At 40.9% G+C, this 57,671-nt stretch carries 48 protein-coding genes, 1 pseudogene and 1 riboswitch (2 of these 50 cut by a window edge); of the genes and pseudogenes, 6 read left to right on the forward strand and 43 right to left on the reverse strand.

Features of this window, described 5'->3' with window-relative positions:
• From ABRT01_RS01240 to ABRT01_RS01275, 8 genes and pseudogenes are all read right to left on the reverse strand, one after another.
• Positions 1 to 209, reverse strand: partial view of a carbohydrate ABC transporter permease gene (locus ABRT01_RS01240; protein ID WP_483101409.1) — the start only. It extends 1,117 nt beyond the left edge of the window; the window shows 209 of its 1,326 coding nt (coding positions 1-209); its start codon is at positions 207 to 209; the stop codon falls past the left edge of the window.
• Between the two features lie 73 nt (positions 210 to 282).
• A complete protein-coding gene (locus tag ABRT01_RS01245) occupies positions 283 to 1,569 on the reverse strand; it encodes an ABC transporter substrate-binding protein (protein WP_269411624.1) in 1,287 nt (428 codons plus the stop codon).
• A gap of 94 nt (positions 1,570 to 1,663) precedes the next feature.
• The gene (locus ABRT01_RS01250) at positions 1,664 to 2,647 is read right to left on the reverse strand and encodes a LacI family DNA-binding transcriptional regulator (protein ID WP_269411623.1); all 984 of its coding nucleotides are present in this window, start codon (positions 2,645 to 2,647) and stop codon (positions 1,664 to 1,666) included.
• Between the two features lie 196 nt (positions 2,648 to 2,843).
• Positions 2,844 to 3,967, reverse strand: a pseudogene (locus tag ABRT01_RS01255) (zinc-dependent alcohol dehydrogenase family protein).
• A gap of 42 nt (positions 3,968 to 4,009) precedes the next feature.
• The gene (locus ABRT01_RS01260; protein WP_269411622.1) at positions 4,010 to 5,347 is read right to left on the reverse strand and encodes a GntP family permease; all 1,338 of its coding nucleotides are present in this window, start codon (positions 5,345 to 5,347) and stop codon (positions 4,010 to 4,012) included.
• 26 nt (positions 5,348 to 5,373) lie between these two features.
• Positions 5,374 to 6,570, reverse strand: a complete 1,197-nt coding sequence (locus ABRT01_RS01265; protein WP_269411621.1) for an iron-containing alcohol dehydrogenase — start codon at positions 6,568 to 6,570, stop codon at positions 5,374 to 5,376.
• Between the two features lie 260 nt (positions 6,571 to 6,830).
• Positions 6,831 to 8,504: a dihydroxy-acid dehydratase gene (gene ilvD / locus ABRT01_RS01270; RefSeq protein ID WP_269411620.1), complete on the reverse strand. Its 1,674-nt coding sequence runs from the start codon at positions 8,502 to 8,504 to the stop codon at positions 6,831 to 6,833.
• A 131-nt stretch (positions 8,505 to 8,635) separates the two neighbouring features.
• On the reverse strand, positions 8,636 to 9,307 hold the full coding sequence (locus ABRT01_RS01275; RefSeq protein ID WP_269411619.1) for a FadR/GntR family transcriptional regulator: 672 nt from the start codon (positions 9,305 to 9,307) through the stop codon (positions 8,636 to 8,638).
• 329 nt (positions 9,308 to 9,636) lie between these two features.
• On the opposite strand from ABRT01_RS01275, the gene ABRT01_RS01280 reads away from it, so the two are divergent.
• The gene (locus ABRT01_RS01280) at positions 9,637 to 11,181 is read left to right on the forward strand and encodes a class I adenylate-forming enzyme family protein (protein WP_269411618.1); all 1,545 of its coding nucleotides are present in this window, start codon (positions 9,637 to 9,639) and stop codon (positions 11,179 to 11,181) included.
• A 44-nt stretch (positions 11,182 to 11,225) separates the two neighbouring features.
• A complete protein-coding gene (locus ABRT01_RS01285) occupies positions 11,226 to 11,663 on the forward strand; it encodes a MaoC/PaaZ C-terminal domain-containing protein (protein WP_269411617.1) in 438 nt (145 codons plus the stop codon).
• A 55-nt stretch (positions 11,664 to 11,718) separates the two neighbouring features.
• Here the strand turns inward: ABRT01_RS01285 and ABRT01_RS01290 are convergent, their stop codons facing one another.
• From ABRT01_RS01290 to ABRT01_RS01345, 12 genes are all read right to left on the reverse strand, one after another.
• Complete coding sequence (locus ABRT01_RS01290; protein ID WP_269411616.1) at positions 11,719 to 12,834, reverse strand: 5-methyltetrahydropteroyltriglutamate--homocysteine S-methyltransferase; 1,116 nt, start codon at positions 12,832 to 12,834, stop codon at positions 11,719 to 11,721.
• 93 nt (positions 12,835 to 12,927) lie between these two features.
• Positions 12,928 to 14,724, reverse strand: a complete 1,797-nt coding sequence (locus tag ABRT01_RS01295) for a cation:proton antiporter (RefSeq protein WP_269411615.1) — start codon at positions 14,722 to 14,724, stop codon at positions 12,928 to 12,930.
• Between the two features lie 459 nt (positions 14,725 to 15,183).
• Positions 15,184 to 16,035 carry an ROK family protein gene (locus ABRT01_RS01300; protein ID WP_269411614.1) on the reverse strand — a complete coding sequence of 284 codons (852 nt, stop codon included), beginning with the start codon at positions 16,033 to 16,035 and terminating at the stop codon, positions 15,184 to 15,186.
• A 16-nt stretch (positions 16,036 to 16,051) separates the two neighbouring features.
• Complete coding sequence (gene rbsK / locus ABRT01_RS01305; protein ID WP_269411613.1) at positions 16,052 to 16,975, reverse strand: ribokinase; 924 nt, start codon at positions 16,973 to 16,975, stop codon at positions 16,052 to 16,054.
• 210 nt (positions 16,976 to 17,185) lie between these two features.
• Positions 17,186 to 17,902, reverse strand: a complete 717-nt coding sequence (locus tag ABRT01_RS01310) for a ferredoxin--NADP reductase (RefSeq protein ID WP_269411612.1) — start codon at positions 17,900 to 17,902, stop codon at positions 17,186 to 17,188.
• Positions 17,903 to 18,180: 278 nt separating this feature from the next.
• Positions 18,181 to 19,299, reverse strand: a complete 1,119-nt coding sequence (locus ABRT01_RS01315) for a hypothetical protein (protein WP_269411611.1) — start codon at positions 19,297 to 19,299, stop codon at positions 18,181 to 18,183.
• Positions 19,300 to 19,573: 274 nt separating this feature from the next.
• The gene (locus ABRT01_RS01320; protein WP_269411610.1) at positions 19,574 to 20,257 is read right to left on the reverse strand and encodes a uracil-DNA glycosylase; all 684 of its coding nucleotides are present in this window, start codon (positions 20,255 to 20,257) and stop codon (positions 19,574 to 19,576) included.
• Between the two features lie 359 nt (positions 20,258 to 20,616).
• A complete protein-coding gene (locus ABRT01_RS01325; protein WP_367746130.1) occupies positions 20,617 to 21,957 on the reverse strand; it encodes a CitMHS family transporter in 1,341 nt (446 codons plus the stop codon).
• Positions 21,958 to 22,092: 135 nt separating this feature from the next.
• A complete protein-coding gene (locus ABRT01_RS01330; RefSeq protein ID WP_269411609.1) occupies positions 22,093 to 22,815 on the reverse strand; it encodes a response regulator in 723 nt (240 codons plus the stop codon).
• Complete coding sequence (locus ABRT01_RS01335; RefSeq protein ID WP_269411608.1) at positions 22,808 to 24,427, reverse strand: ATP-binding protein; 1,620 nt, start codon at positions 24,425 to 24,427, stop codon at positions 22,808 to 22,810. The genes ABRT01_RS01330 and ABRT01_RS01335 overlap by 8 nt, the downstream gene beginning before the upstream one ends.
• 51 nt (positions 24,428 to 24,478) lie before the next feature.
• Positions 24,479 to 27,571: an AAA family ATPase gene (locus tag ABRT01_RS01340; protein WP_269411607.1), complete on the reverse strand. Its 3,093-nt coding sequence runs from the start codon at positions 27,569 to 27,571 to the stop codon at positions 24,479 to 24,481.
• 15 nt (positions 27,572 to 27,586) lie between these two features.
• Positions 27,587 to 28,780 carry an exonuclease SbcCD subunit D gene (locus tag ABRT01_RS01345; protein ID WP_269411606.1) on the reverse strand — a complete coding sequence of 398 codons (1,194 nt, stop codon included), beginning with the start codon at positions 28,778 to 28,780 and terminating at the stop codon, positions 27,587 to 27,589.
• A 173-nt stretch (positions 28,781 to 28,953) separates the two neighbouring features.
• Here ABRT01_RS01345 and ABRT01_RS01350 point away from each other — a divergent pair, with 173 nt between their 5' ends.
• From ABRT01_RS01350 to ABRT01_RS01360, 3 genes are all read left to right on the forward strand, one after another.
• Positions 28,954 to 29,496, forward strand: a complete 543-nt coding sequence (locus ABRT01_RS01350; protein ID WP_269411605.1) for a hypothetical protein — start codon at positions 28,954 to 28,956, stop codon at positions 29,494 to 29,496.
• An 80-nt stretch (positions 29,497 to 29,576) separates the two neighbouring features.
• Positions 29,577 to 30,323, forward strand: a complete 747-nt coding sequence (locus tag ABRT01_RS01355; RefSeq protein WP_269411604.1) for a gluconate 2-dehydrogenase subunit 3 family protein — start codon at positions 29,577 to 29,579, stop codon at positions 30,321 to 30,323.
• A gap of 24 nt (positions 30,324 to 30,347) precedes the next feature.
• Entirely contained in the window at positions 30,348 to 32,060 is a 1,713-nt protein-coding gene (locus tag ABRT01_RS01360; RefSeq protein WP_269411603.1) for a GMC family oxidoreductase, read from the forward strand.
• An 80-nt stretch (positions 32,061 to 32,140) separates the two neighbouring features.
• Here the strand turns inward: ABRT01_RS01360 and ABRT01_RS01365 are convergent, their stop codons facing one another.
• The 20 genes from ABRT01_RS01365 to ABRT01_RS01460 all read right to left on the reverse strand — a co-directional run bounded on the left by ABRT01_RS01365 (position 32,141) and on the right by ABRT01_RS01460 (position 54,476).
• Positions 32,141 to 32,530: an acyl-CoA thioesterase gene (locus tag ABRT01_RS01365; protein WP_269411602.1), complete on the reverse strand. Its 390-nt coding sequence runs from the start codon at positions 32,528 to 32,530 to the stop codon at positions 32,141 to 32,143.
• A 138-nt stretch (positions 32,531 to 32,668) separates the two neighbouring features.
• Positions 32,669 to 33,268: an adenylyl-sulfate kinase gene (gene cysC / locus ABRT01_RS01370; protein WP_269412478.1), complete on the reverse strand. Its 600-nt coding sequence runs from the start codon at positions 33,266 to 33,268 to the stop codon at positions 32,669 to 32,671.
• 11 nt (positions 33,269 to 33,279) lie between these two features.
• Positions 33,280 to 35,058 carry an SLC13 family permease gene (locus ABRT01_RS01375; RefSeq protein ID WP_269411601.1) on the reverse strand — a complete coding sequence of 593 codons (1,779 nt, stop codon included), beginning with the start codon at positions 35,056 to 35,058 and terminating at the stop codon, positions 33,280 to 33,282.
• A gap of 17 nt (positions 35,059 to 35,075) precedes the next feature.
• The gene (gene sat, locus ABRT01_RS01380) at positions 35,076 to 36,254 is read right to left on the reverse strand and encodes a sulfate adenylyltransferase (RefSeq protein ID WP_269411600.1); all 1,179 of its coding nucleotides are present in this window, start codon (positions 36,252 to 36,254) and stop codon (positions 35,076 to 35,078) included.
• Positions 36,255 to 36,392: 138 nt separating this feature from the next.
• A complete protein-coding gene (locus ABRT01_RS01385; protein ID WP_269411599.1) occupies positions 36,393 to 37,037 on the reverse strand; it encodes an NAD(P)-binding protein in 645 nt (214 codons plus the stop codon).
• Positions 37,038 to 37,073: 36 nt separating this feature from the next.
• Complete coding sequence (locus ABRT01_RS01390; protein WP_269411598.1) at positions 37,074 to 37,811, reverse strand: sirohydrochlorin chelatase; 738 nt, start codon at positions 37,809 to 37,811, stop codon at positions 37,074 to 37,076.
• A gap of 14 nt (positions 37,812 to 37,825) precedes the next feature.
• Positions 37,826 to 38,602: a uroporphyrinogen-III C-methyltransferase gene (gene cobA, locus ABRT01_RS01395; RefSeq protein WP_269412477.1), complete on the reverse strand. Its 777-nt coding sequence runs from the start codon at positions 38,600 to 38,602 to the stop codon at positions 37,826 to 37,828.
• 43 nt (positions 38,603 to 38,645) lie between these two features.
• On the reverse strand, positions 38,646 to 40,379 hold the full coding sequence (gene cysI, locus ABRT01_RS01400) for an assimilatory sulfite reductase (NADPH) hemoprotein subunit (protein ID WP_269411597.1): 1,734 nt from the start codon (positions 40,377 to 40,379) through the stop codon (positions 38,646 to 38,648).
• Positions 40,380 to 40,419: 40 nt separating this feature from the next.
• On the reverse strand, positions 40,420 to 42,258 hold the full coding sequence (locus tag ABRT01_RS01405) for an assimilatory sulfite reductase (NADPH) flavoprotein subunit (protein WP_269411596.1): 1,839 nt from the start codon (positions 42,256 to 42,258) through the stop codon (positions 40,420 to 40,422).
• A gap of 99 nt (positions 42,259 to 42,357) precedes the next feature.
• Positions 42,358 to 43,092: a phosphoadenylyl-sulfate reductase gene (locus ABRT01_RS01410; protein ID WP_269411595.1), complete on the reverse strand. Its 735-nt coding sequence runs from the start codon at positions 43,090 to 43,092 to the stop codon at positions 42,358 to 42,360.
• A gap of 106 nt (positions 43,093 to 43,198) precedes the next feature.
• Positions 43,199 to 43,300: riboswitch (SAM riboswitch) on the reverse strand.
• A gap of 164 nt (positions 43,301 to 43,464) precedes the next feature.
• On the reverse strand, positions 43,465 to 44,226 hold the full coding sequence (locus ABRT01_RS01415) for an IclR family transcriptional regulator (protein ID WP_269411594.1): 762 nt from the start codon (positions 44,224 to 44,226) through the stop codon (positions 43,465 to 43,467).
• Positions 44,227 to 44,332: 106 nt separating this feature from the next.
• The gene (locus ABRT01_RS01420; RefSeq protein WP_367746167.1) at positions 44,333 to 45,553 is read right to left on the reverse strand and encodes a CaiB/BaiF CoA transferase family protein; all 1,221 of its coding nucleotides are present in this window, start codon (positions 45,551 to 45,553) and stop codon (positions 44,333 to 44,335) included.
• Between the two features lie 108 nt (positions 45,554 to 45,661).
• On the reverse strand, positions 45,662 to 46,864 hold the full coding sequence (locus tag ABRT01_RS01425) for an acyl-CoA dehydrogenase family protein (RefSeq protein WP_269411592.1): 1,203 nt from the start codon (positions 46,862 to 46,864) through the stop codon (positions 45,662 to 45,664).
• 32 nt (positions 46,865 to 46,896) lie between these two features.
• A complete protein-coding gene (locus tag ABRT01_RS01430; RefSeq protein ID WP_269411591.1) occupies positions 46,897 to 48,189 on the reverse strand; it encodes a TRAP transporter large permease in 1,293 nt (430 codons plus the stop codon).
• A complete protein-coding gene (locus ABRT01_RS01435) occupies positions 48,186 to 48,719 on the reverse strand; it encodes a TRAP transporter small permease (protein ID WP_269411590.1) in 534 nt (177 codons plus the stop codon). The genes ABRT01_RS01430 and ABRT01_RS01435 overlap by 4 nt, the downstream gene beginning before the upstream one ends.
• Before the next feature lie 35 nt (positions 48,720 to 48,754).
• On the reverse strand, positions 48,755 to 49,804 hold the full coding sequence (locus ABRT01_RS01440; RefSeq protein ID WP_269411589.1) for a TRAP transporter substrate-binding protein: 1,050 nt from the start codon (positions 49,802 to 49,804) through the stop codon (positions 48,755 to 48,757).
• Between the two features lie 465 nt (positions 49,805 to 50,269).
• Positions 50,270 to 50,941, reverse strand: coding sequence for a ribose-5-phosphate isomerase RpiA (gene rpiA / locus ABRT01_RS01445; RefSeq protein WP_269412476.1), 672 nt, complete (start codon positions 50,939 to 50,941; stop codon positions 50,270 to 50,272).
• A 16-nt stretch (positions 50,942 to 50,957) separates the two neighbouring features.
• Positions 50,958 to 51,866 carry a nucleoside hydrolase gene (locus tag ABRT01_RS01450; RefSeq protein WP_269411588.1) on the reverse strand — a complete coding sequence of 303 codons (909 nt, stop codon included), beginning with the start codon at positions 51,864 to 51,866 and terminating at the stop codon, positions 50,958 to 50,960.
• A 408-nt stretch (positions 51,867 to 52,274) separates the two neighbouring features.
• The gene (locus ABRT01_RS01455) at positions 52,275 to 53,933 is read right to left on the reverse strand and encodes a class I adenylate-forming enzyme family protein (protein ID WP_367746135.1); all 1,659 of its coding nucleotides are present in this window, start codon (positions 53,931 to 53,933) and stop codon (positions 52,275 to 52,277) included.
• A 102-nt stretch (positions 53,934 to 54,035) separates the two neighbouring features.
• A complete protein-coding gene (locus tag ABRT01_RS01460; RefSeq protein WP_269411586.1) occupies positions 54,036 to 54,476 on the reverse strand; it encodes an acyl-CoA thioesterase in 441 nt (146 codons plus the stop codon).
• Positions 54,477 to 55,197: 721 nt separating this feature from the next.
• Between ABRT01_RS01460 and ABRT01_RS01465 the strand changes: the two genes are divergently transcribed.
• A complete protein-coding gene (locus tag ABRT01_RS01465) occupies positions 55,198 to 56,181 on the forward strand; it encodes a bile acid:sodium symporter family protein (RefSeq protein ID WP_367746139.1) in 984 nt (327 codons plus the stop codon).
• Between the two features lie 264 nt (positions 56,182 to 56,445).
• Here ABRT01_RS01465 and ABRT01_RS01470 read toward each other — a convergent pair whose 3' ends face one another.
• The 3 genes from ABRT01_RS01470 to ABRT01_RS01480 all read right to left on the reverse strand — a co-directional run.
• Positions 56,446 to 56,817, reverse strand: a complete 372-nt coding sequence (locus ABRT01_RS01470) for a hypothetical protein (protein ID WP_269411585.1) — start codon at positions 56,815 to 56,817, stop codon at positions 56,446 to 56,448.
• Positions 56,818 to 56,830: 13 nt separating this feature from the next.
• Positions 56,831 to 57,346, reverse strand: coding sequence for an acyl-CoA thioesterase (locus tag ABRT01_RS01475; RefSeq protein ID WP_367746141.1), 516 nt, complete (start codon positions 57,344 to 57,346; stop codon positions 56,831 to 56,833).
• A gap of 222 nt (positions 57,347 to 57,568) precedes the next feature.
• Positions 57,569 to 57,671, reverse strand: the 3' portion of a protein-coding gene (locus ABRT01_RS01480; RefSeq protein ID WP_367746142.1) for a LysR family transcriptional regulator. It continues 785 nt past the right edge of the window; only the last 103 of its 888 coding nucleotides appear in the window; its start codon lies beyond the right edge, outside the window; its stop codon occupies positions 57,569 to 57,571.

Here is a 57,671-nt window from a genome sequence, read left to right on the forward strand (position 1 = left end):
TAATTGTCAACATATGTTTCCAAATCAATATTCGTACCCAACATTTTTTCAGATCGTGCAGGGTCATTTAACCTATAGTCAAACAAACTGTTCCAAAAGGACTGGGCAACCGGCCATAATATGACAACAAAGACCAACACAAGTGATGGTAGGACGAACGCATATCCAAGCTGTTTTTCATTTAGCTGAAATCGCTGCTTTTTCAACAATGAACCCTCCTTTTTCTAGCTGTTATTGCAAATGAATATATGGTAGTTTCCTAACCTGCCTCATTAGATCCAGCTAATCCTTTACCGCCGATTCCATTTTTAATTGCATGTTGCTTGCTGCTTTTTCAGGTGTAATATCACAGGTTAGCGCTTTCGATAATTCGATTTGCATAATATCCGAGAGTTTCGGATATATCGGTGAAACAGGTCTTGGTTCAGCGTTTTCCAATATTTTCACAAATTCAGGATCACCGAACAGCACACCAGCATTTTGCACCTCTTTATCATTATATAAATCTGCTAATGTTGGGGCATTTCCACCGTCAACAGCCGAGATCTTTTGGCCTTCGGGTCCGGTCATGAATTTCACAAATTCCCAAGCCTCTTCTGGATGCTCGGTATAACGATTGATCATCGTCATCCATCCACCAAGTGCTGAAACAGACCCCTTATCTCCTGCGGGCATAGTAGTAAAGTCGACGTCGCCAGTAATTTTTGACTTTTCCTCATCCTCTGTTGATGATTGTAAATAAACCCAATCTCTGGCAAAGACAGCATTTCCCTCGATAAAGGAAGACTCTGTTTCGATTTCGGTAAAATTAAAGATATTTCCGGGAACAATGTCTGAATTGACAACTTCCTTCATCTTCTTAATCGCTTTGACGGTTTCAGGGCTATCGATCACAACGTTTTGATTTTCATCCAGAATTGACCCACCATAGGCACCGATGAACTCAATTGCATTTGTGATTAGTCCTTCATATTGAGAAGCTTGCATTAAATAGCCATACTTTGTACCTTTTTCACCTTTATATTTGCTTGCCTGCTCAATGAACTCATCCCAAGTTTCCGGAGGGTCATCTACAATATCTTTCCGGTAAAACATGACACCAGCATCCGTGTATTTTGGCATTGCCCATTGTTTTCCCTTGAAGTAACCTGCCTTGACTGGTCCTGGAAAATAATCGTTCATATCAATTCCATCTCTCTCAATAAATCGGTCCAAATTCATAGCGTAGTTTGCCTGTGCAAATTCTGCCGGCCAAATGTTATCTGCATCGAACACATCGATTTCTGAGCTTTTCGCACTGAATGCAGTTACATATTGATCATGTTGTTCTCCTGATTCAGAAGGCATTTCTTGATACTTTATATGGATGTTCGGATGTTTTTTTTCAAATGCTTTAATTAATTTATCCGTTGCACCCCTGGTATCCACTCCACGTGCATATACGATTGTTACCTGTCCATCAGAGTTACTGGTATCACCACCTGTATTTGAATCCCCACTACAAGCTCCAAGTACTAAAATCAGTAAAAAAACCCCAAGACTACAAAACAATCTTTTTTTCGCCCTCACATGAACTCCTCCCAAATGTTTGTAAACGGTTACTGTAATCGATTACAAATCATTATAATATAATTTATCTTTCATTTCAATACCTTAAGTAAATTTAGGTAGATTCACGAATAACTAATTCATGATCCAGAATAATACTCTCCGTCTTCTTTCCTTTGATTTTATTAATGATCATATTTGCCGACATGCTTCCCATCTGGTACATTGGCTGAGCAACTGTTGTCAATGTAGGGTGAGTCATGTTGGAAAAATTAATTTTATCAAAGCCAACCACTGCTATGTCTTTCGGTACGCTCAGTTCACTGGCATGAATTTCTTTTAATGCACCAATCGCTAAAATATCAGATACTGCAAACACGGCTGTGGGCCGCTCATTTTGCCCGAGCAAATTCTTCATTGCTTGTCTGCCACTATCAAACTCCAAATTCTCGGTTGTAAAGATCCAATTGGGATGAGGATTTATCCCTGATTCCTTCATTGCCCGCAGATAACCCTGTTTTCGTTCACGGGCATATAGAAATTTTTCGTCGGAGTTAATCAAGGCAATGCGTTCGTGACCGATGTTTGTGAGATACTGTACGGCCTGGTAAGCAGCTAACTCATTATTAATCGTGACAAATGAAATAATCCCATTTTCATCATACTCACTGCACTGAACAAGCGGATACTCCTTAGAAATTTCAATCAGCTTATCCCGGTTTACGGTTGGATCCATGGAAATGATACCGTCAGCCAATCGGTTTCGGATTAAATTAAAATAAATGGCTTCCCGATTTGGATTGGAATCTGTTTGGCACAGCAGTATATTATAGCCCTTCTCAATAGCAGTGTCTTCAATGCCATTTATAATTTCTGTATAAAAGGGATTGGAAATACTAGGAATTAATACAATTAATAGCTTGCTCTCTGACTTGCGTAAATTTCTCCCTAATATGCTTGGTTCATAATTCAACGCCTTGATTGCTTCTTCAACTTTTTCTGCTGTTGTTTTTGCTACAACATCAGGATTATTTAAATATCGTGATACGGTTGCTACTGATACATTTGCTTTTGCTGCAACCTCTTGAATAGTTGCCAAACCTAGCATCTCCTTTGCCAAAGTTTTTGTAAACGATTACATAAAATATCATATAACGACTAATAGTAATTGTCAATAAAGTTTCAGTATGAATTAAACTTTTCCTGGCAAATTTACTTCATACGCCTACGAATTTAATAAAAAATACCCCGCAGAACAGCTACGAGGCAAATTTTATAATGCTTTTATCACTAACTCACATCTTAATAATAATTCTCGATGACTCTCCTCTAGCCAACTTATCAAACCCTTCATTAATTTCATCCAGGGTAATGGTATCCGAATGCAACTTGTCAACCGGTAAACGACCTTGTTTAAATAAATTGATAAACCGCGGAATATCCCGACTCGGAACGCAACTGCCGACATAGGAACCTTTCAATGTCTTCTCTTCCGCTGTTAAACTAACATATGGAAAGGAGAAATGGTGATCTGGATGTGGTAATCCGGTTGTGACGGTCGTGCCTCCGCGTTTTGTGATGTTGTAGGCAACTTCCATCGCAGGCACCGCACCAGCCGTTTCAAACACATAATCTAGTCCACCATCCGTTGCTTGACGAATCATTTCTATAACATCGGGATCCTTGGAATTAAACGTGTCCGTTGCCCCAAGTTCTTTCGCCTGGTTTAGTTTTGCCTCATTAATATCAACAGCGACAATTCTACTCGCACCAGCTGATACCCCCCAAGTAATGCACTCAGACCGACACCACCTAATCCTACAATAGCAACTGTATTTCCCAATTTAATGTTTGCTGTATTGACGACTGCACCTACTCCAGTAATAACCGCACAGCCAAACAATGCCAGGTGCTCGAATGAAATATCCTGATCCACTTTGATTAAGGAATTCCTGGAGACAACTGCATACTCGGAAAAAGCGGAAACACCAATGTGATGCTTTACTTCTTCTGCTTTATGATGCAACCGAACGCCGCCGTTCATTAATGTTCCTGCACCATTTGCTTCAGCTGCAGGCTCACATAAGGCTGGACGTCCCTCTTGACAGGGAACACAATGACCACAACTTGGTACAAATACACAAACAATATGATCACCTGACTGCAAATCAGTTACACCTTCCCCAACTTCCCTGACAATGCCGGATGCTTCATGACCCAGCGCCATTGGCAACGGACGTGGTCTGCTGCCATTAATAACAGATAAGTCGGAATGGCAAAGACTTGCTGCTTTGATTTCAATCAATACCTCATCCCGCTGTGGTTGATCCAGTTCCAATGTTTCGATATGAATGGGCTTGCTTTCCACATAGGGATGATCAATCCCCATTTCCCTTAGGACTGCTGATTTAATTTTCATGATTTCCTCTCCTGTATGATGTTTTGTTTACTAGATTAAGGATTAAAAAATAGAATATAGTACGACTGCTAACAACAGGACTAGCGTTGGTACAACAACACTTAAGTAAAGAATTGGCTTATAGGCTCGTTTATGTGTTTCCCCACAAATAACCCTTACTGTTGTTACCACATAACCATTATGGGGCAAGGAGTCAATTCCACCCGATGCCAATGCCGATACACGATGCATAGCACCCGGATCAAGACCCTGGCTTATATAAATCGGTGCTAGAATTGGCAATGCAATACCCAAACCACCGGACGCGGATCCGGTAATCCCGCAGACTAATGTGACACCAATAGCCAGACCTAATAATGGCGGTCCCGGCATATTGACAAGGCTGTTGACCAAATGATCAAAAGCAGATACCTGTGCGACAACGCTACCGAAACCAACAACTCCACACGTGTTTGCTAATGCAATCAGGGCATTTTGCGTTCCGGTTGCAAGCGATTCCCAAAACTCCTGCAAGAACCTTTTCATCGTTGTACACGCCAAAAAGATTCCAGCCACTAATGCCAAAAGTAGTGCAGCGGTAGGGTTCATGAATAACGACAAAATGTTCAGCAACCCAATCACGACCACTAAAGGAATAACCGCAATGATGATATGTGGTAAATCTTTTGGGGATGCCTCCTTGTCCTGTTCTTGCGCTTCCAGGGCTGCTGCTGATTCTTCTGCCGCTTGATATGGTAGCGAAAATTGTTCCCCGTTTTTTACTGCTTTTTTTACCATTTTACCTAGCCATATTGCGCCAACAACCAAAATGAGAAGTGCACAAAGAACACCAATAAACCCTCCGGCAGTTGGTCTTGTATCAAAAAAATCAGTTGGAATGATATTCTGAATCTCCGGAGAACCAGGCGATGTCATCGTAAATGAAATCGATCCAAATACCAAAGCGCCTGGAATAAACCGATGCGGCAAATTAGCTGCCCGAAATAATGATACCGCGATCGGATATACGGCAAAACCAACCACAAACAAGCTCACTCCTCCATATGTCATGATGGCTGCCGCAGCTACTACCGCAAATACAGCACGTTTTTCTCCCAATGTATGCTTGATCCATTGTGCAATACTTTCTGCAGATTTAGTTTCCTGCATGAACTTTCCAAAGATGGCTCCCAACAGGAATACCAAAAACCAGGAGGCAAAATAGCTGGAAAACCCATCCATGTAATTTTCCATCATGGCGGTTTGTAAATTCAATCCACCGGTAACCGCGACTAAAACAGAACATAAAATAGCAGCTATAATAATATTGATGCCTTTCATGGTGAGATAAATAAGTAAGACCAGTGATACGATCAAGCCAATCATACCTAATATTTCCATGAATGCTCCTCATTTCTCCTAATTTTTTAGTTTACTTTACTTTCCGATGAAAATTGATAATCATAACATCCTTTATAAAGATCTTCAATTTCTTGTTTGCTTGGAACCCTTGGATTATTTCCCGGACTGCCGCTATCAATGGCATCTTCAGCCATTTTACGGATTGCGTTCTCAAATTGTAGTTTCTTAATTCCCCATCCCTCCAAATTGGGAATATTTAATTGTTCACATAGCTCTTTCACTGAATCAATCGCAACATCGGCAGCTGCTTCGTTAGAAAGTTCTTTTTCCGATGATTTAAAAATTCTGCCCAAATCCGCCAGCCGATCTACCGCCTGATCTCTGCTAAACTCAAGTACAGCAGGCAATAGCATTGCATTGGAGAAACCATGTGGTACATGAAACAATGCACCAATGGGTCTGGACATACCATGAACCAGGCACACTGAAGCATTAGAAAACGCCAAACCGGCTTGTAGAGCTGCTAGAGACATATTTTCTTTGGCATCAATATTTTCCGAATCCTTGTAGGAAGGTACTAGATTATTAACAATGAGTTCCATTGCTGAAAGCGCCATCATATTCGTCATTGGGTGTGCTTTTTTGGAGAGATAGGCTTCAATTGCGTGACTTAAGGCATCAACCCCTGTTGCCGCAATGACATGCTTCGGGGCCGACATACTTAGCAATGGGTCAACAATTGCAATTTCCGGTCTTAATGAAGCCTGCTGGATCATCATTTTGACATCTGTTGCGGTATTATCAATAACCGTCACATCTGTTGCTTCTGATCCAGTTCCCGCTGTAGTTGGAATAGCAATATGTGGTACAGGGGCAACAGTTAATGGTTTCTTCCCTCCCATGTAATCGCCAATGTATCCACCGTTTGTAGCAAGAACAGCAACTGATTTAGCGGTATCCATACAGCTTCCTCCACCAAGAGAAATGACCAGGTCACATTTCTCTTCCCGAAATAATGCTAACGCCTCTTCAACATAAATATCCGTCGGTTCCGATTCAATCCCCGTATAAACCACACTGTCCACTGATTCTTTAGAAAGGAAATTCCGGCACTTGCTCACATAATCAAGACTTTCCATCACCTTGTCACTGATTATAATCGCTTTCTTTCCTTGTTTTACTGCCTCCCTTCCCACATTTTTAAATGAGTCCCGACCATAATGAATGGTTTTTGGAGATCCGAAAACATCATGTACATTCATAAAATACCCTCCTTTACTTTTTCAATATAATATTTATTTCACATTATTATGATAACATAATTAACAGAAGTTTGGTTATTATTTAAATTTTTCTCCATTTGCGTACATAAAATCGACGCAGACCATCGAAGTAATGAAAACAAACCAAAAAAATAAACGTTTGGATTTAAAATCCAAACGTTTATATCTAGTTAAAAGGTTCCGACGAATTTGTGCGGAATGACATTATTCTATTAATCTCATCCATGAAACTATAACAATTATATGCTCATTACGCCGCCGTTTGATGCATTTGTTACAAGTTTTGAATATCTACTTAACCAGCCGCGTTTAATTTTAGGCTCAAATGGTTTTAAAGATTTTTTACGTTCTTCCAAATCTTCATCCGATACTTGTACATTTAGTGTTCTATTTGGTAAGTCGATGACAATCATATCCCCATTTTCAATTAAAGCAATTGGTCCACCTTCTGCGGCTTCTGGAGAAATATGTCCGACAGAAATACCACGAGATGCTCCCGAGAAACGTCCATCTGTTAGAAGTGCCACGGTACTGCCTAAACCACGACCCATAATAGCAGAAGTAGGTGCTAACATCTCAGGCATTCCGGGTCCGCCTTTAGGTCCTTCATAACGAATAACAACAACATGGCCTTCTTTTACAGACCCATTATCAATCGCTTCTTGTGCTTCATCTTGAGAATCAAAGACAATTGCTTCCCCTTCAAATACCTTAATAGCAGGGTCAACAGCGCCTACTTTAATAACTGCACCTTCTGGGGCGAGATTCCCGTATAAAATGGATAATCCTCCAACTGGGCTGTAGGGATTTTCTTTTGTACGGATTACTTGTTCATTCGTAATTTCATATCCACTAACAAGTTCACCCATTGTCTTGCCCGTTATCGTTAAACGTTCGGGATGAATAGCATCGGGAATTTTAGTCAACTCATTTATGATTGCACTTACTCCGCCAGCTTGATTAATATCATCCATCGAGATATCAGATGCAGGCATAATCTTTGCAAGGTATGGCACACGTGCTGCAACCTTATTAATATCTTCTAGGTTATACGCTATGCCAGCTTCATTGGCAATTGCCAGTGTATGTAAAACTGTATTAGTAGATCCACCCATTGCCATATCAAGGGCGAATGCATCATCAATCGCTTCTTTTGTAATAATATCGCGAGGTTTAACATCCTCTTCAATCATACGAACTAAATGTTTTGCCGCTTCACGAATCAATTCTCTACGCTTCTCGCTGGTGGCTACAATTGATCCATTCCCGGGTAGTGCCACACCTAACATTTCCATTAAACAGTTCATAGAGTTTGCTGTGAACATACCTGAACATGATCCACAAGTTGGACAAGCATTGTTTTCAATATCGTTAAATTCTACTTCCGTCATCTTGCCCGATTTATATGCACCAACACCTTCAAAAACAGATGTTAATGATAGTTGTTTTCCACTGGAGCTTTTACCAGCTTCCATCGGGCCACCTGAAACAAAGACAGAAGGTACATTCGTACGAGCAGCAGCCATTAGCATACCCGGGGTGATCTTGTCACAATTTGGAATGTAAAATACCCCGTCAAACCAGTGTGCATTAATGACCGTTTCAGCACTGTCAGCAATTAATTCACGACTTGGTAATGAATAGCGCATTCCAATATGCCCCATCGCAATGCCATCATCAACACCAATCGTATTGAATTCAAATGGAATACCACCTGCTTCAATGATTGCTTCTTTTACGACATCTGCAAATTCACGCAAATGTACATGACCAGGAATAATATCAATATAAGAATTGCAAATGCCTATAAATGGTTTCCCCAAATCCTTTGCTTTTACTTTCCCTGTAGCATATAAAAGACTACGGTGAGGAGCACGATCCACCCCAATTTTAATCGTATCACTTCTTCTCATCTGCACACATCCTTGATTTTTTTATTTGAAAAATGTTTATAATGTATTTTATATTGTTGGTTGTCTACTGTCAATAACGTTGTAATACAAAAAAACATCTGGTATGAAACCAAGATGTCATAAATTAACCATTATTCAATCCCTAATTCCCTCATCGCATGCAAAATATGAATTTTCATCGCACTTTTTGCACCTTCAGGATTACGATTCCTAATAAATTCCATAATCATGTTATGATCATTGATCGTATCTTTGATTGCTAGTTCTTTTCTCTTTGATAAGATGACTCCTTTATCAATAGCTTCGTAAATAACCGGCATCAGCTTTTCCATGAACTCGTTATGGGTAGCCTTTACGATGGATTTATGAAATTTTTGTTCGACTGCTGTCCGATCCTCATTGCACTTGATTTTTTGTTCTATGCGCGTTCCATAATCCAAAATCCGCTCTAACTCGGCATCACTTGCTCGAATTGTAGCATAGTAGGCAGCTTCTGGTTCAAAGATTAATCGCATTTCATATAAATCTTTCGCATTAATTTTAGCATCTGCAAGATTACCTAAAGACTCTATATTATTTACTTCAATATCTTCTTTTACATACGTACCTTTTCCCCGTCTAATCTCCAAGACGCCATTTGTAACTAATATCCGGATTGCTTCTCGAAGTGTTGTCCTGCTAATATTAAGTTCCTCCGATAATTCATTTTCGTTTGGGAGCTTATCACCTGGAAGAAATTTTTTCTCTATAACGATCATTGACATGATATCATCTGCAATACTATCAGATAGTCTTTTTTGCATTATATACCCTTTCTACCCTGTTTTCTTTTCAGTATAGCATAGGTTGTCTGCTCATACATGTAGTATCATTTAAATAGTGACGAATGCCCAATGGAATTATTAGTTGTTATTAACTCTTTGTTAAGGAATGAATTCCGCATTCGTATAAATCTCTATATCTTTACTTTTCCATCATCCAATCATTCAGAACCAACTATTCTGAATATACTTGACTTTTATGCGTCGCAACTGTATATTGAATTAAAATCAATTTCTCTTTTGTAAATGTATGAATCCCCCCTAAGCAAAATCATTGGTTACTTCATCCTTATCAAAAGGAGGACTTCCATATGGACGTCGGTTATCTAGTAAATCGTGTTGAGAAATACATTCAGACGATTAACCCAGCAAAGGAAGCTATCAAACTGGAATCAGAAAAGTCATGGACATATGGAACACTTAATGAAACATCAAACAAATATGCGAATACTTTGCGGAAGATGGGTGTAAAAAAAAGTGACCGGGTTGGTATGCTGTTGTACAATGGGTTAGAATATTTTGCACTTTATTTTGCCATTGCCAAATTAGGTGCGATTGCCGTTCGACTCAACTTCCGGCTGGCTGAGGAAGAATTGGAATACATTCTTAAAGATTCAGGATGTACCGTGCTTTGCTTTGATGCAAGTCTTGCGGATAAGCTCGCTAACATTCGATCCGTCATTCCAGTTCATGAATTTATTTGTCTTTCGTCTAATGAGAAACATGTACCTGACTGGGCTCATGATTGGCAGGTGCTGCTCGATGGGGAAGCTGCGTTTACTTATCAACATAACATCGATAAATCCGATCCTGTTATGCTGATGTACACGTCTGGGACAACCGGCAAACCCAAGGGTGCACTTTGGTCCCATGAGAACACACTATGGTTTGCTAGCATGCAAGCACTGAAATGGGGTTTTCATGCTGATACAGTGGGCATGACGACTGGGCCATTATATCATGTTGGGGCAATGGAGGATGTGGCTCTAGCTGTGTTGTTGCAAGGTGGTAAACTGGTAATCACCAAAAGTGGAGCTTTCGATATTGAGAAGGTTTTGAGCATAATCGAACAAGAAAATGTGTCTGATTGTTTTCTATTTCCGTTTATGATTTATGAAATGCTAAAGCTGCCCAATATTTCCACCTATCATCTAAGTAGCCTAAAAACAATCTATTCTGGCGGAGATCCGATTATTTCCTGGGCAATCGATGAACTGAAAACGCGATTTCCTCATATCGAATTAGCACAGGTTTACGGACTTACGGAGGGGACACCAATTGCGGTATCGCTTGATCCTGTCGATGCAGAAACAAAAGGATATACAGCTGGTAAACCGATGCCATTTACCGAAATTAAAATTGTTGATAACGAGGATAATAGACTAGGATCAGGCCAAATCGGGGAAATTTGTATCAAAGGTCCCGCCGTTTCAATGGGATACTGGAAAAAGCCCGAGGAAACAGCTGCAACCTTTATCAATGGTTGGTGCCATACTGGTGATCTGGGGTATCTTGACGAGGCGGGGTATTTAACCATTTCCGGCAGAAAGAAAGATATGATCCGTAGCGGTGGGGAAAATATTTATCCCGTTGAATTGGAAGATGTGTTGATTAGACATGAATCCATTCAAGACGTTGCTGTTATTGGGATACCTGATCCAAAATACATTGAATCTGTTTGCGCCATAATTGTGTCAAAGCCCGGAACGGTAATAGAAGAAAACGATATTCATAACTTTATTAAAGGAAAATTAGCAAGTTATAAGAAACCACGTAAAATCGTTTTTGTAGAGGAATTACCAAGAACCCCATCTGGTAAGGTACAGAAGTTTAAATTGCGCAATCAATATAAGTAAAATCAAATCAAACTATTATTTTTCAAAATCAGGAGGCGACTTATTTGTTTAATAAGTATTATGATGACTATCAAATCGGCGATACATGGAATTCACGCGGCAGAACGATCACGGAGGCTGACATTGTTAATTTCGCTTCACTAAGCGGAGATTGGTTTCCATTACATACTGACATCGAATACGCAAAAGACACTCCATTTCAAAAGCGGATTGCACATGGAATGCTTGTTTTATCAATTGCTACTGGTCTGGTGGAACTAAAACCGGGGATTGTTGTTGCATTTTATGGCATGGACAAAATCCGGTTCACCAATCCGACGTTCATCAATGATACCGTTTCACTGGAAATGAAGGTTACGGATAAGATCGATAAAGGGGAGACCGCTGGGGTCATTGTGGCAAAATTAGTAGTAAAAAAACAAACAGGTGAAAATGTAATTGTTGGTGGAATGAGTATGTTGATGAATAAACAAGAAGGATAGCCTCCCTGTAAAATACGAATGACCCCCATCATCTCCGGATGGGAGTCATTCGTTCCTATTTCCATACTTCTTCAGCTATCTCCAATACACGGCTGATTTTTTTCCATTGATCTTCCTCGCTAATATCATTACCTTCTTCTGTCGACGCAAAGCCGCATTGCGGACTCAGGCAAAGCTGATTCAGCGACAGGTAGTTGCTTGCTTCTTCTATCCGTTTTTTGATCAAATCCTTGTCCTCGATTTCACCAAATTTTGTCGTGATTAATCCAAGCACTACATATAAGTCATCCCGATTTACATACTGCAATGGCTCAAATCCACCGGAACGTTCATCATCAAATTCCAGAAACAAACCATCCACATTCAATTCACCGAAAATCGTTTTGGATGCCGTATCATACGACCCTTCCGCAAAGTAATGCGAGCGATAATTTCCCCGGCAAATATGCATCGTAATCAATAAATCATCCGGTCGCTCTGCAATGGATTCATTAATTGCCCGGGCAGCGATCTTTTGCATTTCCTCCGGTGTATATCCCTGTTCGCGAATAGCTGCTCGTCCTTTTTCCGACAAATAGGATGACCATGATGTATCATCAAGCTGCAAATATCTGCACCCCAGATCATAGAATGCTTGAATGGCCTGTTTATAAGCGTTGGTTAAATCCGGTAGCAATGCTTCAATGTTTGTATAGGCATTCGAGTCAATACTACCACGGAGTAACAGCATATTGGGACTCGGAATTGTCATTTTAGCAACATGATCGGGACCTACGTGCTCTTTCAAAAACCGGAAATGTTCAAGCATTGGATGGTCATCATTAAAATCTACTTTATCTGTGACGCGAATAGAACGGTTCCTTGCCTCAATACCAACAAAATGCAAACCACTGTCCGGATCATATCCTTCCACACCTGTCAAACCTTCCAAAAAGTCAAAATGCCACCAGGAGCGGCGAAATTCTCCATCTGTAATAGATTTCAATCCTATTTCTTTTTGTTTTTCAATCAGTTTAATGATCTCTTCGTCTTCAACAGCCCGCAGTTCATCTGCCGTTACTTCTCCATTTGCAAATCGACTCCGTGCCTGCTTCAGTCGTGCTGGTCGCAGAAAACTACCGACATGATCTCCCCGAAATGGTGCGCGTTTTTTAATTTCTGTTGTACGCATTACTTTCAGCTCCTCAACTTATATTTTTTTTTCAATCCACACACCTGTAATCGATGGAAGTGAACTGTATTTATCATATTTGGTTAACTGTACCTAACGATTTTCTCCAAGCAACACAAGCTGATCGCCATCATCTAACGTAAACTTTTGCCGGAATGTAATAAATTCGATCGTATCATCCTTCTTTTTAATAAATAATGGTGTTCCCAGATGCAGGATATCATCCTTATTTACTTTGTGCTTTTCATCAATAGCGACCGTTTCCAACGAATAGTTCGTATTTATTTGTCTATTTAACCTCCGAAAAAGCGCATGCTCGCCAAACAGCAAATGGCTATTCAATGATGCAGGAACTTCTCTTTCCGCTTCCTGTTTTCCAGGCGATTCAACGGGTAAGACAAATGCATTGTTATAACCAAATTCCGGAACATAGGACTGGTACACTAACGCATTATAGGCAGCATCACCGGTCATGACCAAGATGGTCTCATATGGTACCAAGTCAATTTCAAATTGTGTATGCTCTGCAAGAATCTGACCGAGGTATGTATCGATTCCCTCATCCATTGCCGGTTGCAAACGATCCTCAGAAATATCGGTGATTAGTACCGGAATCCCGAATTGTTTTAAGCTTTTTGCCAGTTCAACGGAAAAGCTGCTGGCTCCGACAATTAAAACTCCTGGTGGTTCAGAACTAGCCAGTTGCAGTTTTTTTGCCAGCGGTCCAATGGTAAACCCATGCGCGCACACCGTAATAAAAACCAGTGCAAACGTTAATGCCGTCAATAACGACGCATCTTTGTAACCATCATCTAGCAACAACGAGGCAAAATACCCGGAAACAGTGAGTGCTACCACACCACGGGGAGCAATCCAACCAATCAGTGTCTTCTCGGCAATGGAAAGCTCTGTTTTGATCGTTGAAATCCAGATCGATAACGGCCTTACAATAAATAGCATAACCAGCACAAATCCGATAATCGGCAGTGTGAATACTTGTCCAATCACTTCTCGTGTCAAAGAGGCGGTCAGTAAAATAAAAATGGTGGATGTCAAAATCACAGAAATGTTTTCGACAAAGTGCCCAACATTTTCAATCGACGACACATATTTTTTCGAACGGCCAATGCTAAGCCCCATGATGGTCACTGCGAGCATTCCCGTTTCATGCATCACTACCTCGCCAATCATAAAACATAATAAAACAAATGACAGGATAATTGGTGATTTCAGGTACTCTGGAAACCAGCCTTTACTAACCATAATGCTGACGACAAGACCGACAACGAACCCAAGGATGACTGCAAATATCGCACCTAAAAAGAAATTCCACAGATATTGAAACGATAAATGTTCATTCACCAATATTTTAATCACTTGATAGGCAAACAGTGCCAATAACGGACCAAAAGGATCAACAATAATTCCTTCCCATTTTAAAACTGTTGCTGTCCGTGATTTTAATTTAGCCTGCCGAAGTAACGGAATGATCACCGTCGGGCCTGTTACAATGAACAATCCACCGATAATAAACGCAACTTCAAGACTTAGACCGGCGATATAGTAGGCAGCAAGTGAGCCACCGATCCATGCCAGAAAAGCGCCAAAGGTTACAATCCGAAATACCGACTTGGAAATCCCCTTTAGTTCCCGTACATCAAGACTTGAACTTCCTTCAAACAAGACAACAGCAACAGCCAGCGAAATCATGGGGCTGTATAAATCGCCCAATGCTTCTTTCGGATTAATCAGTCCAAAGATCGGGCCAATTAACAACCCGGCAATGGACATAATTACAATCGATGGCCACTGAATGCGCCAGGCAAGCCATTGGGAAAAGATCCCTAGTCCAAGAATGACAACAATACTAATTAGTGCTGCTTCTTCCATAAACTAAACGCCACTTTCCATTTTAAATTTGCACAAATTCTTTCCCCCATAGTTTAGCAAAAAATGGCGTATTTCACTAGCGGCAACCTTGATTTCGGTTTGTCGTTTACTGTAATCATGGAAAATTTGCGTTATTTTTGAGTGAAAACAAGCGTTACTTGGCAATAATATTGCAGTGGGCAAACTAATTCCGGGAAACATCAACCCATTTCCAGAGACATCAACCTGGTTTGCACAAGCATCGACCCATTTCCTGGAACATCAACCTAATCTATATAAACTTCGACCCGATTTCAGGGTTATCAACCTAATTCACATAAACTTCAACCCGTTACAAGAAACATCGACCAAATAAGTTTAGTTGACTGGGCTCAATCCTTGGTTCAATTAGCTCCCCAACCCGATTCTTCTACGGGACGGGCAATGCTGTGATCAATGGCTTTGACGGGGCAAGCTCCATTATTGCCGCAACAATTCCATTGCTCCTCTTATGCCCTGTTCATCATTGAGTTCTGGGGCAACAATTAATTTATCCATATTTTCAACGTCAAGATAACTGTTTAATAATTCCCGAAATTTTTCACGAATCCGCGGGTATAATTGTTCTTGTTTCATGACTCCACCACCCAAAATAATTCGTTCCGGAGATAGGACAAGGAAATAATTCATGATTGCTTGTGCCAGATAATAGGCTTCCAGTTCCCATACATGTACATCATTAGCTAGTTCAACACCTTTTTCCCCATACCGTTGTTCAATTGCCGGGCCAGAGGCAAGTCCCTCCAAGCAATTTCCGTGATAGGGACAATTCCCGGCAAACGTGTCATCCTTATGTTGCTGAATGAGTAGATGTCCCATTTCCGGATGGCTTTTACCAATATATGTTTTCCCATGATGGACAAAGCCGGCGCCAATTCCTGTTCCGACCGTAATGTACATACAACTGTCCACATCTTTACCGGCACCATACAGGTACTCCCCCAGTGCTGCGGCATTAACATCGGTATCAATAGAAACAGGAATTTGTAAATCGGTTTTCAACTTGGTTAATATATCATACTGTTTCCATTTCGTTTTCGGCGTGTTTAAAATGGTACCATACGTATTGCTTTTTTCATCCAGATCAACTGGTCCGAAACAACCAATTCCAACCGCATCCGCATGGTGTTGCTGAAAAAATTGTCGAACCTGCCGCAGTGTTTCATCCGGTTCTGTTGTTGGAAAGCTTGTTTTTGCGATTATTTTCCCAGATTCATCTCCGACAGCACAAACAAATTTCGTTCCGCCCGCTTCAATTCCACCTAATAACATGATAGTTCTCTCCCTTTTACTTATGTTGTTCATTTAAAAATGCGGTCAGTTCAGCTTCCGTTGGGTAAGAAGTTTGTGTTCCATGTTTTGTCACACTCAGCGCAGCAAAGGCTTGGGCACGTTTGATTGCCTGTGCAACATCTTCTGTTTGGATAAATGAATGGGCAAAACAACCAATAAATGCATCTCCGGCACCTGTTGTGTCAACCGCCTGAACTGTATATGCATTAAACCGTTGGACCGTATCTTTTGTTACCCAGAGCACCCCACGACGACCCAGCGTAATAATTACATTTGTGACCCCTTTTTCAAGCAGGTAGTGCGCCGCCTTAAGTACCTGATCTTCTGTTTCCACTGGCATTCCGGAAATCAGCTCCAGTTCTGTTTCATTTGGAACCACAAAATCGCACATGGTAACGTATTGAAAATCTAAATCTTTTGTCGCCGGTGCCGGATTAAAAATAACTGGTATACCATGTTGGCTGCCGAATTCGATCGCATGATAAACCGTTGGGATTGGCACTTCTAATTGCAGAACGATAAGTTTACACTGTTTTAATTTATCCGCCGCTTCATCGATATCTGCTGGTTTTAGATGCTGATTGGCGCCTTTAATGATAAGAATCCGGTTTTCTGAGTTAGGATCAACAAAAATGGGAGCAACGCCACTAGTTGTTCCCGGAACTTTCTTCGTGAATTCGGTATTAATTCCGTGTTTTTCAAAATTTGCAATCGTATTATCGGCAAACATGTCATCCCCTACTTTGGTAACCATCATCACATCTGCCCCTAGTTTAGCTGCTGCAACAGCCTGATTGGCACCTTTTCCACCACACCCCATCTCAAAATTTGGTGCCTCAAGCGTTTCACCTTTCTTTGGCATTTTATCAATATATGTAATCAAATCTACATTGTTGGATCCAATTACCGCAATATCCACAATCAATTCCCCCTTCGTTACAACACTTTACTTTAGCTTAGCCCAAAATCAAAAACAAGTCTACTGGTACAAAGGGACAGGCACCTTATCCCACCAAATTTATCCAAATTTGATTAGTGATCCCACCCGCTAACCATCGGATGATATGAAAAAACAGGTACACGTTCCGGCAAAAGAACGCATACCTGTTACCTTGAGATGAATGTTTAATTAATAACCGGAAAATTCTTCAGCGCGAATATTATCTTCATTTGCCCCTGCATCAATTAACATTTTCTGCATTGCCTGTACCATATCGGCCGGGCCAGCAAGATAGTAAATTGGTGCACTAACATCAGAAACATATCGTTTTAACATTTCCGCATCAATATGACCACTTTCACCGTTCCATTCAGTAGCATCGGTTTGTGTCATCACCGGCACAAATGTGAAATGAGCGTTTTTATCCTCCATTTCCTGCAAATCAGACTGAAAAGGCGCGTCTTTAGGTGTTTTATTCGAATATAACAGCGTGATATCATGTGATGTTTGTTGGTTTGTGGCCTCTGCAATCATGCTGCGAACCGGGGTAATACCAATACCGCCAATTAGAAATACAGCCGGTGTAGATTCCGTTTTATGCAGGGTGAAATTACCATGCGGTGCATCGAATTTTACCTCGCTTCCTTCTGGTAAATCTTTCAGTACCCGTTTAAAAGCAGAATCCCGTAAACGAGTTGTGGTTACCAATTTATCTTCACTGGGCGCGCATACAAATGAAAAAGCTCTTGTATTTCCTTCATCATCTGTTTCGCTAGGATTAATTAAGGTAAAATCTCCAAACTGTCCTGCCTTAAATTCAAATCCCTCTGGTTTTTCCCAATGAAAAGCCATCGTATCCTTGGCAACCATTTCCTTTTTAAGTAATTTAATCGTATACTGTGCCATTCCAAACATCTCCTTTCAGCTATAATTATACACCTACTTAAAAAATCTCTGTAGACAAAAGCCTTCATACCTATGTCTACTTACACTTTACCATAAATATACCAAATCAAATCTTTGAGACAAGGGAACAGACTAAAATTACTGAATAAGTATGTCTCCCTCTTTGCTCGAGCGGATTCGAGTTGACTGGGCGCATGAGCGTTGATCAAGCAGGCGTAAATCTAATCAAAAGGTTGTAGAGCATGTGCATCAAGCCCTTAACAAATCCACTACACCCATTATTGATAATCAATAACTGCCGGAGCCGGGTCAAGTTTTAGAACGTCCTCCGGAGAAAGCAGTGGATCATCATTTTTGTAAAATAGTTTAAATCCACCGTACTGAATTGGCTGCTTCCTGACTAACTTCCCATATGCACTCATTTTGATTGCCGGGTCCCCAAATCCATCATAGTTTAGGGGTACTTCAACATGTTTGGTTGGTTTGATTTTTTCCTTGTTTGTAACAATGCCATTACCAAATTGATGAACCAGTACTATTTTGTCTGGCAGATTGTTCTCTTCGACTAATTTGTCAACATATTCGACAGCTTCTTGAATGTCCTCCCCATCGACTTCACCTAGATCTTCGCCGGGAATTTCACCTTCCCCAACACTGTATTCCGTGTCAATCGCCAAGTGAACATGTGGTAATTTTAAATAGGGTGCAACCTTTTTTAGTTCGTCCATCACTTCCGCCCGTCCCAATTGGATATCTAAAAGTAGTAATGCATCATGTTCTTCAGCCAACTTGGCATATTCATCAATCACCTCTTTAGAAGGCTTGGCAACATACAATCCATCCGGACCCGGTGAGCGCTGTGCGACTGTAGCAATTAATTCGATCGTTGGTATCGCCGGCCGATCTGGGTCAATTTTGGAATATTCTTCTGTTTGTTCTTTCAATTTCTTCATCATTTCATCGGGGGGATATTCACCTAGAATCCCCATGTTTTCCGACTTCGGTGTTCCATAGAAGGCAACCAGCCGATGATCTTTAAGCGGGCCATTGGAAGTATCCTTCTTATCCTGTAATAAGGTCTGTCCGAGCGAAACCGTTCGTGCGCTTTCCTCACCATGAGCCTCTTGATCCGGCATTTTTTCTTTTTCTTCATCAGAATAATTGGTTTCCAGCAATTTTGCATCCTCAGGTGGTTTTATTGCCTTAAATGGCTTGGTAACAGTCTTTTGTTTATCCCCTTGTTCTTTCTTATCGCCAGTTGTAGACTTATTAACCTTTACCGACTTTTTATCATTATTTTGTTCATCCTGCTTGGAAACTGTTGTAGTCGTTTCTGCACACGCTGCCAGTAGCAACGTTCCCATGACAAGAAAAAGGATAGTTATTTGTTTCCTCATAGTTCACTCTCCACATCTCAAAAATATCTATGTAAAACCGTCAAATTCCCACTTAAATTTACAATTCCCGCATGAAATACTTTTAAACTCAAAATGGACGTTGCACCCGAATGCGGGACATAGGGACGGCTCTTTTATCCTTTCTGCGGTATCTATGTTATTTTCCCCTGACTGCACAAAAATATTGCAACATGGGCATGGGATAAAGTGTCTGGTTAGCGACGCACAAACTCGAGTGCGCACTTGCTGGGATATTTCTCCTTATCTTAGGTATTTAATTCAGATTTGGAACCTCCCAATTTATTTCCTCCAGCCCAATTTGCTTTAATATCCGATTTGTCTTGGAGAAAGGCCTGCTTCCAAAAAAGCCGCGATGGGCAGATAACGGACTGGGATGAGGTGATTTGACAACATAATGCTTTGATGTATCAATAAGTTCTTGTTTCCTTTGAGCAGCCGCACCCCAAAGGATGTAGACAACCGGATTTTCCTTCTGATTCAACGACTCAATTACCCGGTTGGTAAAAATCTCCCACCCCATTCCTTTATGTGAGTGCGCTTGCCCGGCCCTAACCGTTAAAACAGTATTTAATAGTAGTACACCCTGTTCCGTCCAGCTGCCCAGGTACCCATGATTTGGTATTGCGCAGCCCAAATCGTCCTGTAACTCTTTAAAGATATTTCTTAATGATGGTGGCTGGGATATTCCAGGTTGTACGGAAAAACTCAGACCGTGCGCTTGATTCGGACCATGGTAGGGGTCCTGACCAAGAATGACCACTTTTACCTGTCCAAAGCCAGTGAAATGAAGGGCGTTAAAAATATCATACATGTCCGGATAAACCGTTTGTTGAGTATACTCTCTTTTTAGAAACTCCCGTAATTGCAGGTAATACGGTTTAGAAAACTCTTCATCAAGTAACGGCGCCCAATCGTTTTTTAAAATTTGTTTTGGCATACCTATCATCCTTATTAAAAAAATCGATACATGCAATTCCATTTCTATTATAGTAGCTTGCCTATCAAACTAGCAACGAGAAAATTCCTTTTTGAAGCAACTATAGGAAACATTATCTCGGCTTGATTTCTCGGAATGTGGGACTTGAATCTACCGTGAGAATTAATCCACAATTAAAAAAAGACCCGTCTATACTTGGGTGAAATCCGTTATTTCTTCAAATACATTATTTAATCAAGTGACGATGTTTGTTCAACTCCGGCTATTTAAGAAAAAAGGACGAAGCTCATATGCTCTCCGCCCTTTTCCCAAATTCAAAGTGTATTATTAACCCGTTAACACGATAGTACCCTTTGTCACTATATAACTATAATCCCCATAAATACGGCGATAATTAATAAGATAATACTGAGCCCCCACATCCAGCCGAGGGAATAGCGAATATGTCGTCCCATTTCCAGGTTGGCAAGACCCAATGCAAGCCAAAGCGCCGGAGAAAATGGGCTGACAAAGGTGCCGACAATGTTCCCGATAATCATGGAATATGCGGTAGATAATGAATCGACTCCAAAACCGGAGGCAATTTGTTCGATAACAGGCAATAATGCAAAGTAATAGGCATCGGTACTCAATAATAAATCGAACGGCACACCCAAAACGCCAATAATGATATGCAAGAATGGTGCAACAAATGCCGGTAAAACTTTCACGACATCTCCAGCAATGGCATCGAGCATCCCTGTTCCGGTTAAAATCCCCAAAAATGAACCCGCAGCCAGAATAATAGTAGCCATCGTGAGTGCATTCGGCGCATGTGTCTGAATACGTGCCATTTGATCTTTTACTTTCGGGTAGTTAATCAGCAAGGCCAAACTAACACCGATCATAAAGGCAAAACCGGGTGGAATGATTCCCCATACCAAAATAGCAATGACACCAATCGTTAGAATGACGTTCACCCACAGTAATTTTGGACGAGCAAGCGATTTTTCCTTCTCCGGTACGTCACCTTCATTTTTGGGATCATCATCTTCCGCGGCGACATCAGCAGCTGCGGCGGCTTCAACCGAACCATATTGTTTTTTGATTCGTCGTTGTTCGCGATATCCCAATAGCACTGCTAATCCAACCATCAACACCATCCCGATGATTTGGATGGGAATTAGCGGTCTCCATAGTTCCGTAACATCGATATTTAAGACCGATGCGGTTCGTCCAAGTGGCCCTGCCCATGGAATCATGTTCATGATACTGGCGCTTCCGCCAATTAATAGCAACAGAAAATATGGATTCATTTTCAACCGTTTATACAGCGGTAATAATGCCGGAATGGTAATTAAAAAAGTTGATGCTCCTGAACCATCCAAATGGGCTATAGCGGCGATTAATACACTTCCCACACTAATGGCAATCACGTTCCCCCGTGAAATCGCAATCAAACCATTGATTAACGGATCAAATAAGCCAACGTCCGACATAATTCCGAAGAACAATATTGCGAAAATAAACATAATCGCAACGTCCATGACATCAGCAACACCATCACCAAAGAAATCACCAATTTTCGACATACCGAAACCGGTAGCAAACGCTCCGAGAATCGGAATTAGTAATAACGGTATAATTGGCGTCATGCGCCCGCTAATAAGTATTAGGACAATGACCAATATGGTTACAAAACCGATTAAACTAAGACTCAATGTTATATCTCCCTTCTGTTTTCAAAATTAGATCATTTAACGGTGAAAACGTTAACAAATAAATGACTTTTTATAAAATACCATGAATAGAAGGGGGAGATAAACCTTCTATTCATAAAGCGATTATTTTCTATATTACTCATTTTGTTCATAAGTTTCACGAAGGATATATTGCCGTTCTGGTCTGCCTACATTTCCATACAAAAGTGTTGGTTGCACTCGCTTAATAGATACTAGATATTCTAAATACCTTCGAGCTGTCGAACGACTTGTTCCAATTTGTTTGCTTAATTCAACCGCTGTAATGCCGTTGACTTTTTGCTTCTGTAATAAATCGGTAATTTCATCCAATGTAATCGAATCAATACCTTTTGGCAATTTGTCATTGGATTTATTAGCAGGAAACACGGAATTTACCGTACCTGTAAGCATGTCTATGTCATCCTGGTTCAACTTTTCCCTGGACGCCAGAAAACTTTTTCGTTGCTTAAACCTCGTCAACATTTGTTCAAACCGCTTCGCATCCACAGGTTTTATAATGTAATCTATGATCCCGCCCCGGAGAATTTCGCTAATTGTGCTAGTTTCCGCAGCAGCAGTCACGATGGCAATATCCACATCATGATAGAACGTACGCAACTGCCAAAATAGCTCCAATCCCTCGACATCCGGAATATATATATCTAATAAAATCAAATCAACTTGGGTGTCAGGACTTTGCAAAAAAGTGAATGCTTCCTGAGCGGTTTTTGCACAATAGTCAACAACAAATCCTTCCACCTTTTCTACGAATTGCCGCTGGATTTCCGCAATTCGAAAATCATCTTCAATAATAAGCACATGAATGCTATCAGACATTGTTATCACCTTCATCTTTTGGTATGATCACGATAAAGCAAGCTCCACCAAGATCTCCTTCTTCCAACATGATCGTTCCGTTAACTTCTTGTAACCTGTGTTTGGTCAGTGCAAGGCCTGTTCCACGGTGAGATCCTTGTTTCGTGGAATATCCCTGGTCAAAAATATGTGGTGCCTCGTCCATGGAGATTCCTGATCCAGAATCATCCACCTCCAAAATGACATCTTCTCCTATGTCGGTAAAGAAGATAGCAATCTCCCGCTGATCATCCGGGTTCTGTTTCAATGCATCCATCGCGTTTTCAATCAAGTTTCCGACCGCTGTTAACAAGGCATCTTGCTTATCTCCTTTAAACCGGGTTGTTAACTGACTGTCTGGATCAATCGACATGGTAATCCCAAGCTCGTTTGCTTGATTGATTTTCCCCTGAAGAAGCCCTTGAACCATTGGATCAGCAATATGTTTCACCAAAAACTCTGACCATCCTAACTGACTATCACTTTCCTTTTTGATAAAGGCGATCGCTTCATCGGTCTGATCCAATTGAAGCAAACCTAGAATCGTATATAGTTTATTGGAAAATTCATGTGTCTGCGCCCGCTGTGCATTGGCATATTGCTTAATTTGCAGTAACTCATTCGTGACATGTTCCAGCTCTGTTTTTTCCCGAAAGGTTGCTACTGCGCCAACAATTATATGGTGACGAAAAATGGGCATGCGATTCACAAGAACAACTGTGTCACCGAGGACCATTTCCCGATTATAATGGCTCTCCCCATTTTTCAAAACCGCGAATAACCCCGTATGCGGTAGAATCTCCTGAATGGGTCTGCCAGTATAACGATCATCTGATACTGTTTGATGAAACAAGATCCGCTGGGCCGCTGCATTAATCATCGTCACCATCCCTGTTTCATTAACGGCAATAAGCCCTTCATGGGTTGACTGCAAAATGGCTTCCTTTTGAAGTAATACTTGGGAGATTTCCTCTGGTTCCATCCCTGATAACAATCGTTTTAAATAGATGGAAATCACAATTGCACCAATGATTCCCACTAGAACAACCCCTGCTAGCGTGATCCATACCGATTTACTTTGCCGTTGAATGATATGCTGAACATCATTATTCAAAAATCCAACCGATACGACACCGATAACCTTGCCATTCTTATCATAAATCGGTGTCTTGCCACGAATGGATAACCCCAGTGAGCCTACCCGCTTCGATGTATATGATTCACCACTTAGTGCGCGCTCATTATCCCCGCCAACCATTTTTTTACCCAATTTGTCCGGGTCGGGATGTGAGTAACGGATCCCTTTTGTGTTTCCGACGACAATAAATTCTGCACCAGTCTGCTGTTGAATGGGCAGAACAACCTTCTGGATCACCGAAGCCGGATTTTCCAATTCAAAAGCAGCTTGTATTTCCGGCATGTTTGCTACACTTTGTGACACACTTAACGCCCTTTTGCCAATTTGTTCCTCCATCGTCTTAGAAATAAACGAATGAAGAAACAGGCCAAAAATAACACAAATGCCAATTACCAACACACTAATCGACACAATCATTTTCCATTTCAAATTAAACCTTTTCCCCGGATAAACCATGATGATAACTCCTTTGCGGGACACGGGGGCAGAGGAACCGTCCCTTTGTCCCTACTTGACGACAAACTGAGTGTGACTGTGACCTTCTCTGGTTTTCTTGACTTCCAATACTGCCGGGAAGATATTTTTTAACTCTTGGACGTGGGAAATGACGCCGATCATCCGGCCTGACTGTTGCAAGTCAATTAAGGCATCGATGGCTTTATTTAATGATTCTTCATCCAATGTACCAAAACCTTCATCAATAAACATCGTCTCAATCGATATATTCCCTTGAAAACTTTGAATCACGTCAGACATTCCCAATGCCAGACATAAGGAAGCATTGAATTTCTCTCCACCGGACAGTGTTTTGACATCCCTCGTTTGCCCTGTATAAGCATCGTACACATCCAAACCAAGTCCGCTTTGTCTGCCGTGGGCTTCCTGACGCTCACTACGGATTAGGAAAAACTGACCATTGGATAACCGCTTCAAACGTTCATTAGCTGATTCGATAATTTGCTCCAAATATTCGATTTGCAGATACCGCTCAAACGATATTTTTCGGCTGTTTTGTCCCCGGAGTACATCGTATAAATCGGTGATACTGCTTAATTGTTTTTCCAAGGCTTTCACCTGTTCATTAGCATCGCGGATATTGGCGATTAATTGCCCAGCCTCCCGAAAATATGCTTTTGACTGATCCCGCTTATTTAATGCCGATTCATAGGCTTGTTTCAATGTTTCCAATTGTTCCTGTAATGCGCTCAAGTCAGCTTTTTGCTTACCATTTAACGATGTCTTTAGCTCTTGTACCAGTTGTTTCGTAGTTGAAAGGTTCTGCTTAAACTGCTCAATGGCTTGGCGCAAATCCTGCCGTTCCTGATCAGATCGTTTTGCTCGCTGGTATGCTTCTTCGGTAGAAAATCCGGTCGTATCAAGTGCTTGATAAAAACGCTGCTCCGCTTGCTCAAGTTTTGCAGTTGTTTCTGCAAGCTGTTTATTGGCATGTTCCGAATTGGATGCTGCTTTTGTTTGTGCCTCTTTTGCCTGTTGCAGCTGTTTTTGTGCTGTTTCCCAAGCTTGTTCCAGTTTCGACTTTCGTTGTTCGGTTGTTTTGATTTGCTTTTTCAGTTCTGTTAAAACCTGTACTTCTTCCGGGATTTGCTTTAATCGATCCTGGTAAACCGCACGGGCTGACTCATAAGCTGTTTTTAATTTCTGATAATTCTTATCCAACTGTTCCTTTTTTTCTTCCAACTGTTTGCATTCATTCTGTAAAGTTTCTTGCGTTCCTTTTAAAGTTTGCAGTTTCTTTTTAGAAGCTCGCAACTCCATGACTTCTGCTTTCAATTTTTTCCCCGCTGTAACAATGCGATCTCGTACAGTTTCAGCATCATCGGTTGTGATCGAATAATCCGCAAGTTTCTGCACTTTTTCCTGTAGTGTGTCTTGATTCAAGTCAACCTTGGCAGATGCATCACTATAATCCTTATCCTTTTTATCCAATGCTTTCTTTGCCGCTTCCAGTTGTTGTTTTGTCACCGCACCTTTAGAACTTATTGCTTTATTCGGATGCTCTTTACTGCCACAAACAGGGCAAGCCTCGCCATCGTGCAAATGATTTGCCAAAACAAACGCCTGATTATTCAGCCATGCCTGCTCCAATTCTTGATAAAAACGCTTTTTGCTTACAAACTCCTGCTTCTTTTCTTGTAAAATTTGTTCCAATTCTGCTTGCTTAGCCTTCGCATCCAAATAATCCTTCAACATATCGGATTGTTTACCTAACTCCATCAATTGCTCTTGTTTATCCGGTAATTGATCAACCTTCGTATCCAGCTGCTTTATTTCACCAGTCTGCTTGTCCAGCTGGTTTTTCTTTTCCGTTAGAGTTGCTTGCATTTCAGTAACATCTTTAAATGTCCGTTTTCCTCTGTTCTGTAAATCCTGTAATTCCTGTTTTTGCTGATCCAGTTCTTCGACAATCGGCAGATATCTTTGTAACCGATCTAGTTTTTTACGAACATCCTCCTGCTCCGATGCTTTCTTTTCCTCTTGCTCATAAACTTGCTTACGTTCACGAAGCATTTCGTTTGCCTGTTGAAGCGATTTTTCGGCATTTTCTACGTTCTGCTTTTTGGCTTGTTCATCCTGACGCCATTCCATTAACTGTTTTTCATAGGCTTCCAGTCCAGCCGCTTGTTCAGCCTGTTTTAGCTGCTTTTCCTTCTCGTCATATTCCACTGTCTGTTGTTCTAACTTACTTAAATGAATCTTTTTGTCTTCAAGTTCCTGGAAGCGTTCATTTAAACTCTTGGCTGCATGAAATTCAGTTTGCTTTTTGTCATGAGCTTGATAGGCCTGTTCATACGCTTTCTGGTCAGCCATAATTTGTTGCTGATAAAACGCCACTTCCTGATCCAATGCATGAAGCACTTGATTGACGTTGTAATGCTCCTCACCCAACACTTGAAAAACAGGCGACCCATCACGTTCGGGTAAAGTTGCGCGGATATTTTCGACATACGTATTGCGTTTTTGTTCTTCTTGTTGATATTTTTCGGAAATCAAATCCTTTTTATAGCGTAAACGTTCACTAATATGTTTGTACGGTTCGGTTTTGAACAAACGTCTTAAGATATCTTCTTTATTTTCCGTTTGTGAGGTTAGTAATTTACGAAACTCCCCCTGTGGCAACATCACAATTTGTTTAAACTGATCCTGTGTTAATCCCATTAATGTTTCTACTTTTTTATCAATCTCGGAAACAATTTGCCTGTCAACACATGGAGATTCACCACCATCAACGAGCTCATAAAATTCATACCGTTCTCCCGTTTTCGTCTTATTCCCCTTTTTCACATGACCTAACTGGCGAAGTATCCGGTAAACCTTGTTATTTAATTCAAATATCAGCTCAACCGATGTATGGGTATCATCATTAGCAAATTGACTGCGCAGCATATTATTATTTTCCCGGTCCTGACCACTTGCTGCTCCGTACAACGCAAAACAAATTGCATCAAATATCGTTGTTTTTCCTGCACCGGTATTTCCGGAAATGACAAATAATTTATTATCCTGTAACTCGTTAAAATCAATGGTTGTTTTATCTTTATACGGACCAAATGCCGTCATGGTTAGAGTTAGCGGTCGCAATTGTTACTCCTCCCTTTATGAATGTGCAACGAAATTCTTTTGTTTGATGTCTTGTTGTGTTTCTTTTTCCTCGGTTAGCAGTTCATCCAGTACCTCTTTAAAAATAGTCTCGGTTTCCTCCGATGCCTTTTCCCCCTTGACTTCTTCGTAAAAAGCATGAAATAACTCCAGCTGACTGCGATTGCTGCGATTATTAATTTCCTTTGCTTCACCAGTTGGGGTCATCAAGTAATTTTTCCGTGCCACATGCATCGCATTCGGGTAGACCGAACGAATTTTTTCCATTGGCGATAAAACCGGTGTCTCGTCCAGCAAACGCACAAAAACATAGTCTTCATTTATCGGATGCGTTAAAATTTCTTCCATTGTGGCCTCGACCGTTCTTATGTCCCGTTTTGGAATGAGTTCCCGTTTTTCAATGGTAACTTGTCCGTCCGCATCCATATCAACTACATGAAATCCCTTTTTATGATGCTCCTCGGAAATCGAATATTTTAAAATCGAACCAGAATAGCGGATCGTTTGACTAGATACATAGTGTCCTTGGTGCAGATGGCCCAATGCGGTGTAATCGAAGTTAGAATAATGGCGAGCATCCACATATTCTGCCCCACCAATTGCCAGCGGACGTTCCGAATCACTAGTATTTTCTTCTTCCTCTCCAAAAGGGGTGACAAACGCATGTCCAACAAATACATGACGTTTAGTTGGATCCATTTTTTCAATAATCTCTTGAACTATCTTTTTAGCAGCATCGTCATGGGTATGGATGGTTTCATCGGCAAAAATGTTCCTGACAACACTCGGATCTGTATAGGGGACAAGATGGAAATATACCTCCCCGTGTTCATCGTGAAGAATGACTGGGTCGAGATCTTTCGTTACATTACCAACCATGTACAAACCATTGTTTTCCATCATTTTACTGCCAAAATTTAAACGGCTTGGACTATCATGGTTCCCCGCGATAGTCAAGACAGGCGTTTGCAGCTTTAGCACGATCGTCTCCAATACATCATTGAGTAGATGAACAGCTTCCGTTGGTGGTACGGCCCGATCATATAAATCCCCCGCAATAATCACCGCATCCGGCTTCTCCTGTTCCACCGCTTGAATGAACTGCTCCAGTATGTATTCCTGATCCTCTGTCATATATACACCCTGTACAAGCTTTCCCAAATGCCAATCCGCCGTATGAAAAAACTTCATCTGCAACACTCCTCCCACCTATTTAAACTATATACACAGTATAACACTTAGACGAGTAGGTCGGTTCTCCTATCCCACAATTTTTTTGAACTGTCCCATGTCCCAATGCATAGAAATTAATGGAAAGGACACATTAAATGGTAAGACAATTTTTTTACAAGGGAGGATTTGCAATGAAGCGTACAACCTTAGCACCATTAATCATTTTTGTCGGCGTCCTTTTCCTGTTAACCGGATGTATGAATAATAATAATGAGGGTGCGGCACCTGCAAGGGATAGAGATCAGCGCAATAACGTTGAAGAAATTGAACATATCAATAGCGAAAATAATCGTAATACAACGCCAACAGGTGAAGATTCCAACATTTATGATCTGCCAGATGAAAAAAATCAACATGATCAAGGAATATCTACCCATTTAGAATATCGTTTGGCAGGATCTGATATTCGGGATATTAAGGTGTTTGCCATTGACGATACCGTTGTTTTGGCGGATACCACAGAGAATACCAACAATAACGGTAAATTGGAACAAGCGAAAGGAATCATGCAGGTTTCCTTTGGTGACAAGGTACAAGTGTTAACAACAGCAAATCCAAAGGCCCCGGAATTAATAGAAAGGATCAAACAAAACATTACCGGAAAATCAACCGATTATGCACAATTGGGTAACGATATACAGGCTCTTTTTGAGATGACCGCGGAGAAAGGATAAACCCTGTACCTTGGTGGAAAGAACGCAAAGTTCATACACGATCGAAAAATAATAAAGCCATGATGTAGAGGAGGATAGGCATGAGTGATAAAAATGAGTCTGTGGATCATTCCAGACGAAAATTTATTAAAAACTCCGGAATCGCTGTTGGGGGTGTTGTCGTTGGCGGCGCATTGGGAAGCTTGATACCGCACAAACAAAAAACGGAGCAGCAACAAGCATCCACAGCAAAAAAGCAAGTTAATTACAATGATGCATTGATGTTTTTTACATTGGATCAATTTAAAACAACTGAAGCGGCAACGGAAAGAATTTTTCCAAAAGATGAGCTTGGACCGGGTGCCAAGGAATTGGGTGTTCCCTATTACATTGACCATCAGCTTGCCGGACCGTGGGGTTTGAATGCAAAAGACTATATGAGAGGACCAGCCTATACGGCGGAGGCAACCCAAGGAAACCAATTATTAATGGATCGCAGGGAAATTTTCACTCTTGGACTCAAAGGTCTTGATGATTATAGTAACAAAAAGTACGATAAGAACTTCGCACAGTTATCCGATGATCAACAGGATGACGTATTGGAGGTTTTTGATGCAGCAAAAGAATTTAAACTTACCGGTGCTACAACCAAACAGTTTTTCCAACTGTTACGGAGCATGACCATTGAAGGTGCATACGCCGATCCTTTATATGGCGGAAATAAAAATAAAGCTGGCTGGAAAATGCGTGACTTTCCGGGAAGCCAAACAGGTTATACAGAAACCATTATGAAAAAGGAATTTGTAAAGATCGAACCCAAAAGTTTACGTGAACATATGGGTGGCTAAAACGATGCACAAGGAGTGAACAAATTGACTAAAAAACTGCCAAAGGTTCCAGTCGTAATTGTCGGAATGGGATGGGCCGGCGGAATAATTGCCTCGGAACTAACCAAAGCTGGTATTAAGGTTGTTGGATTAGAACGTGGGAAAGCAAGAAAAACAAGTGACTATTACATGGTTCACGATGAATTGCGTTATGCCCAGCGATACGAGATGATGAAGGACCTATCCAAGGAGACCCTTACATTTCGAAATACAGAGAATATGCGCGCCTTGCCAATGCGTACATATGGCACGTTTTTGGACGGAATCGGGACCGGTGGGGCTGGTTCGCACTGGAATGGACAAACCTATCGTTTCTTACCTTATGATTTTGAAATTGCTACCAAAACGAAAGAAAAGTATGGAAAAAACAAGATCCCGGATGGCATGGATCTTCAGGATTGGGGGATTACCTATGACGATCTGGAGCCATATTATGATACATTTGAAAAAATGGCCGGCATTTCTGGTGAAGAAGTATCCCTTTATGGAAAACGTTCCAATCCTTATCCAACCAAACCAATGCTGAAAACGCCTGTTTTGGAAATGTTCGAAAAGGCGACTAAAAAGCTGGGATATTCCCCATACATGACACCATCAGCAAATTTGTCAGAGAATTACACAAACCCAGATGGCATTGCTCGTGGTGCCTGTCAGTATTGTGCATTTTGCGAACGCTTTGGTTGTGAATATGGTGCAAAAGCCGATCCAGTGGTTACTGTTTTACCAGTAGCAGAAAAAACAGGTAAGCTGGAGGTACGCACCTATTCCAATGTAACTAAAATACTTCATGATGGCAATAAAGCAACTGGGGTTCATTATGTCAATCCAGTTACCCGGGAGGAATTTGAACAGCCCGCAGATGTGGTTGTCTTATCCAGTTACGTATTCAATAATACCAAACTACTTCTTGTATCCAATCTGGGTAAACCATATGATTCTAAAACCGGTCAGGGTGTTATCGGGAAAAACTATTGCTATCAAATAACTGGTGGAAGTACCCTGGGATTTTTCAAGGATAAGTTTAATATTTATGCCGGCGCAGGTGCACTTGGGATGGAGATCCCTGAATTTACCGGGGACAATTTTGATCACTCGGATCTGGATTTTATCCATGGTGCCGGAATTCGCATGTTCCAATATGGAAATCGTCCCATTGCGAACAACGTTGTCCCTGAGGGAACCAAGGCTTGGGGTAAGGAATTTAAACAGACATCGATTAAATATGCCAACAGCTGGCTTAAAGTCGCAGTCCAGGGGGCCAGTATGCCATGGCGAACAAACTATCTTGACCTGGATCCCAATTATACAGATGAGTATGGTGTCCCGTTATTGCGCATGACCTATGATTATACCAATCAAGACCGGAAATTAACCGAATTCATGGCCAAGAAAACCGGCCCAATTATGAAAGAAATGGGGGCGGAAATTACCGAGACCCAAAATAATCTGGAGCCATTGGATATATCCCCTTATATTAACACGCACAATACAGGTGGTGTTATTATGGGAGATGATCCTAACACGTCGGCTGTAAACAAATATTTACAAATGTGGGATGCCGAAAATGTATTTGTTGCCGGAGCCTCCGCATTCCCGCATAACAGCAGTTTCAATCCAACAGGAACACTTGGCGCCCTATCCTATCTTTCAGCGGAGGGAATCATCAAATACATGAAAAACGGCGGTTCATTAGTTTAAGACAGGAGTTGCTTGTTCCATCTTCTTTCCTTGGAAGGGATGGGACAAGCGACTCTTCTATCTTCAAAAATTAGGTCCACTTAATAATAATGGTTTTCCAGTTCCTCTCTGATGCTTCCTGTAATTGGCTCCGATGTTTGCGTTTGCACATTGAAATTCACGTAGGTCACCGTATCTTTTGCACATAATCGCCCATGCTGCCACATTTCTTCATATAATTGTAAACTGGTGTTACCTATCATTTTTACCCAAGTATAGATATGTACGGGTGTACCAAAATAAATTTGCTGTACATAGTCCACGTTCATATTCAAGATGATCATTCTCCAGTGATCAAAGTTATCATCGGGCGTGAACAATTTAAAGATCTCATTTCGTCCCGCCTCAAACCAGACTGGCACCGTTGTATTATTTATATGACCAATACCATCTGTTTCTGAAACGCGCGGTTCGATTATGGTTTGATACATGAACATCATCCTTTACTTCATATCTACTACTATTTCAACAAAACAAAGGAATTTCCTGCTTTATTTCAAAAATATCCAGGAATAGCAGATTAATTCCTATCGGGCAAAAAAATAGAACGGAAGATGCCCTCCGTCCCACTAAATGTATTCGTGATTTTTCAGATAGTTAATGATAAGACCAGTTGATTCTTCTAATGTGTGCTGCTCGGTGTTGATGATGATTTCCGGATTGTCAGGTATTTCATAAGGGGCATCAACACCAGTAAAACCTTTGATTTCACCGGCACGTACTTTTTCGTACAATCCTTTTGGATCACGTGCCTCACATGCTTCCAGCCCACACTTTACATATACTTCGATAAATTCCTTGTCATGAAACAACGCACGAACATTATCACGATCAGCACGATAGGGAGAAATAAACGCGGTCAAGGTGATCAATCCAGCATCAACCATTAAATTGGCCACTTCCCCAATCCGTCGAATATTTTCCTTACGATCTTCCGGGCTAAAGCCTAAGTTTTTATTCAATCCGTGACGCACGTTATCTCCGTCCAGGCGATACGTGTGTATGCCTAATTCGTGCAGCTGCTTCTCCAATGCTACAGAAATAGTTGATTTCCCTGATCCAGACAAGCCGGTAAACCAAATAACTGCACTTAGATGTCCGTTTCGTTTTTGCCTTGCCTCTTTTTTTACCTCAGACTGATGCCAAACAATATTCGTTGATTCTCCCATCATTTTTCCTCCTAAAACCACCAAAAGTACACGATGGTAACAGTAATCACCATTACTAGCAAACTAAGTGGTGTACCTATTTTGATAAAATCCGAAAACTTGTAACCACCCGGGCCATAAACAATCATATTTGTCTGATAGCCAATTGGTGTCATAAAACTTGCCGATGCCGCAATGGTAATCGCAACCGCAAAGCCCATTGGGTCCAGCTGTAAATCCGCAGCCAGCTCCAACCCTATCGGCAGCATAAATATGGCAGCAGCACTGTTCGTAATTACCTCCGTAAATATATTGGTTAACATATACACGAATAACAGAATCATAAATAGTCCGATCGGTTCTCCCACCGCTAATACACCTGTTGCAATCCACTCTGCCAAGCCTGATTTCATGATGGCCATACCAACCCCAAAGGAACTGGCAATTAAAAGCAATACATGAAAATGGATATATTTCTTGGCCTCCCCCACTGTTATCGCCTTGGTTGCCAACAATAATAAAACGGCTAAGGCCATAGCTTTAAACATACTTAATACACTAAACGTAACAAGGATGATCATGAGGAAAAAGATCCCGATCGATAGCCAGCCCTTCCCTGAATTACGTTTGAGCGATTCCGGGATTCCTAAAGACGTTAGAACATAAAAATCATTGGATTGCTGATAGGTTTCCACAAAGTTCTTTCCAGCCAGCAAGAGTAAGGTATCGCCTGGAAGAAGTGGAATATCCCCTATTTTTGATGGGATCCGTTCATTATTACGATGAACTGCGATCACTCCGGCATCGTATTTGGAACGAAACTGATTTTGTTTAATTGATTTGGATAATAATCCGGATTGATGTGAGACAACCGCCTCGACAATCTGGGTGTTCCCATTTTTCAATGCATCCAAATCCGAGGGCTTACCCGTTTTTAGGGCTAACCCTTTCGTCATTTGCACATCAGTCAGAGTTGACATTAATCCGGTGAAAATTAATCGGTCTCCCATTTGAATAATCGTAGAGGAACGGATAGGGAAAATACGCTCTTCCCGACGGATAATTTCCACTAAATTCAACCCCTTTAGCTCCGTTAACCCGGCCTGCTGTACACTTTGGTTCAGATGCGGAAATGTTTCTTCAACGGTTAACTCAGCAATATATTCTTTGGAATCCTCTTTCACTTTTTGCTGCAACCCTTTGTATTCCGGTAATAATCGATAACCAACTGTAAACAGATAAACCAAACCGACAATGGTGATGGGTATGCCTATAACCGTCAATTGAAATAAGGTGTACCCTTCATAGCCATAATCAAGCAGCATGCCGTGAACAACCAGATTTGTAGACGTTCCCATCAAGGTGATCGTACCACCTAAAATTGTTGTGTATGATAACGGAATTAAAAATTTAGACGGCGCGATATGGTGCGCTTCACACCACTTTTTTATCAAAGGGGTAAGCGCCACAACAATAGGGGTATTATTTAAAAAACCGGAAAGCAATGTTGTCGGTATAAAAAAACGTGCCATCGATCCCAGTAAACTGTTACCCTGATCAAGCCAGGATGTAATGAATCTCTCCAGGATGCCACTTTTTTGAATAGCACCAGCAACAATAAATAAAAGCGCAATCGTCAACATGCCTTCATTGGAAAATCCGCGTAATGCTTCCTCAGGAGTTAAAATACCCGTTATTAAAAAAATGGTTAACACCGTAAAAACAATGATTTCCGGTCGGGCGATTTCGAAAAATAACCCGATTAACATAGCAGTTACGATTACGAGCACAAATATCAATTCAAATGTCATAGGGGTCAACCCTTTAGTTAATGTTGTTTTAAACCTTTTCTCAGCACTGCAGCTACTTCAGGACGGGAAAATTCTTTCGGTAATGACTCGCCATTTCGCAATTTTTCCCGTACCTTTGTACCGCTTAGATGAACATGAAACGTCTTATCATGGGGGCATGTTTTTTTCGTTCCCATACTCTCACATTTCGTACAATAGAAAGCATGTTCAAATTTAAATATTTGAATGCCAAGTTCTTCCTCATATTGAGAAATTAATTCCTGTGCCTCATAAGTACCGTAATAATCACCTACTCCGGCATGATCGCGTCCAATAATAAAGTGGGTGCAACCGTAATTTTTGCGGACAATCGCGTGAAGGATCGCTTCTCTTGGACCAGCATAACGCATCGCAGCTGGATAAATAACGAGTCGGGTTCGATCGGCAGGATAATACGTATTCAAAATAATCCAATAACTTTCCATTCGGATCTCAGCTGGTATATCATCAGACTTGGTTTCTCCCACCAATGGATTTAAAAGTAAACCATCGACTGATTCCAACGCACTCTTCTGGATATATTCATGGGCACGATGCACAGGATTACGCGTTTGAAAGCCAACAATAGTTTTCCACCCTAAGTCAGCGAACAACTTTCTTGTTTCCAATGGGTCAAGGTAAAAATCGGCAAATTGATCATGTTGTGGACGTTGCAGCAATTCAATCGATCCAGCCAAATAAACTTCACCTTTTTCATAGACTTTTTTTACACCGGGATGGGCTTTATCTGTTGTACCATATACAAATCTTGCTTCCTTTTCTTTATCATAGGAGTAGATTTCTGCCAAATGAAGAATTCCATAATTCACACCGTCTTCCCCTGCAAGTGCAAGCTTCTCACCAATTGCAAATGCATCTGCCTGTTCTTTCGTCACTGGTAGCGTAATTGGAATGCTCCAAATGGTCCCATCCGCTAACCTCATTTCCTCTACAACTCTTGTATAGTCCTGCTCCCCCATAAAACCAGTTAATGGGCTAAAGCCGCCAATTGCAATAAGTTCCAAGTCAGATAAACTCCAGGCATCCAATGTCAATGTCTTCAGCCTGTGTACTTCATTTACAAGCGTTTCCCGCCTCGACCCAATGACTTCCCGTTGAACAAGCTCACCACCATGGGGAAGAATCGCTTCTTTTGTCTTTTCTTTTGTCAATGTCATGCGATAACCCACCTTTTCCTTATTATCCTTTCAAAAAGCTAATATTCTGGCAAAATAGCATTCAGCTCAACTATCATGGCACCCGTCTTTGGCTAATCGAAATAAAAGACATGTGGAACATGATGTTCTTTTAGTTGTTTACTTCCGGTTCACCCCATCATGTTCCTCCTCTTTTACCAGGTTTTTCAGCCAATCCAGGGTGATGATTTGCTTTTGTTTGTTTAAAAAGCTTTCGTCCATTAATTCCTTTAATAGAAGCGTCCGGACCTTTTGCGTTAGCAACGACCGTTTGATTAGCTGGCGACTCTCATACAAAAAGTCAACATATTCTCCGTAGCTTTTGTCATATATCGTGGCTAGCTTGGTTTTTATTTTTGCTGCCAGAATTGGACTTGCACCATTTGTGGCAATACCGATCGATAATTTCCCTTGCTGTAAGTGAGCTGGAAATTGAACATTCCCTTGTTCAGCATCTGCAGCAGCATTTACTAAGGATGTTTCCGGTACAGCTTTGGTGACAGCCTGATTTACTGTAGGGTTATTTGTGGCAACAATAATCAGGAATGCATGAAGAAGATCGTTTGCTTCAATATGCTTTTGTTTCCAGCTTACGTACCCTTCTTCCCATAACATGCGAACCCCTTCATCTATTTCTGGACTGATCACCGTCATGTATGCCCCACTTTCGAGCAAAAATCGAATTCTTCGCTCGGCAACACGTCCCCCACCAACGATAACGACTTTTTTATCTGTTAAATCAATCATGAAAGGTAGAAAAGCCATTTACCAACATCCTTTTTTATAAACTTGGGTAAACATCTATTTTAGTGACAGCGCCTCATACACACGCTGTTTAAGTCCCTGTTTCATAGTCGGATGATCCCCAAGTTGTCGACAAACGATAATATCCGTCTTCGGATTTGTTCGTTCCCGTGCTTTCTCCTGTATTGAACGCATCAGCAATCCGGTAAACCATAAATAAGGAACAATGAACAGTTTGGAAAACCCTTCTTGCAATGACACATGAAGCTGTTGCTCAAATGAAGGTTCGCATGCGGCCAAAAAGCAATAATCTACTTGTACAGCAGGCATGCTTTTTTGCAAGTTTGTCTTAACCTGGCTGATATCCTTTTTTGTTTGGGGATTGTGACTGCCACGCCCAACAACCAGTATTTTGGAATCCTCCCTAACCGATTGACCTGTTTCCGCAATGCGTTCCAGCAAAATTTGAGTAAAGCGATTCTGCACCCCCAATGGCTGCCCATAGGTAAAGGTGATGAAAGGATACTTTTTCCTGATCTCAGTAAGCTCGGCTGGTATATCTTTGTAATAATGACCAGCACTTAAGAGCAGAACCGGAACCACCGCTATCCTCGATGCTCCATGATCCACGAGTTTTTCTACTCCCTGTTCCATATTTGGCTCCGCGAGTTCCAAGAAGCAAATTTCCTGAAGCGGTACATCCACTTGTTTGATGACGGCTGAAATACAGCTAATCGCCTCAGCAGTCGCTTCAGATATTCGGCTGCCATGGCTGACATACAGTACTCCTTGCATGCATATTCCTCCAATTAACCGATGACCGCAGACACCGAAAATTCATTTTCTACCGACAGTTGTTCAAACCATTGTAGTTGCTCCCGTAGTTTGACCACCTCGCCGATAACAATCATCGCTGGATTTTTAATCGTATTACCCCTTTTTGTAATGTTGCCTAATGTTCCAGTTACCGTTTGCTGCTGTTCTGTTGTTCCACAGTGTATTAATGCAACAGGAGTATCCGCCTGACAGCCATAACGAATCAGTTTACTGCAAATAAGTGGCAGATTCTTGACGCCCATATAGATACAAAGGGTATCCACTCCTTGAGCTAGATGCTCCCAATACTTTTCCGAGGCTTCAAGGCTTTTGTTCACGCCGGAAATAAACGTTACCGATGAGCTGTAATCCCGATGCGTTAATGGAATACCGGCATAAGCTGGTGCCGCTGATCCCGATGTAATCCCCGGGACAATTTCAAAGGCAATTCCATTCGCATGTAAAAACGCTGCTTCCTCCCCGCCTCTGCCAAAAATAAACGGATCTCCACCCTTTAACCGGCTGACAACTTTACCTTGGCTTGAAAATTGATAAAGCAAGTCATTGATCTCCAATTGGGTAAGCGAATGCTGATTAGGCCCTTTTCCGCAATAAACAAGTTCCGCTTCATCTGCAGCATGGGTTAAAAGTTCTGTATTCACTAAACGATCATATAAAGTAACATCTGATTGCTGAAGTGCTTTGATTCCTTTGACTGTAATCAAATCCGGATCACCGGGACCCGCGCCTATCAAGTAAACTTTTCCCATCATGTCCACCGATTCTCCTCCCGTATGTGCTTGAGCAACTTCATTATTCCTTATATTGGTTGGTTGCATGGAAATCACGTCCATCTGTTACTTTATCTACATAACCGGCGCGGATCACATAATCACCAAAATGTTCTCCTTCATAACGATTGTCAGCATAATCAGTTAGGATGGTACGGAGGTTTTCCAAAATTTCTTGCTCCCCGATATTTTCTCGATAAAGACGATTTAAACGGTCGCCGGTAAAACCACCACCAAGGTACATATTATATTTTCCCGGTGCTTTCCCGATAAAGGCGATTTCCGCAAGCGCGGGTCGTGAACAGCCATTGGGACATCCTGACATGCGAATAACAATTTCTTCTTCCCGTAAACCGACCTCATCCAAAATTTCTTCTATCTTCTCAAGCAGAGCAGGCAAATACCGTTCCGACTCAGCCATGGCTAAACCGCATGTTGGGAAAGCAACACATGCCATGGAATTCCGTTTTAATGCAGAGTGTTGTTTTCCATCTGTCAATCCATATTTTTTTACCAGTTCATTGATTTCCTCCAATTTTTCATTCGCGACATTGGCAATAATCAAATTTTGATTTGCAGTAAGCCGGAAATCTCCAGTATGAACTTTAGCAATTTCTCTTAATCCAGTCTTGAGCGCATAATCATCCGTATTCTTCACACGACCATTTTGCAGAAATAACGTTAGGTGCCATTTACCATCACCCTTTACCCAGCCATATCGATCCCCATTACGAGCAAAATGATAAGGATGTGCGGCCTCTAATTCCCAACCGAGACGTTCAGTTAACTCAGTCTTAAACCAATCCAGACCATGGGCGTCGATCGTATACTTGAAACGGGCGTTCTTCCGATTCGAGCGATTACCATAATCTCGTTGAATCGTCATGACTTTCTCCGCTACCTCGATGACATTATCCTTTGAACAAAAGCCAATCACTTTTGCAACCTGTGGATATGTTTCCGGTTCACCATGGGTGCTTCCCATACCACCGCCAACCGCTATATTAAATCCTATTAATTTTCCGTCTCCCAGGATCGCAATCAGTCCGAGATCCTGTGAAAACACATCAATGTCGTTGGATGGTGGAACCGCTAAACCAATTTTAAATTTTCTCGGCAGGTAAAAGCGGCCATACAATGGTTCGATATCCTCTTGCTCTTTGGTATCAACCACTTTCATCTTATCCAGCCAAATCTCGTGGTAAGCGTTTGTTTTTGGTGACAAGTGTTCACTGATTTGTTGGGAAAGCTCGTAAACTTCTTTATGAACTGCAGATTGATACGGATTCGGGTTACACATGACATTCCGGTTAACGTCACCACAAGCAGCCAAGGTATTCATCAATGCCTCATTCACTTCTTTGATCGTCTGCTTTAGGTTCCATTTTAGAATCCCATGCATTTGAAATGATTGCCTTGTCGTTAATTTCAAAGTGTCATCCGCATATTTGGTTGCTAAATCGTCCATAACCAGCCACTGTTCAGGCGTTGCGACACCACCTGGGGCTCGCACACGTAACATGAATTGGTAAGCCGGTTCCAGTTTTTTACGACGTCGTTCATCCCGAATATCCCGGTCATCCTGCTGGTAGCTTCCATGAAACTTTAACAGCTTCGTATCGTCATCCGATATAGCCCCTGTGATTCGATCCGCCAATCCTTGTTGAATCGTCCCCCGTAAATAGTTACTTTCATCCTTTATTCGTTCCAGATCACTCGGTGGCCCATCCTGTTTAAATGAATCATACGCTGCCATCGTCAAGCTCCTTCCCTTTTTGTCTTCTATTTCTTGCTCACTAATAGACATCCCGTTGATACCGTTTCTGCTGTCGCATTTCTTTCAAGTACTGTTCGGCTTCCTCATGCGTCATACCAGCTTCTTGTTCCACAATAGTGATTAGCGTTTGGTGAACATCCTTTGCCATTCGCTTTTCATCACCGCAGACATAAACGTGGGCACCTTCCTCGAGCCATTGATAAAGATCCCGGCTATTTTCCAGCATCATGTTTTGCACATATACTTTTTCCTTGGAATCACGTGAAAATGCGACATCCAATCGGGTTAGGTAACCTTCCTTCAACCAGTTTTGCCATTCGACTTGATAAAGGAAGTCACTAGTAAAATGTTGATCGCCAAAGAATAACCACGTTTTCCCTTTTGCTTCTAACTCTTCTCGTTCTTCCATAAAAGCCCGGTAAGGCGCGACTCCCGTACCAGGTCCAACCATAATCACGGGAACATCTGGATCGGCAGGAAGCTTAAAATTCGGATTATGCTGAATATAAACCGGTAATCGATCACCAGGTTCCAATCGTTCAGCCGTCTGAAGCGAACAGACACCAGCTCGATCGCGATTATGGGCATGATAGCGAACCGTTCCAATCGTTAAGTGAACTTCATCCGGATTTGCTTTATGGCTGCTTGTAATCGAATAAAGTCTTGGTGGTATCTTTCTAAGAATCTGTACAAATTCGCCTGGTGTCAGCTCCCGTGTTGGCGGAAAGTCATTGATCAAATCAAGCAAATCCCTGCCAACAAGATAATCTTTCAACGTTTCCTCCTGCCCTGGTGCAACTAAATCCACCAACTTATCATTTCGGAAAATCTCCGCCGCTTTTTGCATGAGTGGTTTTGTCAGACAGGTAATTTCCAGGTTTTTATGCAATGCATCATAAATCGAACGAATATCACCTTTTTTATTTACCGGTACAGTTTCTTCAGGATCCCAGTTCATCTCGTGGATCAGTTGATTTACCAGAATTGGATCGTTTTCCGGGATGATCCCTACACTATCACCCGGTTCAAAGGAAAAATTAGACCCCTCCAGTGATAATTCCAGATGACGCGTTTCTTTATTTGATCCGCGACCATTCAAATTGAGATTTTCCAAGATTTCTGCCTGAAATGGATTAGTTCTGGAATAGGTTGGCAGATCATGTTCTTGTGTTTGACTCCCCACCTGTTGGGTATGTGCATCGTCCGATTGCGGAACGGCTTTTTTCGCTTCACACACTTTTTCTAATACACCGTTTATCCATTCTTCTGCGGGTTCATCAAAATCAACATCACAATCAACCCGTGGATGAAGTCTTTCCCCACCTAACTCCTCCAACCGTTTATCAAAATCTTTCCCTGTTTGACAGAAAAACTCATAGGACTGATCCCCCAAGGAAAGTACCGAAAAACGCAAATCCTTTAGTTTCGGTGCTTTTCTGCTAAACAAATATTCGTAAAAGGAAACGGCATTATCTGGAGGATCTCCTTCTCCATGCGTGGCTGTCACAATCAGCAAGTCTTGCACATTCTTCAACTTTTTTACTTTAAAGTCATCCAGGGCCGAGCAGGTTACCTTAAAACCCTGCCCCTCTATTTTTTTAGTTAGCTCCTCTGCCAACGTCTGCCCATTACCGGTCTCGGATCCGAATAAAATGGTTACTTCTCTTAAAGCGGGTTGGTCGATATTGGTTGGTGCTTGCTCCTGATTTGGCACCGTCAACCCGTTTTGTACTGTCAGAGAAGCTGCCAAATATCCGCTCAGCCAAACTTTTTGCGTCTCTGTCAAGGTTGGAAGCAGACGTTGCAAAATATCGGTTTGTTCTTGACTAAATGGGCTATTGTTTACTTGTAATTCCAAAACAAATTCACCTCACAATAAACATAATTATATTTATTAAATGTATCGCTTTACTAAGGTTTAAAACAAACAGTGTCATTAGCCATTATATCAATAAGGTTACTGTCCGTTACTGCCTGGCAAATGCAATCCACACTCTGTTTTATTAAATCCTTGCCATCTGCCTGCTCTGGGATCATCAGAATCCGTTACTCGTGACGTACAAGGAATACAACCAATGCTTGGATATCCCTGATCATGTAGTTCATTATATGGCAAATCATTGTTTTTGATATACGCCCATACATCATCCCACGTCCAATGAATAAGCGGGCAAATCTTAATTGACTTGAAACGTTGATCCTTATTCACAAAATCAGTATGTTTACGACTTGCCGACTGCTCCCTGCGAAGACCGGAAATCCATGCAGGAGCGCCTTGTAAAACATCTTCCAGTGGTTTTATTTTCCGAATGAAACAACATTGATCCGGATTTCGTGTCCATAAGGCAGAACCATACTCCGCCGCTTGTTCTTCCAACGTTAGCTCTGGCTTTTTTAATTCAATGCGAAGATCGGGATATTTACCTTTTACCTTATCAATCAAATCATAGGTTTCTTGAAAATGAATCCCTGTATCTAAAAAAACAACGCTTGCATCTTGTTTCACCTTTGAAATTAAATCAATTAATACAATCCCCTCAGCACCAAAGCTACAAGCATAAACAACACCATCTCCGTATGAATCGTAAGCCCATTGTAAGATTGGAGATGCCCCTTGTGTCTCGTCAACCGGGTGAAAATCTTTAAAAGGGTCACCAGGAAAATTGTCGTACGTAATCGGGGACTTTTCCATTTATCATCCCTCCATAATAATTTGAGGTGAAAGTCGTGTATATAACCAGCCCCCCTCCAGCTTTGGAAGAAGAAGGGGGCAGAACTTAAATCCTAACCTAGCTCCCTTCTTATCTTTCAGACTATGTCTGCAGGATTTGGCACAGTGTTTCATACAACCTGTTGCCGAAGCTTCACCGGGCCTTTCCCTCCACCTCTCATGATAAGAAAACTTAAAATCAAACTAACTTTATAGGAATTGTATATTATTGAAAAAATGATGTCAATACTTATTTGAAAAATGGGCTTTAGGACACATAAATGTTTCTTTTTCCAATCTCTGTTCTGTAAAAAATAATGGGGCAGGAAATCCGATCCCCTGTCCCATCTATACTTAGTCTTGCTTGTATCCTAAAACATAAGAAATCTTAGCCGCCCCTTCCATCACTTTTTTTGCTACTTTGTACTTTTGCTTTTCATCATAATGATTTAAAGGAATAACACAAGTAATACAACCAATCACCTTTTGTGTCGAATCAAAAATTGGAGCGGCAGTACCTGATGCACCCGCCAATCGCTCACCTAAAGTAATCATATAGCCTTGTTCGCGTATTAGCTTTATTTCATCACAAATTTGTTCCTGTTCATCAATGTCAACCGCCTCTTTTTCAAAAATCCTCTGAATTTCATCATCATCCAAGTGAGCCAATACGACCTTTCCGCTTGCCGCAATATGGATAGATTGCAACACACCGATTTCCAGAACATATTGCAAAGGATTTTGGCTGTGTACGCCCTCAACAAAGGAAATCTTCCTATGCTGTGGATGATATAGTCCTAAATAGACAGATTCAGTAATCGTGGATGAAATTTCCTCCATGAATGTTCTGGCAACCTGTTTGATTTCTACTTGTGACGATATAATGGAAGCCATTCGAACGAGTTCGGGCCCAATGGTGTATTTTCCGGTTTGGGCGGATATACCTAATATGTTTTCATCTCTTAACGTTTTTAGATTACGATGCAAGGAGCTTACCGGTATTTCCAGATAACGTGCCAGTTCGTTTACTCCCCAGTCTGATTTTTCATCGGTAAATGCTCTGATGATTGCAAAAGCTTTGGAAATGACATTTGGATTAAAACGTGAATTCACCATATCGTACTCCCCCCCCCATATTAATAAATATTATGGGCTAGAAAAAAGGAACTTTCAACCAAATAGTCGTAGTGAACTGACCTGCATCTACTGGCCTCCTTTACCCCTAAATAGCCCCTTCTTCTTTTAATTGATCTATATCTTCTTTGGAAAGACTCATCTCTTGCTGCAAAAATAGTTCAGTGTGTTCTCCCAAAAGTGGGGGATGTTTTTTAATCGAAATTGGCGTTTTAGAAAAAATGACTGGATTTCGCACTAATTTCACCTTACCCAAAGTAGGGTGTGGTATTTCTTCAACCATTTTTCTTGATTGAACTTGCGGATGTTCAAACACCTCTTTTACATTATTGACCGGACCCGAAGGCACTCCTTTTTCCGAAAGTAGTGTAAACCATTCATTTGCATCTTTCCAAACCATTATTTTTTGTATCTTGTCTGTTAATTCTTCCCGATTTTGAATGCGTTTGGCATTTGTTTTAAATTTAGCCTCTTTACTCCATGAAGGCATGCCAAGTATTTCGGAAAACTTCTGAAACTGCCGATCATTCCCGCAGGCCACCATGAGAGGTTTATCCTTGCATTGAAATACCTGATAGGGAACAATATTGTTATGATTGTTCCCTACTCTTTTGGAAACATTCCCCTTCATTAAATAACTACTCGCGACATTTGCTAGAGAGCTAACTTGCACATCCAATAAAGAAATGTCAATCTGTTGACCTTCACCGGTTAAATCTCTAATCCTTATTGCTGAAAGAATACTAATTACTGTATATAATGAGCTCATAATGTCTACTACTGGCAGCCCGACACGTGTTGCTTCTCCATCTGGTTGACCAGTTACATCCATTAAACCGCCAACCGCCTGCAAAACCGGGTCAAAACCAGGTTCTTTAGCAAAAGGACCTGTTTGACCGTATCCAGTGACTGAGCACATAATTATTTTTGGATTGACCTTTTCCAAAGCAGAATACGCTAATCCTAAACGCTCCATCGTACCTGTTTTAAAATTTTCTATTACCACATCAGCATTTTTGACAAGATCTAAAAAAAGTTTTTTTCCCGACGCCTTTTTTAAATTCAATGTAATCGCTCGCTTATTACGGTTTGCCGATAGATAGTATGTACTTTCATTATCAACAAAAGGCCACCAATCACGAATACTATCGGTACCTCCTGGCGCTTCCACGCGAATCACATCGGCTCCTAGATCACCCAGTATCATCGATCCAGCCGGTCCCGCAAAAACCCTCGACAAATCAAGAACCCTTATATCCTCCAACGCTTGCTTCATTGTAAATTCCTCCTTATCTGATTGGGACAGCATATATCTAATGGAATAGTTCAGTTCGACGTTGTCTCTCCCCCTGTCCCACCACACACTCCATGTAAACGTTTTGGCAACAAAGGAAACATTTCTTGTCCACGTCCGACTCTATTGCAAATCACTCGCTAAATGAAACCGCCGTGGAATTTTATGCCGATTTGCATCCTTAATTCCCAATGCATCTTCCGCGATGAGGATTCGTTGAACATTTGGTGCACCTTCGCCCATGTGCAACATATTCGCATAGTTCATATACTTCATGATCGGATACTCGTCAGTCAAGGCATAACCACCAAAAATTTCATAGGCAGCACGAGTTGCTCGTGTTGTAATCTCGGAAGCAAAATATTTGGAATGTGCACTTTCTCGGGTTGCTGATTCACCTTTATCTTTTAAATAAGCACTTTTGTAAACTAGCATGCGAGCCGCTTCGACTTCGACTACCATATCGGCGATCAAGTGCTGAATCATTTGATAGTTTCCGATGGCATTACCCTTAAGTACGCGGGTATTTGCATAATCAATCGACAATTCCAAACACCCTTGCGCAATTCCCAATAGCCTGGCAGGGACTGTTAATCTTCCATAATCCAGTGCATTCATCGCAATTTTAAACCCTTCACCCTCTTTACCAAGCAGATTTTCTTCTGGGATTCGATGATCCTCTAAAAACACTTCACAGCTGCGCATCATATAACCTAAACCGCTCATCTCAATTGGGGTAGCCGAAAACCCTGGGCGGTCGGTTTCAATGATGAATGCGGAAATGCCTCGATGACCTGCATCAGGATTCGTTTTTGCAAATAACACCCCATAATCCGCTTCATTTGCAAATGTAATAAACACCTTTGAACCATTAATCACATATTCGTTACCATCTTTTACAGCAACGGTTTTCATAGAACCTGCTGCATCCGACCCACCACCGGGCTCAGTGAGTGCGAACATACCGATTTTCTCTGCGGCTATCAAACTTGGCACATATTTTTGAATCTGCTCATCTGATCCCCAATTTAAAATAGTAAACGGACAGGTCATGGATTGCATATTGAATGCATATCCAAGCGCTGGGTGAGCCTTAGAAATTTCCTCGCAAATAATCGCTAAATTAACAAAACCCATTTCTGACCCGCCCACTTTTTCAGGAAAACAGGATCCAAAATAACCTTGCTCCCCCATCTTCCGTAAAATTTCTTTTGGAAACCGATGATTTTGTTCAAATTCTCCAATAACAGGTTTGATTTCCCTTTCAGCAAAAACTTTGACTGAATTTTTGATAGCCAAGTTTTCTTCTGTTAGATTAAATTCCATATGTAACCTCTCCTCTTATTAAAATAAAATATTTATTGATCCATCGTAGCCGGTAACCAGGTTGCAATAGATGGAACTAGCATCAGTATAATTAAAATAATTAAATCAGTTACAACAAACCAAAACACACCTTTAAACGTTTCTGTTGTTTTCACCCCTGCTGCACCTGAAGCAACAAATACGTTCATTCCTACAGGCGGTGTTACCAAGCCAATTTCCGCTGCTTTGGTAATTATAATGCCAAACCATATTGGGTTAAACCCGAGTGCTGTAATAATTGGGAACGTTATCGGTACCATTAAAATCAAGATTGCCATTTGATCAAGAAAAAACCCTAATATCAAGTAAACGAGAACAATAATGGCTACGATGAAGTATTTGGAAACCTGTAACCCTTCTACATACGTTACTAAGTTTTGGGTAACTCCGGTAATCGTTAAAAAATAGCCAAATATCATGGCACCGATTACAATTGTCAATATCATTGTTGTTGATTTTATCGTTTCTATTAATACCTTATTACACAATGTAATCGAAAACCTTCGCATCGCAATAGCAATCAAAAAGACAACAAAAGCTCCGACAGCACCTGCTTCGGTTGGGGTTACAATCCCTGTATAAATAGTCCCAATTACAATGGTAATTAATAGTAAAACGGGCCACGTGTTTTTTAAAGATTTAAAACGGGCTTTAATAGGAGTTTTTTCGTATATATTTGGTGCCACATTTGGTTTGAACTTAACCCATATCAAAATTGTTACGATATAACCTAATGCTGTAATAATCCCTGGGATAACGCCTGCAATTAAAAGTGAAGCGACCCCAACCTCTGAGAGAATGCCATACATAATTAGTATGATACTAGGAGGAATGAGTACTGCCAGCGTACCTGAAATGCTAACTACTCCCATTGCAAAAGAAGTACTATATTTATATCGCTTCATCTCAGGATAAGCAGCCGATGCCATCGTAGCGGCAGAAGCAGTACTTGAACCACTTGTCGCCCCCATACCTGCACCAGCAAACACCGTTGCAATACCTAATCCACCCGGTAAATTTCCTAACCATTTATTGGCTGTGTAAAACAAATCCTTCGTTAAGTCACTTACAGTCATAATTGCTGCCATCAAAATAAACATGGGAATCGCACTAAGTACAAAGCTCTCTATACTATCATATGGTGCTGTCTTAATTACTCCGAAAAAAGCTTCCCAGCCACTATTAAGAATTAAACCTATTGAACCAGAAACACCTAATGCAAAAGCAATAGGCATCCCAAATATCAGAAAAATCAACAGTAGAACAATGGGAATAACGACAGTCATAAACCCTCTCCCTCCTTTATGAACTCTTCTTCTTTTTGTTTTCCAAAATGGGCTAAAATAGGTTCCATAAATTCAAGAAGTAATCGTAGTGTGAATAAAAAAGCACCGATGGGAACCCATATATAGGAAAGCCAGATCGGCCAAGGAATAAGACCAGTTCCCACAATATTTTGTATCCAGACCTCATAAGTCATCGACATTCCTTGATATCCAATAGCAAACACAAATGCAGCCTCTAATAACAGATGAATTAAATTAACAACATTGGTAACCTTTTTTGGCAACCTTTCAATTAATAAATCCAATCGGATATGACCGTCGATCTTCATCACATAACTCATACTTAAAAATACGGCTGCGATCATCAAGTATCGTTCGGTAAATTCATATGTACCAATGATCGATTGATTAAGTACATACCGGCTTGTAGCATCTACTGTAATTAATAGCATCATAATAAAGATAGATATTTGCGCGAGAAATAGGGAAAGACGTTCCAGTTTTTCAAACACATGTATTACTTTTTCCATAAATCCACCCCATTTTTTTAATTCACCATTATTAACTACTTGGTAACTTCCTTCCTTATTTCTTTGAATAACCTTACAACCTTTTTCCCAGGATAACCCCTTTCTTCCAAATCATTGGCCCAACTATTCCAGACAGATTCGATCTCCCGGTTAAGTGTGGACAAAGTCTCATCGTCAAGTTCGTACATCTCCATACCATCTTGTTCAAATTCCTTTATTAATTCTTCAACATGGTCATCTAAGTATGAAGAAAAGTGTTCAATCGTCTCTTCTCCCGCTTGATTCATCGCCTGCTGAACATCTCTCGGAAGATCTTTGTAAACCCTTTCATTAATGGAATAAGTAGCGACAAAGCTTCCCATATTTGCATTTGTAGTTGAATATTTTGCTGCTGTCTGTAATTGGTAAGGTTTGTAACTTGTTACCGCAATTGCAGCCCCGTCAATTGTTCCCCTTTCCATTGCCGTAAAAATTTCTGGAGCGGCCATTGATACCGGAGATGCCCCTAATGCATCAATTCCAATCTCCAATGGGCCAACAGGCGCTCGTAGCTTTAGTCCTTGTAAATCTTCCAGGCCCGTAATCTTCTTTTTGGCAGTTACAATTTGATAATGGGGCAATGTAACCGCAAACATTGGACGAACGCCATTTTTCAAATACTCTTCGTCCAGCAAAAATTTATTAACAAGCTTCCAATATATTTGGGAACCTTCCTTTGATGAAGGGATCGCTCCCGGAAGTGTTGCAACCTCGGACAAGGGCATTTTTTCGGTAGCGTAAGAAGTGTATGCAATATCTACGGTGCTGGAATTCGCTAATTCTAATAAACTAGTTGCCTTCCCAAGCTGTTCCGAGGGAAAATATTGAAACTTTATTTGCCCATTAGTAAGCTCTTCCACACGATCCATCCAGTACACAATTCCCTCTTGAGAAATAAAATTTGTAGGTGGCACTGAGTCGGCAACCTTTAACGTAATAACGTTATCTTGATCTGCTTTCGCCACACTTTGGTCAACGTTATTACAACTTCCCATGAAACAAATTAAACCAAGTAAACCTGCATAGATAAAAATTTTCCGTATCACTACCGTCCCCCCTGTAAAAAATGAAATTCTAAACAATCGTTCCCCGCTTTTTCAATTAGCCTCCGTCGGCAAACGCTTACATATATGTCATCTAAGCGTATGCTATTCCGTTAAATTGAATATAACATATTTCCGATAATTACGTCAATACAAATTAATGTCAATTTTCCATAACTGGTTAGTCCAATAATTAGAATAATTTAATAGATTTCAAGCATCACGTCATTGCTTTTTCGGCAAGAAATATGTAATATATCAAATGAAGACGTTCGATTCTTCTGTTCACCCACGAGAACTGCAATTAGTATCAATAAAGAAGAGCATACTTAAACGGGCATGCTCTTCTTCGGCAAATCAGCTATAATGCTATTTATATACAATATTATGGTCATGTCGTGCCGTGTTCGTAATGGTTAATATATCGTGACTTAATTACTTCAGATTTTCAAAAAATCCCCTTGCACATTAACTTATTTTAATCCCCTTTTCGGTCGCTGTAATTACTTGATCAGCCATGTTAATGAATAGTCCAGTTTCCACCACGCCAGTCAGTGCTTTTAATTGATTATGTAGTTGCCCCGGCCGGTCGATTTCATTAAAAGCACAATCCAAAATATAATTGCCATTGTCAGAAACAAATATATCATTACCCAATTTACGTAATTGTGGTTTTCCACCAAGATTAGCTATTTCTTTGGCTACCATTTCCCAGCCAAAAGGGACGACTTCAATTGGTAAGGGAAACTTTCCGAGACGTGTGACTTGTTTGGATTCGTCTACAATAATGAGTAGCTGTTTCGCCCTGGCATCAACAATTTTCTCCCGTAAAAGTGAACCGCCCCCGCCTTTTATCAGATTAAGATTTTCATCCACTTCATCGGCACCGTCAATGGCTAAATCAATCCGGTCGATTTCGGCAAAACTTGTCAACGGAATCCCATATGCTTTCGCCAATTTTTCGGTTTTTGTTGATGTTGGTATTCCTTTCATTGTTAACCCCTCTTGCACACGCTCACCAAGCTTTTTCAACATCCAATTAACCGTAGATCCGGAGCCCAGACCAACTGTCATTCCGTCTTTAATGTACGTCACGGCTTTTTCTCCAACGTGCATTTTATGAAGATCGGTCTGATTCATAGTCACATGTCTCCTCCTAACCGTTTTTATGGTCAAACATGGACACAAATGCATGCCGAAACGCTTCCACATCCGCATCCACACATACTTGCACATTCCCGTCATCTGTGAAATTGGTTACCGTGCATCCAGCGGCAGGCCCATCTGTTGCGACATCAATTGATGCGCGTCTTACTCGGAAAAGTTCAGGTCGGGTTAAATAAATAATCGTACATAAATCATGAATAGCTATTGCCTTATCAGAATAGGTATTTTTATAGAATTGAAGCATATCGTAAACCATCTCACCAATTTTGCCCTGTTCTTTCACTTTCTTAACATCCTCATATGATACACTGGTTAACTGGGTCACATCAAGTCCACACATAACAATATTCATATCTGATTCAAAAACAATCTTTGCAGCATGTGGATCAGCAAATATATTAAATTCGGCGACAGGGGTTGCATTCCCTCCTACTGCTGCACCACCCATTAAAACGATTTGTTCAATGTTCTCAAGTGCCTCTGGGAACGTTTTGAATAGGAGAGCAATGTTGGTCAGCGGTCCAATTGGCACCAGTGTTACCGAATCAGCCGAGTGCATAATATAATTTCTTAACTCGACGACCGCATTCTCCTCAGAAAGTAGCGAGGTATTCGGCTCAGCTGTAAATTGGTATTCACCGATACCACTCGTTCCATGAACATGGGAAGCTGTTTCCTGCTTGCGTAAAAGCGGCCCGGCAGAACCTTTGGCAATTGGGACATTTTTCTCCAAAAAAGTAAGCAAGTCAACAGCATTTTTTGTCGTATTTTCAATTCCTACATTTCCGCCAACAGTAGTTATTAATTTCACGTCCAATTCATCGGAAAACGTAGCGGCTGTAATTGCTACCACGTCATCAATGCCCGGATCCGTATCAATAATAATTGGTTTCATCATGATCATCTCCTTGTTTTATGTAAATTGTTTCATAAACTTTACGATCCCATTATAAACAAAATAAAACAAAACCCCAATTTTCATGATTTTATTTTGGAAACTTCTATAATAAAAAACGGGACAAGATGCCTGCCTGGGATTACACTCATTTGGTTCAATACATAATGTCCTTCTATGGTTAGTAATACTACGCATACATCGTGTTTCTTTCCCGACTTGGCTTCTTGAATCTCTCCCGACCTCGGGGCATTCTCTCACGACTTCGCGTGCCTCCCTCCCGATCTCAAAGCGTTCCCTCCCGACTTGGTGTGCATCTCTCCCAGCTCCAATGCGTTCTCTCCCAGGTAAATCGATAAAAAAGCTGCAAATCCCGAAATTGGGACTCGCAGCTTTTCATTACCTTATCCTCTATTTTTCAAAAAGTCCTGCTTCCTGATCTTCCACTGCCATCTTTCGCACCTCAAAATGTTTCTTCTTCCCTGTTGCGGTGTATGGCAAATCATCAATAAACCGGTAATAACGCGGCTTTTTATAATCAGCCAACATCGGGTGCTCTGCACAGTACCGGTTTAGTTCTTCAGTAGTTAGTGATGGATCTGCCTTAATAATGTAAGCTACGGTTGACTCACCCCTTAATTCATCGGGAACGCTCACGAGCACAGATTCTTGCACTTTTGGATGTTCATTGAGAATCTCTTCTACCTGTACCGGATGAATATTCTCGCCTGAGGAGACGATCATATCATTTTTGCGGCCAACGATAGTAACAAACTCATTTTCATCCCATGTTGCCAAATCGCCTATATAAAGCCAGCCTTTATGAAATACCCGCCTGCTTTCTTCCTCTTTATTAACATAGGCATACGCAGTTTTTCCGGGCGCACGAACAATAACCTCTCCAACCTCCTGATTATCTCTGGCTACTACATCATCCGGATCAGCTTTTCGATCAGGATAAATTTTTACCACGGCAACATCATCATCGGTACAGGCTCGTCCCGCTGAACCGGCCATCTCCGGCAAATCATATGGACGAAGGAACGTATTCCAGAATGCCTCTGTAGTTCCATAGCCATTATAAATATTTGGGGTAAGTGTCTCCTGATAGTTGATGCACTCTTCTCTTCCCAGCGGCGCCCCCATTGTAACGATTCCCTTCAATTTTGATAAATCGACCGGATGTTTCTTCTGTTGTTCATACAGCATTTTCAACATCGGTGGTGCACCAATCAAAAAGGTTAATCCATATTTTTCGACGTACTTTAAACAAGTTTTTGGATGAAAATTGCGCAGTATGACAATTTCTCCGCCAACATAGAGTGTGGGATTTGGACCGCCTGAATGGAGCCCGCCACGATGGAACCACGGACTCATATTCATTGTTTTATCTGTAGGAGTTAGTGGAAAATGCATGGCCACATCATGTGCGGAGAGAATATCATTAATGTTATTTAAGGGAACCCCTTTTGGCATTCCTGTTGTTCCCGAGGTATAAAGACGTGTATTTTCATCATAAATATGCATTGGATGTGTAATGTCCGGGTCTTCAACTGATTGATTTTGCACATAATCTTCAAACGTGACCTGGCCTTCTGGTGCTTTTTCTTCGCCTGTCATGTCAACCATCACTACCCGGCTTGGCTGGTGATTTGCCATAGCCAGTGCCTGTTCCGCCGTTTCTTTTATTTCTGCATCATAAATAAAAACAACAGGTTTACTGTCATCAATAATATAGGCTGTTTCCCCAGGTGATAGCCGGAAATTGATTGGACTATTGATGGCGCCAATCTTCTGCGGTGCCAGAAAACTAAAAACAAATTCTGCCGAGTTCAGCAGCTGATACATCACAACATCACTTTTACCAACACCATCTTCCAACAAGGCATGGGCTAGCCGATTCACATCCTGATTCAATTCCGCATAGGTCCATGTCCGGTCCGTTGACGTACATGTCATGGCAGGTTTATGCGCAAACCGGTGCACATTTCTTAAAAATCCATTCAGATAAGTAAATTCATACTCAAATGTTTCTTTAAACATTTGAACATCATACGTATACTGCTCCATGTTTCCCAATCCTTCCATATTTGATATGATTTTACTTACGATTATATCCCCTAACAACAAAAGACATACCAGCTAGTGGCATCTCTTTATTGTAGGTTCTAACTATTGGTTAAATATAGGCCACTTCTCGATCAATTCATTCCAAAGCTGTGGGTGACGCCTTTTCAGGTTAAATGGCTTCCCATCATTATCGGTGTATGCATGTACGGTCTCACCAATTTCTGCAAGTTCCCCACTCTTATTGAATACTTGATATGAAATTGCCAATCTTGTCCGCGAGAAATTCGTCAATGATGCGCGAACAGTGATTGGCTCTCCAGGACGCACCATTTTTTTGTAATCACAATCCGCATGTAAACAAACAAGGGCAATCCCCTTCCCATGAAAGGTCTCCATATATGGGAATCCATATTCTGCAAAAAAATGCATGCGCGCATTTGTAAACCAGTCGAATGTTCTGGCATAATAGGAGATTCCCGCCGGATCACTATCCCCCCATGTCACTGTCATTTTCATATCCGCTTTTGGGTATGTATTGGCCACAGGATCACACTTCCTTTCCGTATTAAATTGTTTGGATGTAAAGAATCCATTTATATAATGGGTTTCTTTTTATTTAAGAAATTGTATGCCTCGTACGTTCAAAAGTCAAAAGATGGGCTTATATGTCTCATAAATAAAGAAACCTAAACCACAAAAACGGCATATACCATGTATTAAAATGCTCTTCATATTCCAATTGGATAATAGGTAGCATTAATTTTTGCAAAAATTTACGAATAATGGGTTAATCCAGTAAGCATATTGCTTTTGGATTTGGGAAAATTATATGCAGATTGGGAAAATAAAACGAGAAAATTTACAGATGAGCAACTGGATTGTCCAGTATTAAAATTGAACTGTCTCATTATTTTTGGCGGTGTTGAAATCAAAAGTTAGCGTAGACAAACAGCTACTATCAGATATATATCCTTCTGTTTCATACCGAATGATTCTTCCAATAATGCTGCAGCGTTTGGTGGAAAAGGATCCCTTCCCTTCCCGAGAAAAAGCAACTATTCAGGAATCCAGGTGAATATTTCAAATTAAATTTTCGAATTGTATGGACTCTTTTGTTTTTAAGATGTATAATATGTAACATTCTATCAATTCCTACATTTCCAGAGTAGGAAAGATTATGATAGTTTGGCAGACTAGTTTTCATAGACACAACACCTGAACACATGAAACATTATACATCACGGAAAGGGGGATATATTACATCATGAAAACTATTAACGCTATCAGTAATTTTGCCAATAAGTACTTTGCGATCATCACGATCATCATTGCCATTGTGGCTTTTAATTTACCAAATCAGTTTATCTGGCTAAATTCCTATATTAATATTTTGTTAGGAATTGTCATGTTCGGCATGGGACTGAATATGAAACCAGTTGATTTTAAAATGGTTCTAACCAAACCGCTGCCTGTCATTATTGGTGTTCTTATCCAATTCACCGTTATGCCTCTCACCGCTTATGGCATTGCGACTTTATTACATCTGCCGCCAACATTGGCTGCCGGAATTATTTTAGTTGGTTGTGTACCTGGTGGGACTGCTTCGAATGTGATGGTTTATTTAGCAAAAGGAAACGTAGCTTTATCTGTGACAATGACATCTGTATCAACCATGCTCGCACCGATACTAACGCCAACACTTCTTTATTTACTTGCTGGACAATGGATGCCGGTTAATCCGTTTGCCATGTTCTTGTCAATTATTCAAGTAATTATTATCCCGATTGTTTTGGGATTAATTATCCAAAAATTCTTTCCTAATATAGTGGAAAAAGGTACACAAGCCTTGCCTGCTATTTCAGTTATTGCAATCTCTGGTGTAGTTGCTGCGGTAGTATCTGGAAATACAGATAGCATTGCATCTTCAGGAATGCTGATATTTTTAACGGTCATCTTACATAACCTTTCCGGCTTATTGCTTGGCTACCTAATCGCAATGGCTTTACGATTAAATGTGGATACAAGGCGAGCGATTTCCATTGAAGTTGGCATTCAAAATGCTGGATTAGGCGTATCGCTTGCCAATACTCATTTTGCTGCACAGCCGTTGACTGCATTGCCCGGTGCAGTTGCCGTTGTGACGCATATCATTAACGGATCCATTTTGGCCACGATTTGGTCGAGGATGCCCGTTGGGAAAAAGCAGCGTGAAGTGGAGCAGGCGAAACAAGTTGCGGAGCATGTGTGATTATCCTTCTTAGGCTAACCTCATGTTATTTCAAATAAAGGCTAAGGTATTTTAACGGTTTATCTATAGTAGTACAAACGACCATCTTTTGATATAGATGGTCGTTTATGTTAAAAGGTAAAATAATAAAGTTTGTATACCATGTACTTGTTAAATGAAGGTTGATAGAGCATGTTAAATTAGGAAGTAATGCACCACATGAAAGTAAAAATGGAAATAGATAACTTATTCACGCCCCTGCCGTCATCTTTTTCAAGTACCAATCTACCGAACTACTGTTGGACCAACTAACAATTTTGGATTTGTTCCAAGCATCAACTGACACATAACGTAATAACTTATCTGTTTATAAGAAGATAACAATTGCTTCAGATCGTGTACCATTTTATCTTGCTTTAATTTTTCAATCTCTTGTTGGTAAACTGATAAAATATATTCATCTTGTAAAACAGGCTGAAATTTATCCGGGTTTTCATCCATCAGTAGACAGCCCATATATTGGTATCCAAATTGAAGCTGACGTGTCAGATAAATCATATGCATAACTTTTTTATAAATTATCGGTTCGTTTTTTCTAAAAGCTTCAATTGATTGCTGTGCATCTAACAGTTCATGAATGCTTGAATTTACAAGCATATCTTATCTCCCCTTATAAAATTGGTTTTTCCAGGGTAAGCCTGGATAAAAGTTGTTTATTTTGCTCCCGTTTTTCTTTACGCATTTTTGCTCGTTTTTCGCCTGTTTGAAATAGAAACCTTTCTTCGTCTGTCTCCGGGATGACCTTTGGAACTTCAATCGGCCTTTTCTCATCACCCAACGCAACAAATGTCAAAAAGGCGGTTGCAGCAATTCTGCGATCGGCGGTTACCATATCTTCCGCAATCACTTTGCAAAATATCTCCATCGAACTCTTGCCTGTATAGGTAACACATGATTCGATACATACCGAATCGGATTGACGAATGGGTTCCAAAAAATTCACTGCGTCCGTCGATGCCGTAACACATTCTGGTACTCTTGCATGACGGCGTGCGGAAAGAGTTGCACAGGCGTCAAGTTTTTTCATTAATACACCGCCAAATAAGGTATGATAATTATTCAAATCATTAATCAATACTTGGTCGGTTTGAACAACACGTGTATCTTTAATTTTTTTTGGTTCCATATATCTCTCACCTTATCTTTTACGATCATATAGACTGTTTAAAATAGGACAATAGGTTTCGTTCTTTAAAACCGGTACGTCAAATATTATATTCCGGGTTCTTCTAGCTGTAAAATGCCAGTTTGACATGGGGATGATAACAAAATATCATGGAAACGCTTTGTTTCTTAAACGAAGAAAAGGACACCAATTCTACATGGAATCCTTTCTCAGGCAAGCCAATCAGTCGTCTATCGTTAATTTCTCTTTCGCAAAACGAATAAATTCCTTATTAATCTGGGGCAAATAATTATCCCCTTTCCATATAATTGCCAGATTCCAATCA

Origin of the sequence: Lentibacillus sp. L22 (assembly GCF_040812445.1) — a bacterium.
Classification (GTDB): domain Bacteria; phylum Bacillota; class Bacilli; order Bacillales; family Amphibacillaceae; genus Lentibacillus_C; species Lentibacillus_C daqui.

Excerpts from the sequence above, each read along its gene's own strand:
- ABRT01_RS01300 (WP_269411614.1), bottom strand. The coding sequence starts at position 16,035 with ATGTTATTAGGTGGAATTGAAGCGGGCGGAACGAAATTTGTTTGTGCT.
- ABRT01_RS01365 (WP_269411602.1), bottom strand. The coding sequence starts at position 32,530 with ATGTATCAAACCATAATCGAACCGCGCGTTTCAGAAACAGATGGTATT.
- ilvD (WP_269411620.1), bottom strand. The coding sequence starts at position 8,504 with ATGAGAAGAAGTGATACGATTAAAATTGGGGTGGATCGTGCTCCTCAC.
- cobA (WP_269412477.1), bottom strand. The coding sequence starts at position 38,602 with ATGGGAAAAGTTTACTTGATAGGCGCGGGTCCCGGTGATCCGGATTTG.
- ABRT01_RS01465 (WP_367746139.1), top strand. The coding sequence starts at position 55,198 with ATGAAAACTATTAACGCTATCAGTAATTTTGCCAATAAGTACTTTGCG.
- ABRT01_RS01345 (WP_269411606.1), bottom strand. The coding sequence starts at position 28,780 with ATGAAGTTTTTTCATACGGCGGATTGGCATTTGGGAAAGCTTGTACAG.
- ABRT01_RS01470 (WP_269411585.1), bottom strand. The coding sequence starts at position 56,817 with ATGCTTGTAAATTCAAGCATTCATGAACTGTTAGATGCACAGCAATCA.
- ABRT01_RS01410 (WP_269411595.1), bottom strand. The coding sequence starts at position 43,092 with ATGGAAAAGTCCCCGATTACGTACGACAATTTTCCTGGTGACCCTTTT.
- ABRT01_RS01295 (WP_269411615.1), bottom strand. The coding sequence starts at position 14,724 with ATGGAAGAAGCAGCACTAATTAGTATTGTTGTCATTCTTGGACTAGGG.
- ABRT01_RS01385 (WP_269411599.1), bottom strand. The coding sequence starts at position 37,037 with ATGGCTTTTCTACCTTTCATGATTGATTTAACAGATAAAAAAGTCGTT.
- ABRT01_RS01335 (WP_269411608.1), bottom strand. The coding sequence starts at position 24,427 with ATGGTTTATCCGGGGAAAAGGTTTAATTTGAAATGGAAAATGATTGTG.
- ABRT01_RS01355 (WP_269411604.1), top strand. The coding sequence starts at position 29,577 with ATGAGTGATAAAAATGAGTCTGTGGATCATTCCAGACGAAAATTTATT.
- ABRT01_RS01315 (WP_269411611.1), bottom strand. The coding sequence starts at position 19,299 with ATGAGGAAACAAATAACTATCCTTTTTCTTGTCATGGGAACGTTGCTA.
- ABRT01_RS01260 (WP_269411622.1), bottom strand. The coding sequence starts at position 5,347 with ATGGAAATATTAGGTATGATTGGCTTGATCGTATCACTGGTCTTACTT.
- ABRT01_RS01415 (WP_269411594.1), bottom strand. The coding sequence starts at position 44,226 with ATGGTGAATTCACGTTTTAATCCAAATGTCATTTCCAAAGCTTTTGCA.
- cysC (WP_269412478.1), bottom strand. The coding sequence starts at position 33,268 with ATGGGAGAATCAACGAATATTGTTTGGCATCAGTCTGAGGTAAAAAAA.
- rpiA (WP_269412476.1), bottom strand. The coding sequence starts at position 50,941 with ATGAATCAGACCGATCTTCATAAAATGCACGTTGGAGAAAAAGCCGTG.
- ABRT01_RS01420 (WP_367746167.1), bottom strand. The coding sequence starts at position 45,553 with ATGCTGTCCCAATCAGATAAGGAGGAATTTACAATGAAGCAAGCGTTG.
- ABRT01_RS01375 (WP_269411601.1), bottom strand. The coding sequence starts at position 35,058 with ATGACATTTGAATTGATATTTGTGCTCGTAATCGTAACTGCTATGTTA.
- ABRT01_RS01330 (WP_269411609.1), bottom strand. The coding sequence starts at position 22,815 with ATGTCTGATAGCATTCATGTGCTTATTATTGAAGATGATTTTCGAATT.
- ABRT01_RS01320 (WP_269411610.1), bottom strand. The coding sequence starts at position 20,257 with ATGCCAAAACAAATTTTAAAAAACGATTGGGCGCCGTTACTTGATGAA.
- ABRT01_RS01280 (WP_269411618.1), top strand. The coding sequence starts at position 9,637 with ATGGACGTCGGTTATCTAGTAAATCGTGTTGAGAAATACATTCAGACG.
- ABRT01_RS01435 (WP_269411590.1), bottom strand. The coding sequence starts at position 48,719 with ATGGAAAAAGTAATACATGTGTTTGAAAAACTGGAACGTCTTTCCCTA.
- ABRT01_RS01430 (WP_269411591.1), bottom strand. The coding sequence starts at position 48,189 with ATGACTGTCGTTATTCCCATTGTTCTACTGTTGATTTTTCTGATATTT.
- ABRT01_RS01450 (WP_269411588.1), bottom strand. The coding sequence starts at position 51,866 with ATGATGAAACCAATTATTATTGATACGGATCCGGGCATTGATGACGTG.
- ABRT01_RS01265 (WP_269411621.1), bottom strand. The coding sequence starts at position 6,570 with ATGAATGTACATGATGTTTTCGGATCTCCAAAAACCATTCATTATGGT.
- ABRT01_RS01290 (WP_269411616.1), bottom strand. The coding sequence starts at position 12,834 with ATGCGTACAACAGAAATTAAAAAACGCGCACCATTTCGGGGAGATCAT.
- ABRT01_RS01310 (WP_269411612.1), bottom strand. The coding sequence starts at position 17,902 with ATGGCACAGTATACGATTAAATTACTTAAAAAGGAAATGGTTGCCAAG.
- ABRT01_RS01350 (WP_269411605.1), top strand. The coding sequence starts at position 28,954 with ATGAAGCGTACAACCTTAGCACCATTAATCATTTTTGTCGGCGTCCTT.
- sat (WP_269411600.1), bottom strand. The coding sequence starts at position 36,254 with ATGACATTGACAAAAGAAAAGACAAAAGAAGCGATTCTTCCCCATGGT.
- ABRT01_RS01275 (WP_269411619.1), bottom strand. The coding sequence starts at position 9,307 with ATGCAAAAAAGACTATCTGATAGTATTGCAGATGATATCATGTCAATG.
- ABRT01_RS01390 (WP_269411598.1), bottom strand. The coding sequence starts at position 37,811 with ATGCAAGGAGTACTGTATGTCAGCCATGGCAGCCGAATATCTGAAGCG.
- cysI (WP_269411597.1), bottom strand. The coding sequence starts at position 40,379 with ATGGCAGCGTATGATTCATTTAAACAGGATGGGCCACCGAGTGATCTG.
- ABRT01_RS01455 (WP_367746135.1), bottom strand. The coding sequence starts at position 53,933 with ATGGAGCAGTATACGTATGATGTTCAAATGTTTAAAGAAACATTTGAG.
- ABRT01_RS01475 (WP_367746141.1), bottom strand. The coding sequence starts at position 57,346 with ATGGAACCAAAAAAAATTAAAGATACACGTGTTGTTCAAACCGACCAA.
- ABRT01_RS01425 (WP_269411592.1), bottom strand. The coding sequence starts at position 46,864 with ATGGAATTTAATCTAACAGAAGAAAACTTGGCTATCAAAAATTCAGTC.